Consider the following 50,425-nt stretch of genomic DNA (forward strand, 5'->3'; position numbering starts at 1 on the left):
TCACACAACCGTGAGGCCGGGGGTATCAACAATCTGGCGTTGACTTTTGGTGCACTGTTGAGTTCTCAAGGAACGGACGCTTCCTTCGGATTCCCTTTCGGGCTTCCTCCGGGCGCTTCCCTTCGGTGTCTCCGACTCTATCAGATCCTCGTCCTTGCCGTTTCCGGCCGGATTCGCATCCGAATTCCCCTGTCGGCGGGGCCGCCTTCCGGCGTGACCGCTACTTTAGAGGATTCCCACGGCCACTCAAAATCGAGCAGCCCCGAAATTGTTTTCGGCATACCGAAAACAACCCCGAAGGGGTGTCGCGCTTCAGTAGGGTTTGCCACCGGTCGTGGCGGAGGTGCTGTCCGGCGAAACCGTGGCGGCTCGCTGACAACCCGAAGAACTGTACACGACGCCCCGGCCACCTCCAAACGCGCTCGTCGGCCCGGGGCCGGAGACGGCCTCCGGGCCGTGGCGGTGGGGTCCCGGGGCTTCAGCCCTGGCCGCTCGCCAGCTCGCGGCTGCGGTCGCGGGCGGCTTCCAGAGCGGCGATGAGGGCCGCGCGGACCCCGTGGTTCTCCAGCTCCCGGATGGCGTTGATCGTCGTACCGGCCGGGGAGGTGACGTTCTCCCGGAGCTTCACCGGGTGCTCACCGCTGTCCCGGAGCATGACGGCGGCGCCGATGGCCGCCTGCACGATGAGGTCGTGCGCCTTGTCCCGGGGCAGGCCGAGGAGGATGCCGGCGTCCGTCATGGCCTCGACCAGGTAGTAGAAGTACGCCGGACCGGAGCCCGAGAGCGCGGTGGCGGCGTCCTGCTGACTCTCCGGGACCCGCAGGGTCTTTCCGACGCCGTTGAAGATCTCCTCCGCGTGCCGCAGGTCGGACTCGCTGGCGTGGGTGCCCGCCGAGATGACGGACATGGCCTCGTCGACGAGGGCGGGGGTGTTCGTCATGACGCGGATGACGGGGGTGCCCTCGGCCAGGCGGGCCTCGAAGAAGCCGGTGGGGATGCCTGCGGCGCCGCTGATCACCAGGCGGTCGGAGGGCGTGTGCGGGGCCAGCTCCTCGAGCAGTGCGGCCATGTCCTGCGGCTTGACCGTCAGGATCAGCGTGTCGGCGGCCTTGGCGGCCTCGGCGTTGGTGACCGCCTCGACGCCGTGGCGGGCGCGCAGTTCGGCGGCGCGCTCCTGGCGACGGGCAGTGACCAGCAGGTCGTCGGGTGACCAGCCGCCGCGAATCATGCCGCTGAGGAGGGCTTCACCGATCTTTCCCGTGCCGAGCACGGCGACTTTCTGGCTCATGCGTCCCATCGTGGCAAAGCCCGCTCGAGACGTGGCGGTGCCGTCCGGGTGCTGGTACGTCCCGCGGCGTGTCCCTCCGGCGTCTCAGGCGGTGCGACGGCGCAGGGTGGCGGCGCCGAGGGCGAGGACGAGGAGGGCCGTGCCGCCGACGACCAGGACGTCGCGGACGTAGTCAGCGGTGACGTCCGGGTGCGCCAGGACCTCGCGCATGCCGTGGACCGCGTAGGACATGGGCAGGACGTTGGAGACGGCCTCCAGGACGGGCTGCATGCTGTCGCGCGGCACGAACAGCCCGCAGAGGAGGAGCTGGGGAAAGATCACGGCCGGCATGAACTGGACGGCCTGGAACTCGGTGGCGGCGAACGCGGAGACGAAGAGGCCGAGGGCGGTGCCGAGGAGGGCGTCGAGAAGGGCGACCAGGAGGAGCAGTCCGGCCGGTCCGGCGAACTCGAGGTCGAGGAGCCAGACGGCGACGGCCGTGGCGAGGCTGGCCTGGAGGACGGCGAGGGTGCCGAAGGCGAGGGCGTAGCCGAGGATCAGGTCGGCCTTGCTCAGGGGCATGGACAGCAGGCGTTCCAGCGTTCCGGAGGTGCGCTCGCGCAGGGTGGCGATGGAGGTGACGAGGAACATCGTCGTGAGGGGGAAGATGCCGAGGAGGGAGGCGCCGACGCTGTCGAAGGCCCTCGGGTCGGCGTCGAAGACGTAGTAGAGCAGCACCAGCAGCGCGACGGGCAGCAGGAGCAGGAGCGCGACGGTGCGCGGGTCGTGGGAGAGCTGGCGCAGCACACGGTGGGCGGTGGCCAGGACGCGGGACGGCGAGAGCGGCGAGGTGGAGGCGGGGGCGGTGCCCTGGGTCATGGGGTGCTCCCGGACTCGACGAGGTGGAGGAAGGCGTCCTCGACGGTCGCGGTGCCGGTGCGTGAGCGGAGGGCCTCGGGGGCGCCCTCGGCGAGGAGGCGGCCTTCACGCAGGAGGAGCAGCCGCTCGCAGCGGTCGGCCTCGTCCATGACGTGCGAGGAGACGAGGAGGGTGGTGCCGGTGCGGGCGGCGAGGCGGTGGAAGAGGTCCCACAGGTCGCGGCGGAGGACGGGGTCGAGGCCCACGGTGGGTTCGTCCAGGACGAGGAGCTCCGGCTGGCCGAGGAAGGCGACGGAGAGGGAGACGCGGGAGAGCTGGCCGCTGGAGAGGGTGGCGGTGACGTCGTCGGCGTGGTCGGTGAGGTCGACGTCGGTGAGGGCGTGGTCGACGACGCGTGCGCGCTCGGCGCGGGGGATGCCGAGGACGGCGGAGAAGTAGTCGAGGTTCTGGCGCGGGGTGAGGTCGGTGTAGACGGCCGGGGCCTGGGTGACGTAGCCGACGCGGTGCCGGAGGGCGCGGTGGCCCGCGGGGTGGCCGAGGACGTCGAGGGTGCCGGTGACCCGGGCCTGGGCGCCGACCACGGCCCGCATGAGGGTGGACTTGCCGGAGCCGGAGGGGCCGAGGAGCCCGGTGACGCTGCCGGGCTCGACGTCGAAGTCGAGGCCGTCGAGGACGGTGCGTGCTCCTCGGCGGACCCGGAGGCCACGGGCGTGTACGGCGCCGGGCGGGGCGGCGGGCTCGGTCATGCGCTGAACGTGCGCCGGGCGGGGCGGCCGCGTCAAGCGCGCAACGCCGGAGGGCGGGTCCGGGTCAGCGCTTGCGCCCCTTGCGGGCGCGGCGTGCCGCGGGATTGCCGGTGCGGGCGCCACGGCGGCGTTCGTACAGGGCGACGGCCTGCTCGTACTCCGTGCGGTGGAGGCGCTCGCCAGGAGCTTCGACGAGGCTGCGGACACCGTAGGCGAGAAGCACGCCGAGGAAGCCGATGAGCTTGATGCCCTGGCTGCTGGGCGCGGCGGAGGCGGTGGCGCCCGGGCCGTGGCCCTCCGGGCGCTCGGGGCGTCGGGTGTAGCCGGCCCAGGTGCGGGAGAAGGCGAGGGAGCTGCACATCGCGAACGCGACGATGAGGAGGATGTTGATCAGGCCGCCGGTCTCGGCGAGGGCGAGCCCCTCGTGGGCCAGGCGCAGGACGAGGACGCCGAGGGCGGCCGCGGAGAAGGCGGCGAGGGCGAGCCCGGCGCGGCGTGCGGCGTAGCCGCCGGAGCGGTCCACCCAGGTGGTGCCGTAGAAGCGGATGGGCTCGGGCGCGGGACCGGAGCGCTCGCGGGAGCCGGATCGCTCACCGGCGTCGCGGTCGCGGCCGGGTCCACGGTCGCGGTCGGATCCACGGCCACGGTCGCGGTCGCGGGGCGTCGGGAGTTCGTTTCGTGCCTCTTCCACATCTGTGATTATCGCTACCGCCTCTCCTCGCCTTGTGCTAGAGGCGGTACTCTGCGGAACGCCTCCGCGGGGGAAGCCGGTCGAAGTCCGGCGCTGACCCGCAACGGTAGACGGAGCCGCCCGCGGCCCCGTGAGCCCGATCACCCGTGGTGGCGCGATGTTCCTGTTCAACTCGTCGTGGACTGCGAGAGGGAAGCCGCGCGGTGGCACCGCGTGCGGGGCCCGGGGCCCGGCACGTCGGCTCCTCGGGCCGCTTGTTTCCAATGCTCACGGCCCGAGGCGAAGGTGATGCGCCCGTGGCCACAGAGGTCATACGCCATACCGACGCGGCGTCGGCCGCGCCCCCCGAGGGGGAGGCGGATCGACCCCGCGCTTCCCGTCGGCTTCCTCTTCTGCCGCTGGTGTGCGGGCTGTTGCTCGCGCTGCTCATCTCGGTCCCCGCCGCGGTGGGCGTGGGCGCCTCGGGAGTGCCGTTCGGGGAGGCGATGGGGTTCCTGCGAGCGGGGCTGACCGGCGGCGTGGTCGCCGCGGACGACGTCCCGGCCTACACGATCGTGTGGGAGCTGCGGCTTCCCCGCTCCCTGCTGGCCGCGGTGGTCGGTGCGGGACTCGCGGCGGTGGGCGTCGCCTTGCAGGCCATGGTGCGCAACGCGCTCGCGGACCCGTTCGTCCTGGGGATCTCCTCCGGCGCGGCGGTGGGCGCCAACGCGGTGATCATCTTCGGTGCGTTCGGGATGCTGGGCGTGTGGGCGCTGTCCGGCGCGGCGTTCGTGTCGGCGCTGGGCGCGATGGCGCTGGTGTACATGGTGGCGCGGAGCGCGCAGGGGCTGACGCCGCTGCGGCTGATCCTCACGGGCACGGCGATGTACTACGGCTTCTCCTCGATCACCACGCTGATGGTGTTCGCCGCGGAGCGCGGTGAGGCCGCCCGCTCGGCGATGATGTGGCTGATGGGCAGCCTGGGCGGGGCGACGTGGCAGTCGGTGCCGATCGCGGCCGGTGCGGTGTTCGCGGGGCTGGCGTATCTGGCGCTGTCGACTCGGCGGCTGAACGCGCTGGCGATGGGGGACGAGACGGCCGCGGCGCTGGGCCTGGACGCCGAGCGGTTCCGCCGTGAGCTGTTTCTGCTGACGGCGCTGGTGACGGGCGCGCTGGTCGCCGTCAGCGGGACGATCGGCTTCGTCGGGCTGATGGTGCCACACGCGGCACGGATGGTGGTGGGCGCCGATCACCGGCGGCTGCTGGCGGTGGCTCCGCCGGCGGGTGCGCTGCTGCTGGTGTGGGTGGACGTGGCGTCCCGGACGGTGATGGCTCCGGTGGAGCTGCCGGTCGGGGTGCTGACCGCCGTGATCGGGGTGCCGTCGTTCCTGCTGCTGATGCGGCGCCGTGGCTACTCGTTCGGAGCCGCCTGATGCGTGTCGACGTCGAAGACCTGAGCGTGGAGATCGCCGGGGCCAAGCTGGTGCGGGACGTGACCGTGCGGGCCGGCAGCGGGCGGCTGGTGGGGCTCGTCGGGCCCAACGGCAGCGGGAAGTCGACGCTGCTGCGGTGCGTCTACCGGGCGCTGCGGCCGACGGCCGGGACCGTGCGGCTGGACGGCGACGACCTGTACGCCATGACGCCCCGCGAGGGCGCGCGGCGGCTGGCGGCGCTGCCCCAGGAGGTGGTGACCGAGTTCGCGTTCACCGTGGCCGAGGTGGTGGCGATGGGCCGGCTGCCGCACCAGAAGGCGGCGGCGCGGACCTCGGCCTCGGACCGGGAGCAGTGTGCCCTCGCGCTGAAGCGGGTGGGCGCGGAGCACCTGGTCGACCGGACCTTCCAGACACTCTCCGGGGGCGAGAAGCAGCGGGTGCTGATCGCCCGGGCGCTGGCCCAGGAGCCGCGGGTGCTGGTGCTGGACGAGCCGACGAACCACCTGGACATCGCGCAGCAGTTGGAGGTGCTGTCCCTGGTGCGCGACCGGGCCGCCGGGGACGCCGCCGACGGCATGACGGTGCTGACGGCGCTGCACGACCTGAACCTGGCCGCCGCGTACTGCGACGAGCTGTACGTCATCGCCCGCGGGGCGATCGTGGCGTCCGGCCCGCCCGGCGAGGTGCTGGGCGAGGAACTGCTCGCCGACGTCTTCGGGGTGCGGGCGCACCGCGTGACGCATCCCGAGTCCGGCTCGGTGCGGCTGCTGTTCGACCGGCTGCCCTGAGCCGCCGCGCTCCACACCCCCCACGTTCCCGCCGACCGTCCCCGACTCTCCCTCAACCGCTTCCGTTCCAAGGAGTTCCCGTGCGTCATCCGCTGCGTTCCGTGCTGCCCGCCGTCTCGGCCCTGTCCGCCCTCGCCCTCGTCACCGGTTGCGGGGCGGAGGTCGGGCAGAAGGACGGCAAGGCTGCCGAGGCCGACGGCCACTACCCCGTCACCATCACCAACTGCGGGGAGGAGCAGACGTTCGAGTCGGCCCCGGAGCGGGTGGTCACCAACGACGTCGGCATCACCGAGATCATGTTCTCCCTGGGGCTGACGGACCACATGGCCGGGTACGTCATGCCGGACCGGCACGGCGAGACGACGGACGTGCCCTGGGCCGACGGCTACGAGAAGACAGAGTGGCTGAGCAAGGGGTACATCACCAAGGAGATCGCCGTCGAGGCCAAGGCGGACCTGGTGTTCGCCGGCTGGAACTACGGGTTCAACGAGGCGCAGGGCTTCACCCCGGCCACGCTGGAGAAGCTGGGCATCGACTCCTACCTCCTCACCGAGTCCTGCCGCAACGGTGAGGGCAAGGCGCGCGGCGTCATGTCACCGCTCGACGCGCTCTACACGGACCTGCGGAACCTGGGCAGGGTCTTCGACGTCGAGGACCGGGCGGAGAAGATGATCACCGACTTCCAGCAGCGGATCGAGGACGTGCAGGAGCAGGCGCCCAAGGGCGAGGACCGGCCCCGCGTCTTCCTGTACGACGCCGGGCAGGACAAGCCGCTGACGTCCGGCCGCTTCGCGGGCCCGCACGACATCATCACCAAGGCCGGCGGGGACCACGTCATGAAGGATCTGGAGGACTCCTGGGTGACGGTGGGCTGGGAGACCGTCGTCGAGCGGGACCCGGAGATCATCGTCATCAACGACTACGGCGACGTGACGGCGGAGCAGAAGGAGAAGTTCCTGAAGTCCTTCGCCCCGCTGAAGAACGTCTCGGCGGTGAAGAACGACCGGATCCTGGTGCTGGACTACGTGGACCTCGTGGAGAGCCCGCGCAACGTGGCGGCGGTCGAGACGCTCGGTGAGTACATCCGCGGCAACGGCTGACGCGCACGCCACCGCGTCCGGGGGTCGGGGGGCCTCCGGACGCGGTCCTCGCGCCCGGAGGCGGGGCGCGGGGCCGGCTCAGGGCTCGACGACGACCTCCTGGGCGGCGGCCGTCCCGGCGCCCGCGAGCAGCTCGGCGTCGACGGGGACGTTGCGCTTGACCAGGGCCAGGGCGATCGGGCCCAGCTCGTGGTGGCGGGCGGAGCTGGTGACGAAGCCGACCTGGCGGCTCTCGACGCCGTCGGCGGCGAGCCGCACCGGCTCCCCGTGCCCGGGGATGTGGACCTCGCTGCCGTCCAGGTGCAGGAAGACCAGGCGGCGGGGCGGGCGGCCCAGGTTGTGCACGCGGGCCACCGTCTCCTGACCCCGGTAGCAGCCCTTCTGCAGGTGGACGGCCGAACCGAGCCAGCCCAGCTCGTGCGGGATGGTGCGGTGGTCGGTCTCCAGACCGTGCCGGGGCCGGTGCGCCTCGATGCGCAGTGCCTCGTGGGCGAGCACGCCGATGGCGGGGCCGTGCTCCTCCGCGAAGGCGGTGAGCTGCTCACGGGGCAGGAAGAGGTCGCGCCCGTGCGGGGTCTCGCGGACGACGACGCCCTCGGGCGTCTGGGCGATCGAGCCCGCGGGCAGGTGCACGACGGCGAACTCGCCCGTGCGGTCGGCGACCTCCACCCGGTAGAAGAACTTCATCGACTCCAGGTACGCGATCAGCGCGTCCTGGGCGCCCGGCTCGGTGTGGGCCCAGACCGTCTCGCCGTCGTCGACGAGGTAGAGCGCGTGCTCGATGTGCCCGTGCGCGGAGAGGATCAGGGCCTCGGTGGCCTGGTGCGGGGGTAGCTCGCTGACGTGCTGGGTCAGCAGCAGGTGCAGCCAGCTCAGCCGGTCCGTGCCGGAGACGGTCACCACCCCGCGGTGCGAGAGGTCCACGAATCCGACGCCGTCCGCCAACTGGCGCTGCTCCCGGAACAGGTCACCGTAGTGGGCTGCGACACCTTCGTCCGGCTCTTCACCGGCCACGGCGCCGGGCAGGGACAGCAGAGGGCTCACGTAGGACATACGCCAAGCCTACGGCGCCTCGTTCTCCTGTGACCGACCGCACTCCGCGCAGCGCCCGAAGATCGCGAAGTGCTTCATGTCGGTGTCGAAGCCGAAGCGCTCGCGCAGCTCGCCGGTGAACCCGGTGGCCATCGCGACGTCGACCTCGATCACCGCCGTGCAGTCCCGGCAGACGAGGTGCATGTGGTGGTGGCGGTCGGCCAGGTGGTACGTGGGCGCGCCGTGGCCCAGGTGGGCGTGGCTGACCAGGCCCAGCTCCTCCAGCAGCTCCAGGGTCCGGTAGACGGTGGAGATGTTGACGCCGTGGGCGGTCTTGCGGACCTCGGTGAGGATGTCGTCGGGAGTGGCGTGCTCCAGCTTGTCGACGGCTTCCAGCACGAGCTGGCGCTGCGGGGTCAGGCGGTAGCCCCGTGCGCGCAGGTCCGTCTGCCAGTCACTGCTCACCACGGCCCCAGTGTATGGGTGCCGCCGGGGCGCCGGCGGGCGTGCGGGCGTTCACACCTCCAGGAGCACGGTGAACGGGCCGTCGTTGAGGAGCTCGACCTTCATGTCGGCCCCGAAGCGGCCCTCCGCCACCGTCGCGCCCAGCTCGCGCAGGGCCGCGCACACCTCGTCCACCAGCGGCTCGGCCACCGGACCGGGCGCCGCCGCCTGCCACGTCGGACGGCGGCCCTTGCGCGCGTCCCCGTAGAGGGTGAACTGGCTGATCACCAGCAGCGGCGCGCCCAGGTCCGAGCAGGACTTCTCCCCGGACAGGACGCGCAGCCCCCACAGCTTGCGGGCGAGCTGCGCCGCCTGCCGCGAGGTGTCGTCGTGGGTGACGCCGACGAGCACGCACAGCCCCTCGCCCACGATCTCCCCGACCGTCTCGCCGTCCACCGCCACCCGGGCGCCGTTCACCCTCTGAACTACTGCTCGCATACGGCCATCATGCGCCGGATGGGTGGCAAGGCGCTGCGCGCGGTACGCACCAAGTGGCACCATGCGGGCACGAACCGGTGCACAACGCCACGAGTGGGCCGGGGACAAGGGGACGACGATGAGCACAGCCGCAGCCGGCCGCACCAGCGCGGGCGCTCCCACGACCGGAGCCGGCGGAGCACCGCCGCGCCCGCCGCAGCAGCGCGGCCCGCTCGGCGGCGCACGCGCCGAGCGGGCCGACGGGCACGGCGACGGGCCGGGTGACGCGCCGGGTGACGCGCCGGGTGACGCGCCGGGTGACGCGCCCACCGATGTCGAGCGGCGCCCGCCCACCCCGCTTCCGCAGGCCCCGGAGACTGCCGGGGCGGCGGAGATCGCGCGGCTCGACCTGCCGCGGCTGCGCACCCTGCGCCGCACCGCAGTGCGCGAGGAGGCCGACCTCAGCTTCGTGCGGCGGCTCCTCCAGGGCCGCATCGACATCCTCCGCGCCGAGCTGGCCGGGCGCTCCGACACCGCGGAGCCGCTCGTGGAGCGGCTCGCGCAGATCCTGGCCGACGGCCCCTCCCGGCAGCGCTCGTCCCGGCACGTGACGGTCAGCACACCGCGCGGCGAGGAGTACCGGGCGCTGGCGGAGTCGATGCTCGGGGAGATCGCCCTGTCCGACCTGTCGGCCCGCACGGAGGCCGAGCTGCGGGACGCGATGGGGCGGCTCGTGCGCTACGAGGCGGAGGTCTCCCAGCGCCGGCAGGGCGTGCAGCGCACCGCCGACGACTGCAGCGCGGAAATCGCCCGCAGGTACCGTGAAGGCAGAGCACACGTCGACGACCTGCTCGCCTGAGGAAACCCCTGGGGGCGGCGCGGTCGTCCCAGCAGCATCGAGGGGTCGTTGATGCCGTCCACGCCGCCGTCCAGCGCGTCGTCGCCCGTCACCGGAGCCATACCGGGCCACACGTCCGGGGCCACGTCCGACGGGCCGGCGCCCGCGCCGCCCGTCCTCGCGGAGATCGTGCGCTCCGGGTTCGTCGAGGGGCGGCACCGGGGCTCCCTCGTCGTCCTGGCGCCGGACGGTGCCGTCGAGTGGGCGCTCGGCGACGTCACCGCGCCCATGTTCCCGCGCTCCTCGAACAAGCCCTTCCAGGCCGTGGCCTGCCTGCGCGCGGGCGCCGAGCTGGACGGGGAACGGCTCGCCCTGGCCGCCGCCAGCCACTCCGGGGAGCCCTTCCACCGCGAGCTGGCCGAGAAGGTCCTGACCGAGCACGGCTTCACCGAGGACGATCTGCGCTGCCCCGCCGACCTCCCCATGGACCCGGCCGAGGCCGAGACCTACCTCGCCGCCGGACTCGGCCGCGCCCGGCTGACCATGAACTGCTCGGGCAAGCACGCCGCCATGCTGGCCGCCTGCCGGGCCGCCGGCTGGCCCACCCGCTCCTACCTCGACCCCGGCCACCCGCTCCAGCGGCTCGTCGCCGAGGTCGTCGCCGAGGCTGCCGGGGAGCCGGTGGCCGCCACCGGCGTCGACGGCTGCGGCGCACCGCTGCTCGCCATCTCCCTCACCGGGCTCGCCCGGGGCTTCCGCTCGCTCGTCCTGGCCGAGCCGGGCACCGCCGAACGCCGGGTGGCCGACGCGATGCGGGCCCACCCCGAGCACGTCGCCGGGACCCGCCGCCACGACACCTGGCTGATGCGCGAGGTGCCCGGGGTGCTGTCGAAGCTGGGTGCCGAGGCCGTCCAGGCGGTGGCGCTGCCGGACGGCCGCGCGCTGGCCTTCAAGCTGGACGACGGCGGCGTACGGGCCCTCGGCCCGGTGCTGGGCCGGGCCCTGGAGCGGCTCGGCGTGGACGACCCGGTGGCGGCGCGCATCGCGGAGCACCCGCTGCTCGGCGGCGGCGTGCCCGTCGGCGCGGTCCGCGCCGTGTTCTGACCGCGAGGGCGGCCGTGCATAGGGTGACGGGGAACGCAGCACGCACCCCGCGTCCAGGAGGTTCGCCATGACGGAAGAGGCCGCGCACGACCCCGAGGTCCTGCAGCTCGCCGCGAAGGTCTTCGACCTGGCCCGGCGCGGCGAGACGGACACCCTCGCCGCCTACGTGGACGCGGGCGTCCCGCCGAACCTCACCAACGACACGGGGGACTCGCTGGTCATGCTGGCCGCCTACCACGGGCACGCCGCCGCCGTCCGCGCCCTGCTGGAGCGGGGCGCGGACGGCGACAAGCCGAACGACCGGGGTCAGACGCCCCTGGCCGGTGCCGTGTTCAAGGGCGTGGACGACGTCGTCCACGCCCTCCTGGACGGCGGCGCCGACCCGGCCGCGGGGACGCCCAGCGCGATCGACACGGCGCGGATGTTCGGCAAGGAGGACCTGCTCAAGCTGTTCGGGGCCGCCTGAGCTAGGCCGGTTCCGGCGCGGGGTCGGCGTGCGGCGCCGCCCCTGCTGCCGTCGCGGGCCCGGTGCTCGTCGGGTCGTGGCGGTCCGGCACTTCGGGCTCGGCACCGTGTCCGGCGCCCTCGCCGGGGCGCACCCCGCGCAGCATGACCGTCGTCACCACCGCGAGCACGGTGACGACGACGGCGCTGACAACGGCCGTCGTCCGCAGCCCGGTGACGAACGCCTGACCGGCGGCGTCCATCACCGCGGCGCCGAGGGACGCGGGCAGCTCGGCCGCGGCACCGGCCGCGCCGCCGATGGTGTCGCCCGCGGTGTCCGCCGCCGCCGAGGGCAGGCCCTCCGGCAGCAACTCCCCGACCCGGCCCCGGTAGACGGCCGTGCCGAGGCTGCCCAGGACGGCGATGCCGAGCGCCATGCCCATCTCGGTCCCGGTCTCGGAGATCGCCGAGGCCGCGCCCGCCCGCTCGGGCGGCGCACCGGCGATGATCATGTCCGTCCCGAGCGCCATCATCGGGCCGAAGCCGAGGTGCAGGACGACGAGCGCCGTCACGGCGAGCCCCTTGCCGGACTCCGGCGTGATGCCCGCGAGGAGTGCGACGCCGAGCGCGGCGACCGCCAGCCCGCCGCCCATTAGGTAGGCCGCCGGTATCCGCTGGACGAGCGCCGGGGCCGCGAGGATGCCGACCATCCCGGCGACGACGCCCGGCAGCGAGTACAGCCCGGCGGTGAACGGGGACATGCCCAGCACCATCTGCAGGTACTGGCCGACGAAGAACATCACGCCGCCCATCGCGAAGACGGACAGGGCGACCGTGCTCAGCGAGACCGTGAAGCCGCGGCTGCGGAACAGCCGCAGGTCCAGGAAGGGTTCGGCCAGGGTGCGCTGGCGCCGCACGAACACCGCGCCGAGCAGGAGGCCGGCCAGGACGGCCAGCACCGGTACGAGGCCGGGGCCGTGCTCCGCGGTCTGCTTGATGCCGAAGACGACGGAGAGCACGGTGCCCAGCGAGAGCAGGGCGCTGAGGATGTCGATCCGGCCGGCCGCGGGGTCGCGGAACTCCGGCAGCAGGAAGGGTCCGGCCACCAGCAGCAGGGCCATGACCGGCACGCCGAGCAGGAACACCGAGCCCCAACAGAAGTGTTCCAGGAGCGCGCCGCCGACCAGCGGTCCGGCTCCGGCGCCCACCATGAAGCTGGACATCCACACGCTGATGGCCACGGTGCGCTGCCGTGGCTCGTGGAACATGTTGCGGATCAGGGACATGGTGGAGGGCATCAGCGTCGCGCCGGCCAGGCCGAGCACCGCGCGCGTCGCGATGAGCATGCCCGGGCTGCTCGAGAGGGCGGCCAGGACGGAGGCGAGGCCGAAGGCCGCGGCGCCGGTCAGGAGCAGCCGCCGGCGTCCGATGCGGTCGCCCAGGGTACCCATGACGAGGAGGAAGCCCGCGATGAGGAAGCCGTAGATGTCGACGATCCACAGCAGTTGGGAACTGCTGGGCTCGAGGTCGGCGCTGAGCTTCGGCACCGCGAGGTGCAGGACGGTCAGGTCAAGGGAGATGAGGAGTGTCGGCAGGGACAGAACGGCGAGACCGATCCACTCGCGTCGCCCGGCGACGCGTTCCCCCCGCGTCTCGTGGGATGTCATACCGAGAAACTAGAAGCTGAACTCAAGTTGAGGTCAACCGCTTTTCCGGCGCCCGGAGCGCGTGGGACGTGAGCCACCTCACCCAGCAACTCCGTTACCGCTGAGGTACGTTCGAGCAAATTCGAACTTCCGGTGAAGGAGCTCAGATGCGCTACGCGGACGGCCCGACGACGGGCGGCGAGGTCCGGATCGACGCCTCCCCCTCCACGGTGTGGGCTCTGGTGTCCGACATCGCGACCCCGGCCCGCTTCAGCCCCGAACTCCGGCGCGTCGAGTGGCTGGACGGGGCGCAGGGCCCCACCCCCGGCGCGGTGTTCGCCGGGTACAACGAGAACGAGCGGATGGGCGCCTGGCGGACGACGAGCCGCATCTCCGAGGTCGCGGAAGAGCGCGCCTTCTCCTGGGACGTCGTCGACCTGGCCGGGACCTTCGGACCGCCGAGGACGGCCGAGACCGCGGTGCCGCTGGCCACCTGGCGCTTCGACCTCACGGCGGCCGAGGGCGGCGGCACGGTGCTCGGCCACTCCGTGCGGATCGGCCCCGCGCCCTCGAAGATGACGTCCTACATCGAGAAGATGCCGGACCGGGAGGAGGAGATCATCGCCCACCGGCTGAAGGGCCTCCGCCAGGGCATCGAGGCCACCCTGGAAGGCGTCAGGAAGCTCGCCGAGACGGACGGCGCCGGACCCTCGACGGAGGCCTGACGCTCGGGCCGCGGCCCGACGGGCGCGTGACCCTCGGTCGCCCGACACCTCCCGCGCCCGACACCTCCTCCGCGCGCCGCCGGAGCCGCCGGGCTCAGCCCGGCGCCCAGTCGGCGAACTCCACGGTCGCCCGGCGCCGGGACGCGGCCGTCATGAACAGTCCCGCGTCCTGGCGCGGCGCGGCCCCGGGCACGTCCACCGAGGCGAGAGTCCGCCACGTCGCGCCGTCGTCCGTGGAGAAGGCCCCGGTGAACCGCGTCCCGGCGCGCGCGAGCCGCAGCCGCACCGGGGCCCGCACCCCCGTGTGGCGCCGGTAGTGGCCGAACCGGCCGTCCCCGTCGGCGTCCCAGGACAGGACGACGCCGTTGCCCGGGGTGACGGCGAGGTTCACCGCCCCCCGGCCGCCCGCCTCGTCCAGCCGGTTCCGGACGAGGACGCCCGCGCGAGCCCACGGCCCGGTGTCCGGCTGCGCGGTGACCGTCACGGCCGCCGAGCCGCCGTCCGCGAGCGCGCCCGGGCGGTACAGCGCGCCGAACTCCTCGGTGCGGCCCCACAGGTCCGCCCCGGCGCCGTCCACGGCGTACCGCTCGTCCAGCTGACCGAAGACGGCGCCGTTCGTGCTGTGGGTGCGCCACGCCCCGTCCAGCGGCCCGGCCACGAAGAGCGTTCCGCCCGCCGTCGAGCGCACCCGGGGCTCGCCCTGCGGCCCGTAGACGGCGCTCACCTCGTACGGCACCGGCTCCAGCGGGTGCCGCGGGCCGCCCTCGGGGGCGGCGACGCGCCACCGGGCCCGGACCCGTCCCCCCGGCGGCACCCGCGGCCAGGCCGTGCCCTCCCCCGGCCCGGCCTCCGCCCGCCCCTCCAGGACGAGGTCGACGGCGCCGGTGGCGCGCAGCCCGTTCTCGTTGCGGAACTCCGCCGTGAGCACGGCGCTTGTCCCGGGCCGCAGCGCACCGGGCTCGGCGCGTACGGCGAGGCTGCCCTGGTACGGCGCCCGGGACAGCACCCCAAGGGCGCGCTCGGCGGTGCGGTGGGCGTCGTGGACGGCCCGCTGCGGGTACGGGTCCCGGCGCCGCGTCCACGCCTCCTCGCGGGCATACCAGTCGATCTCCCGCGGCGGCCGGCCGGCGGCGAGCGCGTCCTCCAGCTCGTCCAGGTAGGCCCGCCAACGGGGCAGCTGGTGGTCGGCGATGAGGCCGTGCCAGTCGCGGTTGGCGTAGTCGGCGAGCCGTCCGCCGTTCGCCGTCCGGCGCTCCGCCCACGTGGTGAGCAGCACCCGCGCGGTGCGTTCGAGCCGCGCCCGCTCGGCGTCGTCCCCGCCCAAGCGCCGGGCGTCCGCGAGCCAGGGGCCCAGGAGGAAGCGGGGATGGGACCCGGCGACGTCGTCGGCCAGCCGCATCAGCTCCAGCCACAGCCGGGCGAGCCGCCCGAACGTCGCGCGGTCGGCCGCCTCGTACGCCCGCTCCAGCTGGCCGATGAGCAGCCACGAGCGGTTGGCCACGGCCTGCCGGGCCAGGTCGGTCAGGTCGTGCCGGTAGGCGTCGCTCCCGCGCAGCGGCTCCGCGACGTCCAGCAGCGCGGCGAACGCGGCGTCGAAGGCGGGCGGGTCGAACGCCGGTGTGTGCGTGGCGTAGTGGGTGCCGGAGCGGGCGGACAGGCTGGGCCGGGCCGCGAAGACGCTGTCGTGCGGACGGCCGTCGGCCGAGCCGATCCGGTACGCCGTCTCCCGCAGGACGCCGAACGCCTCGGCCGCCGCCCGGTCCACCGCGCCGTAGCGGAAGGCGGCGTACTCGGTGAACCAGGCCGCCCGGTCCACCGGCTCCCGACGCCAGGCCAGCTCGCTGAACAGCTCGAACGCGGCCGGGTCCCGCTCGGCCGCCTCGGGCATGAACGCGGTGCCGCGCAGCGCGCTGCCCGGCCGGTCCCGCCAGCGGGTGAAGCGCTCCGTCCACCGGTGCGTCTTGGCGCCCAGCGTCGTCCGGCCGCCGAAATTGGGAATCGTGCCGAACGCGTACGGCACCCCGCCCCAGTCCGCCTCGCGGTCCGTGACCGCGTCCAGGTCGGACAGCCCGTCCACGACGAGCATGCGCTCCGGGTGGGCCAGCCCGTCCAGCAGCTCCCGGCGCGGGTTCTCCCGCCAGCCGAGGATCACCCACGTCGCGCCGGGACGGGCCGCCGCCAGGGCCCGCTCCACCGCGCGCGCCGCCTCCGGCACCGGGACGTCGCCCGGGTCCCCGCCCTCGTGCAGCAGGTCCATCTTGACGAGCCCGCCCTCGCCTTCGGGCACGCCGAACAGCTCCCGCTGGTGGGCGTAGAACGCGGCGGCCACCTCGCGGAAGGCGGCGGTGCGCGGGTCGAGCCAGTCCGGCCGGGGCAGCCCTGCCCACCTGCCCTGCGGCACCGTGCGGGCCCCGGGGTTCCGCTCGGCGAACCCGCGCGGCACGGTCCCGAAGTAGCCGGGCAGCACGGGGGTCATGCCCAGTGCCCGCAGCCGCCCGGTGATGCGGCGCCCCAGCTCCGTGCGTCGGGCCAGCAGCCCCGGGCTCACCGGGCCGCCGTACGCCGCCATGTTCTGCAGCAGCCACCACGGCTGGTGGGACGGGGCCGGCAGCCAGGCCCGCGCCTCGGCGTCGTCGTACCCGAAGTCGAGCAGCAGCCGGTGATAGACGGCCTCCGCTCCCGGAGTCACCAGCACCTCGTTGACGCCGTGCAGCGCCAGCAGGTCGATGAGCCGCTCCCAGCGCGACCAGTCGGCGTAGGGCGCGGTGTAGCCGTCGTGCGTGTCGTTGAGCGCGAAACGGTGCGGCACGGTGGCCCGGCGCTCCTCCGCGGCGCGCGGCGCGGGCAGCCGCTCCGGCAGGTCCACCTGCGAACCGGCCCAGCTCAGATGCGCCCCACAGGTGTACTTCAGGTACCAGTGGAGGCCCGTGAGCAGCACCGCCGGGCTCGTGCCGCCGACCTCCACCGCCCCGGCGCGCCCGCCCAGGGTGAACCGCTCCGGGCCGTCGAGCGAGCTGAGCGCGAACTGCTCCGCGTGCTCCGGCAGCAGCCGTTCCAGGGCGGCCCGCGCCGCCGCGAGCCCGGCCTCGCTCCTGCCGCCGTCCGGCTCCCCGCCGGTTCCGCCGTCCGGCTCCGCGCCGGTTCCGCCGTCCGGCTCCCGGCCGCCGTGCGGCGGGGTGCGTCCGTACGTGCTGCCCGTCAAGGCCACTCCCGCGCCCAGCGCTCCGGCCGTGCCCAGCAGGGCCCGCCGGGTGGGCGCGCCCGGCCCGCCCGCCTCACCCGGCCCGTTTCGTCGGCTCACCATGCTCCCCACGCTGTGCGGTGGTGTTGACCGTCGTCCGCACGGCACGTTAACGACCGGGGGCGGCGCGGCCACCGCGCCACCCCGGCCGTCCGCCCGCCGCTACTCCGTTCGCCGGGTTCAGGCCGCCGTGACACGCGCGGCCACCGGTGCCCGCGCGGCGCCCCCGGCCACCGCGGAGTGCTGGGGCCGGAGCCGTCGGAGGGCGAGCAGCGTGACGACGAGGGCGGCCACCATGAGCCCGGCTCCGGCGGCGAAGGCGAACGTGTAGCCGCCCGTCAGCGCCTCGGCGCGGCCGTGCCCCGCCGCTCCCAGGGCCTCGCCACGGGCTGCGGCCAGGGTGGAGAGGACGGCGACCCCCAGGGCCATGCCCACCTGCTGGGTGGTGTTGAACAGCCCGGAGGCCAGTCCCGCGTCCTCCGCCCGCGTCCCGGACATCCCGAGCGCGGTGAGCGCGGGCAGCGCGAGCCCGGACCCGGCGACGAGCAGCATCACGGGCAGCAGGTCGGTGACGTAGTCGGCCCGGGCCGGCGGCCGGGTCAGCAGGTTCAGGGCGCCGACGAGCAGCACGAGGCCCGTGACCAGGACGTTCCGCTCGCCACGAGCGGCGTCCTCGCCCGCCGGTGACGAGGACGGCGCCGAGCGCGTCGACCCCGGCGCCTCAGCTCGGGGGCCGTCGCATGGCCGCACAGGTCATGGAAGTTGCGCAGCCGCTCGAAGCGCACGTGTCCATCCACGCGCGGCAGCCTGCGCGCCCGAAAGGTGCGGCTCAGCGCAGCAGTTCGTCCAGAAGGGGGGCGCTGAAGACGCGGTGCGGGTCGTGGTGGTCCAGGGCGTCGACGGCCTCCGACCACGCCGGAAGGCTCGCGGGGACGACGCGGCCCAGCACGTCCGGATCAGCCCAGGCGGCGTCCTCGGTGTGGGCCCAGCTCTTGGACCACTCGACACGCAGCCCCGCGCGGGTGCCGTCGAACGTTCCCAGCAGCGCGCGTTCGAGGTCCCGGTAGAAGGCGGGCAGCGTCGGCGTTCCCGGGAGGCTGAGGACGTTCAGCCACAGGGCGGTGTCCCACTCCGGGTGACGCCGGTCCGGGGTCAGGGGCGACAGCGACGGCGGCCGGGCACCGGGCACCTCGCACCACGCGGGGACGTCGAGCCCGCTCGCCCGCACCTCGACGGCGCCGTTGACCGGGTAGGCCCCCCGCTCGCGGTAGCGCGTGAGGAGCCGCTCGTAGTGCTGGTGGAAGCGGCTCAACGCCCACTGCACGTCCGCCCGGCGGACGAGGACGGCGTACCCGTTGGTCGTCACCCGCAGCGTGCTCGGCCGCACGTAGTGCAGCAGGAACCGGGACGGGCCCCACAGGTCGGAGCGCAACCCGCCGGCGAGCAGGTGCTCCAGCAGCTCACCGGTGAGCAGTTCCCGCAACAGGCCGCCGGAGAGCAGGACGTCGCTGATGTCGCCGGTCAACGCCACCTTCGCGATGAGGAACTGGAGACGCCCGAAGAGCGGGGCCAGCTCGGGACGGCCCTCGATCAGCTCGGCCGCCAGCCGGGCCACGGGCTCGGGAACGCGGTCGGAGAACGGGTAGTTGTACGGCTCGTCCACGCGCCGCGAGCCGAGCGGACGGTGTGGGCTGCGGCTCCACACCTTCACCCACGGGTGGGAGGTGAACGCGAACCAGATCGCCTCCACCCGGCCGTCGGCGTCGAGGAGGTCGGCGAACGTGCGGCCGGAGCCGGCCTCCGGGGCGAAGAGCCGGGTGGCCGGGATGTCGAGGCGGCTGACGCAGCGCAGCGTCTCGTCCGCTCCCACCCGCAGCACGACGTCGACCACCGCCGCCCGCCCGAGATGCGCGAGCAACGCGGCGGTTCCGGACTCGGAGCGGTGGAACTCCCGCACGACGTGACCGCCCCGGCCCCCGCGCGCCCGGCGGTCCCACACGACGGCCGTGAGGGACACGACCTGGTTGCTCAGCGAGCCGTAGCCGTGGCCCGGCGCGCGCACCTCCCCGGCCGCGGGAACCGCCGTGCCGTGGCCGCCGACGGCCAGGGCCCCGCCCACGGTGAGGGCACCCGGCGCCGGGCAGGCGGTGACGCCTAGACCGCGGCGCCCGAGGAACTCCAGCAGCTCCTCCATGGAGTTCCCGGCGCCCACCCGGACGGCGTTGGGGGCGAGCAGGCGCAGCCCGGTCAGGTGCCGCCGGGTGTCGAGCATGAGCACGCGCCCGGCGGCGGGCGCGCCGTCCGCGACGGTGAGCGGCGCCCAGGTGTGCCGGAAACCCTGCATCCGCAACCGCCAGCCGTTGTCGGCCGCCCAGTCGGCGAGGGCGCGCACCTCTTCGGGGCCGCGCGGGGCGCACGTCCACAGCGCGTCGGCGCGGATCTCGCCCGACCAGTTCCGGTACACCCGCTGGTACACCTCGACGCCGTCCGGCAGCCCAGGGGGCGCGGCCCCGACGGCGTGTGCGCTGCCCGGCGCCACGGCTCCGGCCGGCCGCCAGCCCGTCGCCGCGAGCGCGGCGGCCGACGCCGCCAGCACCCGTCGTCTTCCCACTGCCACAGCCGTCCCCCTGACGCCGTCCGGAACACCATGCCAACGACGGCGGGGCGGCCGTGGTCACGAGGGCGGGGGTGGTGTCACGGGTTGGCTGTGAGGGCCCGGGGCACGGACCGCGCGAACGCGGTTCTATAATGAAAACCGTTTTCCCATAGATCCGGACCGCCGCCCGTCCCACCGTCGGCCGGCGCCCGCAGAACGAGGAGTCAGCCGATGGCCGTTCCCAAGCGGAAGATGTCGCGCAGCAACACCCGTCACCGCCGGGCCCAGTGGAAGGCCTCAGCACCGCGCCTGGTGCCCGTCACCGTCGACGGCTCGACCTACCTCGTGCCCCAGCACCTCGTGAAGGCCTACCAGCGCGGCCTCCTGGACCCGGAGGGCTGACCCGCGCGACGGTGTCGTCGCCCTCACCGCGGCAGCTCCACGAGCGGTTGCCGCCGCACCGCCCGGTACCCCCGCACCGCCCGGTACCCCCGCACGGCCCGGGCCGCCACCTCACTCAGCGGCGGCCGAGGACCTCGGCGATCCGGCTGAAGCCGTCGGTGCCGTGACCCAGCCCGATGGTGCGCTGTGCCAGTCCCTCGGCCGCTCGCATCACCCCCGCGTCGATGCCGTGGGCCTCGGAGGTGTGCACGATGTGGGCCATGGAGGACGCGGCCGAGGTGATCGGGTTGTCCTGGCCCGAGAAGCCGCCGCTCGCCACCTCCTCCGCCGTCTCCTCGAAGATCGCCGGGAGGATCTCGCCGATGCCCCTGGCGAAGGGCGCCAGCTCCCGCGCGGTGATGCCCTCGGCCCGCGCCACCGCCAGGGCGTGTGCGTAACCGGCCATCGCCGTCCAGAAGATGTCGAGCAGCACGACGTCGTAGGCCGCGGCCCGGCCGATCTCCTCGCCGAGGTGCGTGTGGCTCCCGCCCAACGCGTCGAGCACGGGCCGGTGTTCGCGGTAGAGCTCCTCCGGCCCCGCGTGGATGAGCACCGCGTGCGGCGTGCCGATCGTCGTCGTGGGCGTCATGATCGCGCCGTCCAGGTAGCCGACACCGTGCCCGGCCGCCCAGTCGGCCAGGCCCCGCGCCCGGGCCGGGGTGTCGGCCGTGAGGTTCACGACGGTGCGCCCCTTGAGCGCGGCGGTGACCGCGTCACGGCGCAGGATGCTCTCCGCCGCCTCGTAGTTCACCACGCAGACCACGGTCAGGGGGCTCGCGGAGACCGCCTCCTCCGCCGACGCCGCGCTCACCGCCCCGCGCTCGACCAGCTCCCGGTCCCTGCCGGGCGTCCGGTTCCACACTGTCGTCCGCAGACCGGCGTCGACGAACGCACCGGCCAGGGCACGGCCCATCGGCCCCAGGCCGAGCACGGTGACGGCAGACTGTTCGGTGTGCTTGGTCATGATTCAACTCCTGAATATGGATAAACGTAGCGAATGGGATGGAAATGACGCGCAGTCGTGCCCAGGATCTGAACGTCTGCGGAGTGACCGCCGCGATCGCCGTCATCGACGGCAAGTGGAAGACCGCGCTGCTGTGGCTGCTGGAGTCCGGCCCGCAGCGCCCCGGTGAGCTGCGTCGACAGCTACCGGGGCTCAGCGAGAAGGTGCTGACCCAGGCACTGCGCGAGATGGAGACGGACGGACTCGTGCACCGGGACGTGCACGACGTGCTGCCGTTGAAGACCGTGTACTCGCTGACCGGCTTCGGCCGCGAGCTCTCCGAGGCTCTCGCCCCGCTCTCCGACTGGGGCCACCGCCGCCTCGAGAAACTGGCCGCGACCCGGTCGGCGTCCTGACTCCCGCCACCTCCGTCTCACCCGGACCGGGAGGCCCTCCGACCACCCGCCACCAGGCTCTCCCCACCGCCGCCCGCTGCCAAGTACCCACAAAAAAGTGGGTACTCCGGCCACCCGCACCGACGCCGGGAGCGCGGCCGGTTGAGGGTGTGGCGGGGGTCAGGTGGGGTCGCGGCGCAGGGTGTCGCGCAGCCGCAGCAGGTCGCGCCGCCGGGACCGGGCCCGGGCCAGGACGAGACCGGCGACGAGGACGAGCGCGAGGCCGGCCAGAGCGGTGGCCAGGGCAGCGGCGGGAGTGGCGCGCACCGCGGCCAGCGCCGTCCCGCCGACACAGGTCACCACGGTGACGAGGAGGGCGAGCCGGGCCCCCAGCACGCGATCCAGCGCGAACAGCGGTCGCCGTCTGCTCAGCACCCAGCCGGCGAAGGCCGCCCAGGCCAGCCCGACGGCGATCAGCCCGGCGAAGGCGATCCGGGTGCGGACGGGAAGCGGGTGGGGCTCCGTGGCCCACAGCACCGCGATGAGCGCCGCCCCGCAGCCCCCCGCCAGGCCCACGGCCACATACCGCAGCCGGGAGGCCAGCGAGACCTCGGCGGCCAGCGCTCGTTCGAGTTCCTCCGGCACGTTCCCGTGCCCTGCCGTGGGGCCCTGCTCGTGTCCGCTCATGCCTCGAATCCCCTCTCGGACAGGATGTCCGCCAGCATGCGGCGCGCCCGGTACAGCCTGCTCTTGACCGTGCCGGGCGGCACGCCGAGCACCTCCGCGCAGGAGGCCAGGGGCAGATCCTGGAGATGGAACAGGATCAGCACCTCGCGCTCCAACGGCGGCAGCCCGGAGAGACCCGCCTCCACCTGGAGCGTGGTCAGCACGCCGCCGAGCGGGTCGGCCTCGTCGACGACCGCGTCCGCCTCCTCCACGGGCCGTCGCGGGGCCCGGTACACCTGCCGCAGGTGGTCGGCGATCGTCCGCCGGGCGATGGTGAACAGCCACGGGGCGAACCGCTCGGGCTGTCGAAGCCTCGGCAGCCCGCGGAGCACGGCGATCCACGCCTCCTGAACGAGATCGTCCGCGAGATGCGGGGAGTCGACCATTCCGCGCACGTAGCGCCACAGCGGGTCGTGCCAGACGCCGACCAGCTCGCGGAAGGCGTCCCGCTCCCCGAGCTGGCAGCGCACCACCAGCAGCCCGTCGCGTCTCCCGTCCCCGCTCACCGCACCTCCCCGCGCCGCACGTCTCATGTCACCGGGACAGTCGGTGCCCGGGGCGGAAAGGTTCACGAGGGCCCGGTTTCACGGGGGCCCGGGTTCACGAGGGCCCGGGTTCACGGGGGCTCGGGTTCACGGGGGCTCGGGTTCACGGCGGCTCGGGTTCACGGGGGCGTGGCGCGCAGGAAGTCGCGGGCGCCCCGCAGACGGGTGCGCAGGTCGCGTCGGCTTCGGCTGCCGTCCAGGCGGACGTCCAGCGGGCCCTGTGGGCCGGTCTCGGCACGGCGTGCCGTCCTCAGCGCGGCGACGTCCAGGCCGTCGCGCTCGGCCACCAGGACGCCGAGCTCGTGGCGGCTGACCGCGTCCGGGCCGGAGAGGTGCCACACGCCCGCCCGCGCGGAGGCGGCGAGCTCCAGCAGGGCCCCGGCCAGGTCGGCGACGTGGACGGGGCACCGGATGTCGTCGGTGAACAGGGCACCGTCCCGGCGGCCGGTGGCCAGGTCGTGGACGAACGCCTCCTGCGGGGAGCCGCCCTCACCGAGGATCAGCGACGTGCGCGCGATGGCCGCGTCCGGGGCGAGCAGCCGGATCGCCGTCTCGGCCGCGGCCTTGGCCGCCCCGTACGGGGTGATCGGGTCCGGCGTCGCGGACTCGTCGTAGTGGACGTCGGCGCCGGAGAAGACGACATCGCTGGACACGTGCACCAGCCGTGCGCCGCACCGGACGGCGGCCATCGCCAGCTGGATCGCACCGTCGGCCGTGATCGCCCAGTCGGCCTGCCGGTAGGCGGTGTTGACGACGACGTCCGGCCCGGCCTCCGCGAGCACCGCGGTGACCTCCTCGGCGCGGCGCAGGTCCATCGGCAGCCAGCGGACCCCGGGGACGTCCGCGGGGCGGGTCGCGAAGGTCGCCGTCACGCCGTGCCCGGCCTCCCGGGCGCGGCGGGCCAGCTCACGGCCCAGGAAGCCGCTGCCGCCCACGATGAGGATGTCCACGACTCGTACGGTACGGCCACGGAGTTCGGCACGTCACGCCCTCGGCCGGGCCGTGGCCTCCCGACCACGCGGCGACGCCGCCCCGCTCAGTCCCGCGGCAGGTGACCGCCGCCCTTCGGATCCCCGGTGCCCTTCGCACCCTTGGCGTGGCCCGGCGGCCCCGCGTACGCGTCCTCGTCACCGCCATCGGCCGTGCCGGGCTCCGCCTCGGCCCCGGGGGCCTCCTCCGGCGACTCACCGTCGGCTGAGGGCGTCTGGGAGCGGTCGTCCGCCACCGGGCCCGCCTCCGGCGCGGTGTCCGTTCCCGGCGCCGGGTCGGCGCCCTCGCCGGAGGGCGTGCCGGACTCGCCGTCGTCCGCCGTGGGCGCCCGCCCCGCGGCCAGCCCGCCCTCGTCGGCCCACTGCGTGCCCGCGGCCGCCGGCCCGGTGCCCTCCGGCGCCGGCGAACCCGCCTGCGCCAGCCCCGTCGACGGCCTGTTCTGCAGGGTGACGGCGGACACGCCGCCGCCCACCAGGGCGATGGCCGTGGCCACCAGGGCCCGCCGCTGGTACTTCCGCTGCCGCGCCAACTGCCGGCGCCGGGCCGCCCGCCCGCCGACCGGTACGGGGGCGCTCAGCCCCTCGGCGGGCTCGGAGACGGCCTCGGCGCCCGTGGGACGGCCCTCCCGCCCGGCGGGTGTCACGGCCCCCTCGGCGGGCGGAGCCACCGGAGCGATCCGCTGCGCAGCCGCGCCGCATCCCGGACACGCCAACGCGCCGTTCACATGCCGACGGCACAAGGAGCAGTAGTCCATCCGCGATCTTTCTGTGCTGGCAGCACCACCCGGAGAGCGCCGGGGCAACCGTTCGGGTGGGCTTGGACGTTCCGTCCCCCGCTGTCACACGCGCCCCGGGGCAGCGTACAGCTCACACCCACACCGGTGAAGATCCTGTACGCAAGCCCCGGACCCGACCCGCCCCACACCGGTGGACCGCCGGTCAGCCCTCGGTGACGCGCCAGGCGCCCACCCCCCGGTACTCCGAGTCGTACACGGGCTGGCCGGAGCCGGGCCCGAGCGGGCAGTGCCTCAGGCTGCCTCCCCAGTAGCGCAGGATGCGGCCGAGTTCGTCGGCGGCGTTCCCACGGACGGCGGCGTCGGTCATGTCGACCTCGAGGACGAATTTCATACCCTCAAGGCTCTCACTGAACTGCTATGTGAGGGTTGACGGCAGATTTGCCGTGCTCGGGTGGGAGAACCCTCAAATCGAGGTGAGGCGATGCGTGCAGTGGACGTGGCCCGGACCGCGGGCATCTCCGCCCAGCAGGTCCGCAACTACGTGGACGCCGGCGTCCTGCCCGAGGTGACGCGAACGGCAGCCGACTACCGCGTCTTCACACAGACGCACGTGCGCGCGCTCCGTGCCGTCCGGGCCCTGGCCGCCGGCCACGGCTGGGCGGTCGCACGCACGGTGATGCGCGCCGTGCACGCCGGCGACGTCCCCGCCGCCCTGGCCGCCCTCGACGCCGCCCACGCCGAGCTGGACCGCGAACGCCTCTCGCTGACCGCCGTGCTGGCGGCGCTCGACGACGTCCTGAAGGAGGCGGAGCCGACGGCTACGGGAGAGCGCAGGATCGGTGACGTCGCCGCCGCCGTCGGGGTCAAGCCGCCGGTGCTGCGCCTCTGGGAGGCCCACGGACTGCTGCGACCGGCCCGGGAGCGCGGCACCGGCTACCGCGTCTACTCGCCCGCCGAGGCACGCCTCGCACACGTCGTCGCGCTGCTGCGCCGCGGCTCCTATCCGCTGCCCCTGATCGGCACCGTGCTCGCCGAGCTGCGTGCCACGAGCAGCACGGCGCGGGTGCGCGCCGAACTCGCCCACCGTGAGCGGGAACTGCACCGCCGCAGCCTGAACGCGCTGCGCGGCGCCGCCGCGCTGCAGGCGTACCTGGACCACCTGGGCACGGAGGGGGACGTTGCTTTCGGGCGATGAGTTCGCCCCGGAGAGCCGTCTTCCGTAGGGCCGCCCGTGCCAGACGCCCGAACCGGCCCGGGAGCGACGTCGGAGCACGGTCCGTGACGGGAGACCTTCTCTCCATGACTGATCCGGCAGTGACAGCGGACCGCGGCCGCGGGTCCGGGGTCTGGCCCCTGGTCCACACCGAGCGAGCCGCGCTGGCGGCCGACCTCGCGCGGGACTGCCGCCGAGCGGTGGGATCAGCTCTCGCCGCGCACGGGCCTGACGGCGCGTGAGGTCCTCGCCCGCCTCGCCGCGGCCGCGAGCCTCAACGCCGCGTGCTGGATGGCGGGGTGATCCGTTGCCGGGCCGACGTCGGGAAGCAGGTGGGTCTGCGGCGGGCCGAGCAGTCGGGTGCGGGCCCGGCCGAAACCCTCGATCGTTTCCCGCACGTCACCCCGAGCGCCACCAAGCCTCTCCCGCCCGTGGTGGCCATGCTGGGCGAGACGAGCGGACGACGTGCACCGGGTGGTCGCGGCCGGCCGACGCGACGACAACCCCAGCAAGCGATGTGCTTGCAATTGTTAGCGCGATGGGGCACCGTGGGGGCATGGGTTCACTCAATCCTGGTGGCATCGGGGAGTTCCTGCGGGAGCAACGCCGCAACGCGCAGCTCTCGCTCCGGCAGCTGGCCGAGGCGGCCGGGGTGTCGAACCCGTACCTGAGCCAGATCGAGCGCGGCCTGCGCAAGCCGAGCGCCGAGATCCTGCAGCAGCTCGCGAAGGCGCTGCGGATCTCGGCGGAGACGCTGTACGTACGGGCCGGGATGCTGGAGGAACGGGACGGTCGCGAGGTCGACGTCGCGGCGGCCATCCTCGCCGACCCGTCGATCACCGAGCAGCAGAAGCAGGCGCTGCTCCAGATCTACACGTCCTTCCGCGCGCAGAACGGCGACGGCGCCGCTGGCACACGCCCATGACACGGCAGACAGACGCCCGGGAGGGACGCACATGCCGAGCAACACCGACTTCCGCAAGACGCTCACCGACCCGACGCCGCTGTACTTCGCGGCCGGGCTGATCGAGAAGGTCCGTACCGAGGCCCCGGAGCGGATCGCGAAGCTGCGAGAGGCCGACACGAAGGCGCTGCAGGGCCGGATGCAGGAGGCGCTGGCCTCGCTCGACTCCGACCTGCGGAAGTGGCGTGAGCAGGCGCAGCAGCTCGCGCTGCAGGGCGTCGGGTACGCCGCCGAGGCGGCGGTGAAGGCCAAGGAGAACTACGACACGCTGGCCGAGCAGGGCAAGGTCGCCGTCGACACGTGGCGCGGCCGCGGGCAGGACGACAGCGGCTGGGAGACGAAGGTCGAGCGGGAGCCGGTCGTGGCCCAGCCCCCGAGCCCGGAGCCGACCGGGAAGGCGAAGTTCTCCGAGCGGGCCCGCCCGGAGGGGCCGAAGGCCGACGGGCCGGGCACGGCGGACGGCGCCGCCGGGCCGGCGCGGAAGGCGGAGCAGCAGGCAGAGTCGAAGCCGGAGCAGAAGAAGGCGGCGCCGAAGGCCACCGGCAGGACGACGGCCAAGGCCGCGCCGAAGAAGGCGACAGCGACGCGTAAGGCCACGTCGCCCGAGGAGTCCTCGGACTCCTGATCCGCGCCGCGTACGGGACGGCCGGGGCGGGCAGGTGTCGCCTACGCCCTCGGCCGCCGTACAGGTAGCGTGGATGCAGGACCGGTTTCTTCCAGGAGGATGACGAGCGTGATTCTGAACGGCTTCGGCAGCGTCATGAGCTTCGTGTTCCTCGGGCTGCTCATCCTCTCGATCTTCTGCTTCGTGGACGCGGCCCTGCGCCGCGAGGACGCCTACCGGGCGGCGGACAAGAACACCAAGCCGTTCTGGCTGATCCTGCTGGGCATCGGCGCGGCGGTGCAGCTCTTCGGGGTGCCGTTCCTCGGCTTCCTGCTGCTGATCGTCGCCGTCATCGCCAACATCGTGTACCTGGTCGACGTCCGGCCGGCACTGATCCAGGTGACCGGCGGGCGGGGCGGGGGCGGCCGGTACCGGGGCAGCAGCAGCGACGGGCCGTACGGCCCCTACAACGGCGGGCGGTAAGACGCCCACCGCCCGCGAGCGGTGAACGCCCGCGGTCCCGGTCGTTTCCCCGATCAGTCCCGGTTGAGGAGCAGCACGGCGACGTCGTCGGCGAGCTCCTCGCCGTTGAGGTCGCGGACGTGGGTGAGGACCTCGTCCAGCAGCGTCTCCCCCGTGGCCCCGGCCGCCATGGCCTCGGCCACGATGCGCACCATGCCCTCCTGCCCGAGGCGCTGACGCGTCTGCGCGGAGACCCGGCCCTCGATCAGGCCGTCGGTGTACATCATCAGCCCCCAGCAGCCGCCGAGCTCAACGCTCATGCGGGCCCAGCGCGCCCGGGGCAGCAGCCCGAGGGCGGGCCCGGCGGCGTCCTCCGGCAGGAGCCGCGGCGCGGCGCCCGGGCGGGCGAGGAGCGGGGCGGGGTGACCGGCCAGGCAGACTCCGGCCCGGCGGCCGTCGGGCGCGATGTCGATCATGCACAGCGTCGCGAAGATCTCCTCGCTGCGCCGTTCGTGCTCCAGGACCTGCTGGAGCGTGGCCAGCAGCCGGTCGCCGACGAGCCCGGCCAGGATGAGCGCGCGCCAGGCGATGCGCAGCTCGACGCCGAGTGCGGCCTCGTCGGGGCCGTGCCCGCAGACGTCGCCGATCATGGCGTGCACGGTGCCGTCGGAGGTGCGGACGGTGTCGTAGAAGTCGCCGCCGAGAAGGGCGCGGGAGCGGCCCGGCCGGTAGCGGGCGGCGAACCGCAGGGAGCTGCCGCCGAGCAGCGGGGTGGGGAGCAGGCCGCGTTCGAGGCGGGCGTTCTCCTGGGCCCGCAGCCGGGACTCGGTGAGCTGCCGCTGGGCCCGGTCCGCCTGTTTTCGTTCGACGGCGTAGCGGATGGCGCGGCCGAGGGTGCGGGTGTCGAGCTCGTCGCGGTAGAGGTAGTCCTGGGCGCCGATGCGCACCGCCTCGGCGGCTCGCTCACCGTCGTCCTCCCTGGTCAGGACGAGGACGGCATGGCCGGGGGCCAGGCGCAGCACCTGCCGCAGGAGGTCGAGGTCGGACTGCGCGAGGTCGAGCAGGATGCAGTGGACGTCCTCGCTGAAGAGGCGCTCGGCCTCGGTGAGGTTGCGGGCGGTCCGGACGCGGACGCGGCCACCCCGGGCGTCGGACAGCTCGGGAAGCGGCGGGGAACCGGCCGGGTCGGCGTCGACGACGAGGAGGGTCTCGGCCTGGCGGGGCGGCCCGGCCTGGGCGGGCACGGTGGTGGCCGACGGCGCGTCGGACGGAAGCGGGGTGCCGGCTGCTCCGGCTCCCTCGCCCACGGATACGGGCTTCACGACGGACCTCTTCCCTCCCCCCGGGACTGACGGCGGCATCCGACGTGGATGCCGCAGGTGACACTAGCCGCCGCGCGGGTCGGCGCGGAACGGCTGCGCCCGCCGGACCTGGCGGTATGCCCGGAATCACTGGATCTCCGCCGGGTACCGTGATGGGACGGCCGGGGCGCGCCGGCGCTCACGCGTCCGGCCGGACGACACCGAGGATCGGCAGGGAGCCGGCACCCTCGACGCGGATCTGCCGGCCCGTGCGCGGGGCGTGTACTATCTCGCCGTCTCCGAGGTACATGCCCACGTGACTGGCGTCCTCCTTGTAGATGATCAGGTCACCGGGACGCATGTCGGCGATGTCGACGCGCTCCAGCTGCCGCCACTGCTCCTGCGAGGTGCGCGGGATCGGGACCTCGGCGGCCTCCCAGGCGCGCAGTGTGAGCCCGGAGCAGTCGAACGTCTCCGGGCCCTCGGCGCCCCACTCGTAGTCCTTGCCGAGCTGTGCCAGGGCGTACGTGACGGCCTTCTTGCCCCGCTCACTCGCTTCCCCGTTGATCTCCTCCAGAACGCCTGTTTTCAGCCAACGGAGCTGCCGGGCGCGGGCCGTCTGCTCCTCCAGCTCCCGAAGCCGCGCCCGTTCCTCGGCCGCGAGGGAGGATTCGAGCTTGCGCGCCTGCTTCAGCTTGGCCTCGATCCGCTTCTTCGCCGCGCCGCGCTTCTTGCGGGTGTCCTCCAGCTCGGTGTGCCGGTCGGCGGCGGCCTCGCGGTCGTCCGCCAGCTCGCGGCCGAGGCGGTCGAGCCGGCCGATGACGCCGGACGTCGCGCGCTGGCCCTTGCGCAGGAGGCCGAGCGAGCGGATGTACGCCTCGGGGTCGTCGGCGAGCGTCAGCCGCGTGGCGACGGGGAAGCCTCCGCCCCGGTATTGGGCCCTGGCCATGGCTCCGGCCCGGTTGCGCAGGTCCCTCAGGGTCGCCTCGTTGTCCTTGACGCGCCGGTTGAGGGCGTCGACGGCACGCTGCTGTCGACGAGCCCGCTCCGCGGCGGCGTTGTAGGCGTCGGTGGCCGAGCCGATCTGGTTGTGCAGGGCCTCGATCTGCCGCCGGACCTTCTCCAGCTCACCGCCCGCGGGCGCCTCGACGGCCTCCTCCCCGTCCACCGGATCAGCAGCGCCCTCGGTGTCGCCGTTCCCGTCGTCGCCGTTCCCGTCGTCGCCGTTCCCGTCGTCGCCGCTGCCGTCGTCGCCGCTGCCGTCGTCGTCACCCGGGGGAGGCGGCGAGGGCGGGGAGGGCTGTGGCGCGGGGGCCACCGTGGGCGGGGGCAGCGCGGCGTACGCCGTCGTGGCCGTCAACCCTCCCGTCACCATGAGCACGCACAGTGCACCGGCGATGACCGCACCCCTGCTCGGCTTCACGTCATCCCTCCCCTTCGCCCCACGACGGCCCGAAACTCCGTCCTGACACGCCCGCGGAGCCCTCGGACAGACGTCCGGCGAGCGCCCCCGGTTCCGTGGGATCGTGCCACGGGCTACCGGAAAGTAACAGGGTCACGCCCCGGCAACGAGCGGAATACAGGACGAACACGGACACCGCTCCGACCGTCGAGGTTCACCTTCCGTTCACTCTCGACGGTCGGGCGCTTCACCTGTCCTGCCTAATTTCAGCCGTACGGAGGGCGCCGCATGGCGACATACCGAGCGGGCCCCCATAGCTGATCACAGAGACACGCCCACTCCACGCTTGCCGCCCCACCGGCGGGCTCAGGAAGGAACTGAACCGAAGTGAAGCTTCAGCGCACGAACCGGCTTCGCGCCCTGACCGTCGGCGCTATGGCAGTCACCAGTGCTCTGGTCCTGACTGCCTGCGGATCGGACGACAACAGCTCCCAGGGGGGCGACAGCCCCTCGAAGAACGCCGAAGCCGGCAACATCGAGTGCAAGGGTGAGGGCAACCTCCTGGCCTCGGGTTCCAGCGCGCAGAAGAACGCGGTGGACGCCTGGGTGCAGGCGTACCAGCAGGCCTGTGAGAGCACCAAGGTGAACTACAACCCGACCGGCTCCGGCGCGGGCATCCAGGAGTTCCTGCAGGGCAAGACCGCCTTCGCCGGCTCGGACTCCGCCCTCGACGCCGACGAGGTGGAGGCCTCCAAGGAGGTCTGCAAGGACGGCAAGGCCATCAACCTGCCGATGGTCGGCGGCCCGGTCGCCATCGGTTACAACCTCTCCGGTGTCGAGGACCTCGTCCTGGACGCCGACACGATCGCCAAGATCTTCGACTCGAAGATCACCAAGTGGGACGACGAGGCGATCAAGAAGCTGAACCCGGACACGGACCTGCCGTCCACCAAGATCCAGGCCTTCCACCGTTCGGACGAGTCGGGCACCACCGACAACTTCACCACCTACCTGCAGCAGGCCGCCCCGGACTCCTGGAAGTACGAGCCCGCCAAGGCGTGGGCCGCCAAGGGCGGGCAGTCGGCCAACGGCTCCGCGGGTGTGGCCACCAACGTGAAGCAGACGGACGGCGCGATCGGCTACTTCGAGCTCTCCTACGCCACGGGCAACGAGATCGACACCGTCAAGCTGGACACCGGTGCCGGTGAGCCCGTCGAGGCCACGGTCGAGAACTCCTCCAACGGCATCGCCGCGGGCAAGATCGTCGGCACCGACGGCGACCTGGCCATGGAGCTCGACTACGCGACCAAGGAGGAGGGTGCCTACCCGATCATCCTGGTCACCTACGAGATCGCCTGCGACAAGGGCAACGACCCCCAGACCCTCGAGGCGATGAAGTCCTTCCTGACCTACGCCGCGAGCGAGGACGGGCAGCAGCAGCTCGCCGAGATCGGCTACGCCCCGATCCCGGACGACGTCATCACCAAGGTCCGTGAGCAGGTCTCGTCCCTCTCCTGACCTGACGCCGGTGCGGCCCTCGCCCATGGGGCCGCACCGGCATTCCGGCGTATCCGGCCCGCGGGCCGGATACCCGGCCACCGTTGGTACACCCACCACCCTTCCGGTGCACCGCCGCCAGGGACCGACCCCGCCGAACGGCCGGTCCCGCACCAGACCGGAGAAACCATGGACATGACGAAGACCGCCGCGCCTCCGCCCCAGGCGGAGCTGCCTCCCCGGACTCCCGGTGAGTCCGAGGACAGGAAGGGGAGCGCAACGCACCGCGGCGACCGCATATTCTCGGGCCTCGCCAAGGGATCCGGAATCACCCTGCTGGTGATCATGGCCGCCATCGCGGCCTTCCTGACCTGGCGCACCTTCAACGCCCTCTCCGTCAACGAGGGCAACTTCTTCACCACGTTCGACTGGAACGCCAACGCCGACCCGCCGGTCTTCGGCATCGCCGTCCTGGCGTTCGGCACCGTGGTGAGCTCCATCATCGCCATGGCGCTCGCCGTGCCCGTCGCCGTCGGCATCGCGCTGTTCATCTCGCACTACGCGCCGCGCAAGCTCGCCGGGCCGCTCGCCTACGTCATCGACCTGCTCGCGGCCGTGCCCTCCATCGTCTACGGCCTGTGGGGCGCCCTCTTCCTCGTGCCGAACCTCACCGGCCTGTACACGTGGCTGGACGACTACTTCGGCTGGACCGGGATCTTCGCCTACGACGGCGGCGCGGCGCGCTCGCTGTTCACCGTGGGCATCGTGCTGGCGATCATGATCCTGCCGATCGTCACGAACGTCTCCCGCGAGGTGTTCAAGCAGGTGCCGAAGATGCACGAGGAGGCCGCGCTCGCGCTCGGCGCCACGCGCTGGGAGGTCATCAGGATGGCCGTCCTGCCCTTCGGCCGCTCCGGCGTCATCAGCGCCTCCATGCTCGGCCTCGGCCGCGCCCTGGGCGAGACGATGGCCGTGGCCACCGTGCTGTCGCCCAGCTTCCTCATCAGCGCGAGCCTGCTGGACCCGGGCGGCGGCACCTTCGCCCAGAACATCGCCGCGGGCTTCAACGAGGCCGGCGACGTCGGCCGCGACGCCCTCATCGCCTCCGGCCTGGTGCTGTTCGTCATCACCCTGCTGGTGAACGGTGGCGCCCGTCTGATCATCGCTCGCCGCAAGGAGTACTCGGGGGCCAACGCATGAGCAACACCGTCATGGACCAGCGTCCCGTGGACGCCGCGGCCCCCCGCCCCGCCACGCTCCGGCACGCCCGGCTCCCCCGCTGGGCCCCGCTGGCGATCGCCCTCGTCTCGGCCGGCCTCGGCATCGGCATCGGCGTACTCGCCGACCTGAGCAGCCGAGCCCAGTGGGGCCTGATCGCCGCCCTGCTGTTCGTGCTGACGAGCTACGTCCTCACCTCCGCCGTCGAAGGCGTCCGGCAGGCCAAGGACCGCCTGGCCACGAGCCTGGTGTGGGTCTGCTTCCTCGCCGCCATCGTGCCCCTCGCCTCCCTGGTGTGGGAGACGGTCGCCCGCGGCGCCGAGATGTTCGACCTCTACTTCCTCACGCACTCCATGAGCGGGCTGCGCGACCTCCAGCCGGGCGGCGGTGTCTACCACTCGCTGATCGGCACCCTGGAGCAGGTCGGCCTCGCCACGCTCATCTCCGCGCCCATCGGTCTGCTGACCGCCGTCTACCTGGTCGAGTACGGCAAGGGGAAGCTCGCCAAGGCCGTGACGTTCTTCGTCGACGTCATGACCGGCATCCCCTCGATCGTCGCGGGTCTGTTCGTCCTGTCCTTCTGGATCATCCTGCTCGACTTCGGCTACTCCGGCTGGGCCGGGGCCATGGCGCTCGCCATCCTGATGATGCCGATCGTCGTACGCTCGACCGAGGAGATGCTGAAGCTCGTCCCGAACGAGCTGCGCGAGGCGTCGCTCGCCCTCGGTGTGCCGAAGTGGCGGACGATCCTGAAGGTCGTGCTGCCGACCTCGATCGGCGGTATCACCACCGGTGTGATGCTCGCCGTGGCCCGCATCGCGGGTGAGACGGCACCGATCATGCTGCTGGTTTTCGGCGCCTCGTCGATCAACAACAACCCGTTCGAAGGGCCGCAGGACTCGCTTCCGTACTTCATCTGGACGCAGTTCAAGGCCGGCAACCAGCACGCCTACGACCGGGCCTGGGCCGCCGCACTGGTGCTCATCGCCCTGGTGATGCTGCTCAACCTGCTGGCCCGAGGCGTCGCCCGCTGGAAGGCCCCCAAGACCGGCCACTGACGGCCAGGTACACAGACCCCATGAACGCGACGTACGCGGGTGACCGGAACCATCCCGGCAGGGCGTGTACGCGGATGTACGCAGAAAAGAAGTGATCCACATGGCCAAGCGCATCGACGTCAGCGGCCTGACCGCCTACTACGGCAGCCACAAGGCCATCGAGGACATCTCGATGACCGTCGAACCCCGTTCCGTGACGGCCTTCATCGGGCCCTCCGGCTGCGGCAAGTCCACCTTCCTCCGCACCCTCAACCGCATGCACGAGGTGACCCCCGGCGGGCGCGTCGAGGGCAAGGTCATGCTGGACGACGAGTCCCTGTACGGCCCCGGGGTCGACCCCGTCGCCGTGCGCCGGACGATCGGCATGGTCTTCCAGCGTCCCAACCCCTTCCCGACGATGTCGATCTACGACAACGTCGCCGCCGGGCTGCGCCTCAACGGCAAGTACAGGAAGAGCGCGCTCGACGAGGTCGTGGAGCGCTCGCTGCGCGGCGCCAACCTGTGGAACGAGGTCAAGGACCGGCTGAACAAGCCCGGCTCCGGCCTCTCCGGCGGTCAGCAGCAGCGGCTGTGCATCGCCCGCGCCATCGCCGTCGAGCCGCAGGTGCTGCTCATGGACGAGCCGTGCTCGGCCCTCGACCCGATCTCGACGATCGCCATCGAGGACCTGATCGGTGAGCTGAAGGAGCAGTACACGATCGTCATCGTCACGCACAACATGCAGCAGGCCGCGCGCGTCTCCGACCGCACCGCGTTCTTCAACCTCGCGGCGATCGGGCAGCCCGGCAAGCTGATCGAGATCGACGACACCGAGCGCATCTTCTCCAACCCCTCGGTGCAGGCCACCGAGGACTACATCTCCGGCCGCTTCGGCTGACCGAGACGTCTGCGGTGCTGCATGGCGGTGCCACCGCATGACGAGAAGGGCCCGCCCGACCCCCGTCCAGGGTCGGGCGGGCCCTCCTTTGCGTTTCCGGCACCGCCCGGGCGCGTGCGGCCCTTCCGGCGCGCTTGGAGACGGGCGCTTCGCTGGTCAGACAGGGCTGGAAGGTACCGAGCGGACCGGGGGCAGAGCGACGCCGAGGGCGCCGAGGGTCAGCCGACGACCAGGTAGGCGAGGCCGTAGCCGAGCGCGGCCACCGAGGCCGCGGCCGGCATGGTGATGAACCAGCCGACGACGATGTTCTTCGCGACGCCCCAGCGCACCGCCTTGACGCGGCGGGTCGCGCCCACGCCCATGATGGCCGAGGTGATGAGGTGCGTCGTGGAGATCGGGGCCGTGAAGACATAGGCCGTCGCGTACATGACGGAGGACGCGGTGGTCTCGGCGGCGAAGCCCTGGGGCGGGTCCAGGGCGATGATGCGGCGGCCCAGGGTCCGCATGATGCGCCAGCCGCCCGCGTAGGTGCCCAGGGAGAGCATCAGCGCACAGACGACCTTCACCCACAGCGGGATCGGCTCGCCCTGGTCCTCCACCCCGGCGATGACCAGGGCCATCACCACGATGCCCATGGTCTTCTGGGCGTCCTGGAGGCCGTGGCCGAGGGCCATGCCGGCCGCCGAGACGGTCTGGGCGATCCGGAAGCCGCGCTGGGCCCGGTTCGGGTTGGCGTTCCGGAACACCCACAGGATGCCCGTCATCACCAGGTAGCCGAGGCCCATCCCCACCAGCGGCGACAGGAACATCGGGATGACGATCTTCGTCAGCACGCCGTCCCAGTAGACGGTGGTCGCCCCGGCGAGCGCCGCTCCGACCATGCCGCCGAACAGCGCGTGCGAGGAGGAGGACGGCAGGCCGAAGTACCAGGTGATCATGTTCCACGTGATCGCCCCGACCAGCGCGGCGAACAGGATGAGCATGCCGTTGTCGCCGCTCGGCGTCTCGATCAGGCCCTCGCTGACCGTCTCGGCGATGCCGCTGCCCATGAACGCGCCGGCCAGGTTCATGACCGCCGCCATGAGCAGCGCCACGCGGGGGGTGAGAGCCCGGGTCGAGATGGACGTAGCGATCGCGTTCGCGGAGTCGTGGAACCCGTTGGTGTAGGTGAAGAAGAGCGCGACGCCGACGACGACGATCAGGGAGAACGTGTCCACGACAGGTCAGGACTCCTTGACCGCGATGGTCTCCACCGTGTTCGCGACGTGCTCGAACGCGTCGGCCGCCTCCTCCAGGACGTCCACCACCTGCTTGAGCTTGAGGACCTCGATCGCGTCGTACTTGCCGTTGAAGAGGTGGGCGAGGAGCTTCCGGTGAATCTGGTCGGCCTGGTTCTCCAGCCGGTTGACCTCGATCCAGTATTCGGTCAGATTCTCCATGGTGCGCAGGTGCGGCATCGCCTCGGCGGTCAGCTCCGCCGCCCTGGCCAGCACCTCGATCTGCTGCTCGACGCCCTTCGGAAGCTCCTCGATCTGGTAGAGGACGACCAGGTCGACGGCCTCCTCCATGAAGTCCATGATGTCGTCGAGCAGGGAGGCGAGGCGGTAGATGTCCTCACGGTCGAACGGGGTGATGAAGGAGGAGTTGAGCTGGTGGAAGATCGCGTGCGTCGCGTCGTCGCCGGCGTGTTCGGCCGCGCGCATCCGCTCGGCGATGTCGGTCCGTGCGGAGGATTCCGCCCCGAGCAGTTCCATGAGGAGCTTCGAACCGGTCACGATGTTGTCCGCTGACGCGGCGAACATGTCGTAGAAGCTCGTCTCCCTGGGGGTCAGACGAAAGCGCACAAGGGGTCCTCGGGTGTGCTCGGGCGACAGTCTCGTTGATGCTAGGCGCATCATCCGGCCACGGCGAACCGGTGGTCACCAGTGTCGCCCATGGGGGGTCGGCCGCAGAACCGGGGCCAAGGCAGGGCACTGTCGGCCATCGCGGGCCTCGGGGCACAATCGGTACAATATACCCAGCCGGGGTATGACCCGGAGAAGGATCAGGGGAGCACACATGACGACCGTCGAACCCACACACGCCGGGACGACGGATCCCGCGCCCTCGCAGCAGCCGCCCGGGCCGCACGGCTACAGCAAGCAGAAGGACGCCCACCTCAAGCGGCTCCGGCGCGTCGAGGGGCAGATTCGCGGGCTTCAGCGGATGGTCGAAGAGGACGTGTACTGCATCGACGTCCTCACGCAGGTCTCCGCCTCGACGAAGGCGCTCCAGTCCTTCGCGCTCCAACTCCTCGAAGAGCATCTGCGGCACTGCGTCGCCGCGGCGGCCGACGAGGGCGGCGAGGAGATGGACGCCAAGGTGGCGGAAGCCACCGCCGCCATCGCCCGGCTCCTGCGCACCTGAGCCGGACATCCCGCGCATCCACGCCATCATGGCCGGCCCCTCATGGCGGCAACCCCTGGCTGAAAACATGCGGTACGGCGTCAGTCCTCACGACACTTCGGATCAGTCGGAGCGTCCGGCTCCGGGGCGTTCCGCTGCCCGGTGCCCAGCACCTCGTCGATCCGGTCGTCGCTCAACCGCTCGTCCGGCTCGGCGGCAGCGGCGATGATGAGTTCTCCGTACAGCTCGATCTCGGCGAGCGCCTCCCAGTCCTGGACCGCCGACGGTTCCCTCGGCATCCGTGGCCACCTCCCTGCAGACTGAGCCGCGAACGGCCCGGCCCCACCGCGCGGACGGGCCGACCGCTCACCCCCGACGCCTCACAGTAGGACGGCCCGGGGCATTCCCGCATGACACATCCGGACTAGGACCACCCGGACGTGAGCCCCACGGGACGCCGGACGCCCCCCGGGGCGGGGGTCCCCGGGGCGGGGGCGCCCACGTCGTCCGCGCCCGCGCCCGCCGCCGTCGGCGTCACGCGGGCGGCGCGGGCGTGGTCGTGGCGATCCGGCCCGTGTAGACGTCCGCCCTCGGCGGCAGCTCCACCTCGACCGACGTCCCGAACGCGTACAACTCGGTGGTGGAGACGACGGCCTCGTCGTTCCCGAAGACGAACGTGTGCCGCACGCGACGCAGCCGCCCCTCCTCGTCGAGGTGCGCCTCGAAGGGCACGGCCCGGGTGGAGAACCCTTTCGCCGCCGCCGAGAGCTGGTCCCGCCGCCCCTGCGATGCCTCACCCGCCGCCGCCCGCACGTCGGTCGTTCCGCGGAAACGCCGGACCAGCTTGCCGTCCAGCCGCCGCGTGCCCACGTACCGCACCGAGCTGACCCCCCGGAGCAGCTCCACCGCGACGAGCGGATCCGTCACCCCGTTGGAGACCAGGTTGCCGTCGGGCAGCTCCGCCGGATCCACCCGCACCCACTTGTCCTCCGGCACCCCGGCGCCGCGGTTCTTCATGTAGAGCGCCCCCGGGGCGATGACCGCCGTGACCGGGTCCTGCCGCTCGTCGGGCAGGGTGACCTCGATCCGGCCCATGCGCCGCCTGAAGTCGAACCCCCCGGCCCCCCTGATGGTCAGCCGCGTGCCGCCGCTGCGCAGCTCCATCCGGCTGCGCACCCGCGACGTCCGCGCCTCCGCCAACTCGTCGGCCACCCGCCGCATCTGGGCGCGGGGATCATCGCCCGTCGACTCCTGCACCGCGACGGTGCGCCCCGAGCACCCGGTGCCCGCCACAGCCGTCAGCACGATCGCCGCGAGCACACCGGCCGTGGCCTTCCGCCTGTCCATCGCAACCAGACCCCCAACGGACCGTCCCTGGACTCGATCCGCTTAACGACGGCACCTGTGCAGCCGTTACGCCCGGGTAGCGTTGGCCCTGTGCCCGACCAGCGAGAGTCTCCCGACGCCACGGAAGAACACACCACGAGCCTGCGGGAGCGCGGTTCCTTCGTGAGCGCCCACTGCTCCTGCGGCTGGCGCGGCCCCGCGCGGCGCGCCCGGGCCCGGGCGCAGGCGGACGCGCGCGCCCACGACGAGGCGTAGCCGCCGCGCACGCCCGGAGAGGGGTGCGCGAGGCGGAGGCTCAGGCCGCCAGGTCGCGGCCGTGGGCCGCGGACACCGGCTCGCCGGAGGCTTCCTCGCGCTCGACGGCCCCCCGCGGCGGGGCGTGCACCAGCCGCCCCACGTGCGGCGACGCGGCCACGGCCCGGGTGAGCGGGGTGAGCAGGGCGGCCGCGAGCGGGGCGAGGAGCAGCACGACGGCGGCGCCCAGGGCCAGCCCGCCGATGACGTCCGTCGGGTAGTGCACCGCGGTGTAGACGCGCCCGAATCCCTGGAAGAGGGCCAGCGCGATGGCGAGCGCGCCGAGCTTCCGGTTGACGACGAAGATGCCCACGGCCAGGGCCATCACCAGCGCCGAGTGGTCGCTGACGAACGAGTAGCCGTCCTTCCCCGCCACCAGGACGTTGAGTCCCTCGTGATCGACGAACGGTCTCGGCCTGGCCACGAGCTCCCGGATCGGGTAGTTGACCAGGTAGGCGGCCGAGGCGCCCAGCGGGGCCCACATCAGCCCGGCGACGGCGGTCACGGCGTCCGGCCGGCGGCGCGCCGTCCACCACGCCCACAGGCCCAGCACCATGAGGCCGGCGATGACGCCGTACTCGCTGAGGAAGGCCAGCGCCGAGTTCGCCCAGTCGGGCAGGCTCGCCGACCAGCCGTTGACGCGGTAGAGCAGCCCGACGTCGGAGCTGTCCCAGTCAGACATGGCGCTGCGGCCTCTCGTTCGCTGTCACTCGCGTCACCCGTGTAACTCGCCCTGCATGGCTACCGGCCCCGTGTCTCGGAAGGTCATCCGATCCTGGTCAGGGAACGCGGCAGCCGGTCCCGGCGTTCCGCCATCCACTGAATGATCACGTCCACGTTATCGAAGAGTGACCGAACGCCGCCGCGTGCCCGGCGTCCGCGACCACGTCCCCGGGGTGTGGGGAGCCCGTCTCCGGCGTCCACGGGCCGTGTCCGGCGTCCGCGGCCCGTGTCCGGCGTCCGCGGCCCGTGTCCGGCGTCCGCGGCGTCCGCGGCGTCCGCGGCGTCCCACCCAGCGTAGGGCCACCGGGCGACCGGGGCAGCGCTCAGCCGGTCGGGCGGGTGGCCCCGAAGTAGTCGGGCGAGTCGATGGGATCGAACCGGATGACGGCCCCCGTGTAGGGGGCGTCGATCATGTACCCGCCGCCGACGTAGATCCCGACGTGGTGGATGGAACGGGGATCATCGAGGTCGTGGGCGAAGAAGACGAGGTCGCCGGGGAGCAGTTCGCCACGGGACGGATGCGGCCCGGCGTTCCACTGGTCGTTGGCCACACGCGGCAGCTCGATGCCCACCGAGGCGTAGGCGGCCTTGGTCAGCCCCGAGCAGTCGAACCGTCCGCCGTCCTCGGCCGTGCCGTCACCGCCCCACAGATAGGGCGTGCCCAGCTTCTCCTGCGCGTAGTGGATGGCCCCGGCGGCCTGGCGGGCGGGCGAGAGCCGCCCCTGGGCCGCCGCGAAGGACTCCTCCATCTTGCGGATGACCGCGACGTAGTTCCGCGTCTCCTCGTAGGGCGGCACCCCGCCGTACTTGATCACGGCGTAGGGCCCGGCGTTGTAGGCGGCCAGCATGTTCGACGTCACGTCGCCCGGCACCTTCGCCACGTTGCGGGCCAGCGTGCAGTCGTAGGACGCGGCCGAGGGGATCGCGTCCTCCGGGTCCCAGACGTTGGCCTCGCCGTCCCCGTTGGCGTCCAGCCCGTGCACGGCCCAGGTGCCGGGGATGAACTGCGCGATGCCCTGCGCCTCGGCGGGCGACTGCGCCCGCGGGTTCCAGCCGCTCTCCTGGTACAGCTGCGCCGCCAGCAGCGCGGGGTTCAGCGCCTCGCACAGGCCCCCCCACTTCTGTACGAGCTTCTCGTACTCCGCGGGCACCGAGCCCTTCGCCAGCCGTACCGGGCTGCCCCCGCCCGGACCGAACTGGGACGCGGACACGTACGTGCCCACCACCAGCAACGCCAGGAACGACAACACCAGGCCGAAACCGCACCCCGAAGCCACCCAAGCCTTCCGCACCCCCCAACCATCGCATTCCATGGCAGAATTCGAGAAGGCTGTACCGAGCCGATGACCGACAACCCACCTGTGGCGGTGAGTTCACATGTTCCTTGCGGCCGAAGAAGGCGACATCACCACCATTATCGGGGGAATCGCACCCGACTGGGGCCCGTTCGGCTCCCTGGGCACCGAGGCCCGCGTCATGATCGAGGTGGTCATGGCCGTCGCCATCCTCATCTGCCTCGGCATCGCGATCTGGGGTGCCGCCAAGCAGCGCATCGGTGCCACCGCCCTGCGCGACACGTTCAGCGCCGAACAGGGGAAGGGCCTGATCGTCGCGGGACTCACCGGCGTCTTCATCATCGGGTCGCTGGGAACCCTGTTCACGATCGTCTACGGTATGGCCGTCTAGCCGTTCGGGCGGTTTACGGCGCTTCTGCGGCTTTTCCCCTCTCCGTCCGCCAGGCCGCGCCGACCCCCGGGAGCGTCTCGTGCACATCGTCCACCCCAGCCTCGGGCCGTACCTCGTCGACCACAGCCGTCCCGCCGCGGACGACGTGCTGCGGGACCTCGCCGAGGAGACCCGCCAGGCCGTCCCCGACCTGGCGGCGATGCAGATCAGCCAGGACGAGGGCGCGTTCCTCACCCTGCTGACCCAGCTCACCGGGGCCCGGCTGGCCGTCGAGGTGGGCACCTTCACCGGCTACTCCTCCATCTGCATCGCCCGCGGGCTCGCCGAGGGCGGCCGGCTCATCGCCTGCGACCTCAGCGAGGAGTGGACGTCGATCGCCCGCCGCTACTGGCAGCGCGCCGGCCTGGACGACCGGATCGACCTCCGCCTCGGCCCCGCCGTGGAGACGCTGCGCGCACTGCCGCGCGAGGAGACCGTCGACTTCGCCTTCATCGACGCCGACAAGTCCGGCTACCCCGCCTACTACGAGGAGTTGGTCACCCGCCTGCGACCCGGCGGCGTCATCGTGCTGGACAACGTCCTCCAGGAGGGCCGCGTCGTCGACGAGGCCGAACAGGGCGAGACGGTGAAGGCCATCCGCGCCGTCAACGACACCATCGCCGCCGACACCCGCGTCACCTGCGCCATGCTGCCCCTGCGCGACGGCGTGACCGTCGTCCGCAAGCGCTAGGCACCGCCCACGCCTTCCGGGCCCCGCCTGGCCTTCCGGGCCGTCCGGCCCCGCCGTCGGCGTGCCGCCTCTAGGCTGAGACGCATGACGGACTGGGACAAGCTCGACTGGATCCGCTCGTCCGACGACCCCGACGAGGAGTGCATCGAGGTCGCGGTCGGCGAGGGCGATCTCGTCCACCTCCGCCAGACCGACGACCCCGAGCACGTCGTCACCACGACGAAGGCCAAGTGGAGGGCCTTCGTCCTGGGGGTCCGGAACGACGAGTTCGACCACTTCGCCCGGGGCGCGGGCTGAGAGCCCCTCAGTTTTCGTCCACAGGTGTGGACAGCCTGACGTGCGCCGTCCCGCGTGCCGCGGATCGCGGTCACATCGTCACACTCCGCCCGTGGACAACTCTGCCCCGCTACCGTCGTGTGAGGGGACAATAGGCGGAAGGCGGTTGACGATTGACGGCGACGGGTCGAGGGGCAGGCGTTCCATGAGCATCGGCGGCGACGGCTACGGAGACGAACGGGAGTACGCGGACACCCGTCGTGCGGGCACCCGCGTGCGCCTGCCCGAAGGGGAGAGCCCGGAGCCGGGCAGAACACCCGGCGTCCGCCCCGGGCGCAGCCTCGTCACCGTGGTCGGCGTCGTGGTCATCCTGATCGCCGCGATCGCGTTCGCGACCCGGGGCGGAGGCGAGAGCGAGGACGACGCCGAGGGCGGCGCCCAAGCCAACCCCACGGCACCCTCGGGCGTCGCCCCCGTCGACCCCCGCGGCCCCGGCGTCCCCTCCGGCTTCCCCCGCACCGAACAGGGCGCCCAGAGCGCCGCCGCCAACTACGTGGTGGCGCTCACCGGGGACGGTATGTACGACGCCAGGACGCGCACATCCATCGTGGACACGGTCTTCGCCCCCGACCTCTCCGCCGAGCGGCTGGCCTCTCTCGACAATGTGTACAGCGATCCCGACTTCCTGCGACGCATCGGGCTGAACGAAGACGGATCGGCCCCTGAGGGAAGCACGTTCGTCTCGCGAGCGAACCCCATCGGCTCGGATCTCGTGGCGTACGACGCCAGCGGCGGGACCGCCACCGTAGCTGTCTGGTACGTGACGCTGTTCGGCATCAGCGGCGAGGACTCGCGGAACCCGGTCACGGAAGCCTGGTACACCAACACCTTCGAGCTGCGATGGACCGAGGGCGACTGGAAGGTCGTCGAACTCGAACAACAGGACGGACCGACCCCGGTGGGCCGCGACCAACGCGCCTCCTCCGCAGAGGAGATGGCTGAGGCCCAGAAGCGCTTCGGAGGTTTCACCTATGCGCGGTAACCAGTCGGCCGTTCGCTCCGCCACGCTCAGGCGCCGCTGGCCAGCACTCCTCGCGCTGCTCGGGGGAGCTCAGGGAGCGGCGTTCCTGGCCTCGGGGTCGGCCGCGGCCGACCCCACGACACCTCCTGACGCCCCGGGAGCGAGCCCGAGCCCGGGTGAGAGCCCCAATCCGGACGAGAGCAACAATCCCTGTGACCTCGTCCGCGGAACCGCGCGGGAGTTGTGCGAGGGCGGCGAAGGGGGCGGCGGGGACGGCGGCGGAGGAAGCCGCACCCCGGAGGCGCTGGAGAGCCTCGACCCGCTGTCCTCCCTGGCCAACGGCTGCGCCGAGGCCGCCGCCTGGATCGTCGGCAAGCTGTCCGAGGCCGTCGAGGCCACCGCCGACGTGGACTTCACGAACGCCGCCTTCCTGCGCCAGTACGCCGTCGTCTTCGCCGCGTCCACGATCCTCACGCTCATCCTGTGGCTCCTGGCCATCACCAAGCGCGCCATCCGCGGCGTCCCGCTCACCACCGCGCTGTCCGAGGCCGTCGGCTTCCTCTGGCTCGTCGTGCTGGCCTCCGCCTTCACCCCGCTCGTCCTCTACACACTCGTCTCCGCCACCGATGCCGTCACCGATGTCATCGCCACCGGCACCGGCTCGCAGACGGACAAGTTCTTCGGCACGTTCTCCGAGGCCCTCCGCTCCGGTGAGGACATCGGCGGCGGGCCGATCATGCTGATCGTCGTCTCCCTCGTCTCCGTCCTCGCGGCGGGCGTGCTGTGGCTGGAATTGGTGATCCGGGCCGCCCTGCTGTACGTCGGCGCGCTGCTCGGCGTCGTCGTCTACTCGGGCCTCGTCGACAAGAACATGTGGTCCCACGTGCGCCGCTGGGCCGGAATCATGATCGCCGTCATCCTCGTGAAACCCGTCATCGTCATCGTGCTCGGGCTGGCCGGGGCGCTCGCCGCCGACGACGGCCCGAACGCGATGGGCGCCATCGTCTCCGGTCTCGCCATCATCCTGCTGGCCATCTTCGCCTCCGCGATGATCTACCGCTTCGTCCCCGGCTTCGGCGACGACATCGTCCGGCACCGCAACGCCTCCGCCGACCCGGCCTCCCGCAAGGCCGTCGCCGCCATCGCCACCCCGGCCGCCATGCTGCGGCAGGGCATCAGCGCCCACAGCGCCCGCGGCAGCGGCTCGGGGGGCGGGCAGCAGGGAGGCGGCGGTGGCGGCGGGGCCAAGCCCGCCAACCCGGTCGCCGGTGGTATGGCCGCGCACAGCACCCGCACCGCAGCGCCCCCGCAGCAACGGGCCAACCCGACCGCCGCGCCACGCACCACGAACGACCGCACCGGAGGTGACCGCAGGTGACGACGTCCCATACCGTCGCGCCGCGCCGCACGTACACCATCGGGCGCTCCCGCCCGAACGCCGTCATCGGCAAGAACCGCGAGACGGGCGAGATCGCCCTCATCGTCGTCGGTGCCTTCCTGGGCATGATGTGCGGTCTGCTGGTGCCGATGCTGTCGGTGCGGATCGTGCTGCTCGCGGGCTTCCCGATGCTCGCTCTGGCCGCCGTCTACGTCCCCTACCGGGGGCGGACGTTCTACCGGTGGATCGAGATCGACCGCTCCTACCGCAGGCTGCTGCGGCGGGGCGGGACGTACCGGTCGGAGGCCCCGGAGGCGGGCATCCGGCTCGACGGCCGGGAGACGGAGATCGGCGCGCCCCCCGGAATCGGCCGCATGACGTGGCTCTCCTCCCCCTTCGGGCCGGACGAGATCGCCGTCCTGCTGCACGCCGACCGACGCACCGTGACCGCCGCCATCGAGATCGAGGGACCCGGCGTCGGTCTGCGGGACAGCGAGGACCAGGAGGCGCTGGTCGACCGGTTCGGGACGCTGCTCAAGCACGTGGCCAACGGCGACGGCTACGTCACCCGGCTCCAGATGCTCGCCCGCACCCTTCCGGCCGATCCGGACGCCCACGCCAAGGACGTCGCCCAGCGCGGTGACGAGCGCGCCCCGCGATGGCTGCAGGCCTCCTACGACCACCTCCAGTCCATGGTCTCCACCTCCAGCGAGCAGCATCGTGCCTATCTCGTGGCCTGCATGCACCACGGCCGGGAACTGGCCGCCGAGGCCGCGACGATCGCCAAGGCCAACCGCTCCGGCGGTCGTCGGCTCTCCCGCGACGAGGGCCTGGCCATCGTCATGACGCGCGAGCTGACCGACATCTGCGCACGGCTCGCCGAGGCCGACATCCGGGTGCGGCAGCCGCTCGGCCAGGCCCGGCTGGCTTCCCTCGTGCACGCCTCCTACGATCCGGACCACCCCATCGACCACATCCAGGCGATGACCCAGCGCAACGCCTGGCCGGCCGAGTTGGACGCGACGCAGCCCGACTACCTCCAGGCGAAGACGCGCGAGTCCGCCACCCGCGAGCCCTGGTGCCATGCGACGGCCTGGGTGAAGGAGTGGCCGATGACGCCGGTGGGCGTCAACTTCCTCGCCCCCCTGCTGGTGCACACACCCGACGTCATCAGGACCGTGGCCGTGTGCATGGACCTGGAGCCCACCGAGCTGGCCATCGAGCGCATGCTGACCGAGAAGACGAACGACTCGGCGGAGGCCAGCCGGCAGGCGAAGATGAACCGCACCGTGGACCCGCGCGACATCGCCGCCCACGGCCGCGTCGACCAACGCGGAGAGGACCTGGCCAGCGGCGCGGCCGGAGTCAACCTCGTGGGTTACATCACCGTCTCCTCCCGCTCGCCCGAGGCCCTCGCCCGTGACAAGCGGACGATCCGCGCGGCGGCGGGAAAGAGCTATCTGAAACTGGAGTGGTGCGACCGGGAACACCACCGCGCCTTCGTCAACACCCTCCCCTTCGCCACCGGAATCCGCCGGTGAGGACGCATCGAGAGCTGACCACCAGATCAGTGATGAGGAGGCGCAGCCCCCATGGCCGCGTATGACCTGCTCTCCACCGTGACCGACGCCTTCACGAGCTTCCTCTTCGGCAGAACGGAGACGACGCGCCTGCCCGTCCGCACCTCCACGGGCCAGGCCCAGGCCGTCTACCTGCCCACCGCGGCCCCGGGCCTGGGGGACTCCGGCGTCATCATCGGCCGCGAGGTCTACAGCGGGAAGGGGTACATCTACGACCCGTTCCAGCTCTACGGCCAGCAACTCCCGGCCCCGCACTGGCTGGTGCTGGGCGAGTCCGGCAACGGCAAGTCGGCACTGGAGAAGACGTACGTCCTGCGCCAGCTCCGCTTCCGGGACCGCCAGGTCGTCGTGCTCGACGCCCAGGGCGAGGACGGTGTCGGCGAGTGGAACCTCATCGCCGAGCAGCTCGGCATCACCCCGATCCGTCTGGACCCGACGGCCGCGCTGGACCAGGGCATCCGGCTCAACCCGCTCGACCCGGCCATCACGACGACGGGCCAGCTCGCCCTGCTGCGCACCATCATCGAGGTGGCGCTCGGCCACGGTCTGGACGAACGCGCGGGCTTCGCCCTCAAGGTCGCCCACGCCTACGTCAACGCGACCGTCTCCGACCGGCAGCCCGTCCTCGGCGACATCGTCGAGCAGCTCCGCCACCCCGAGCCCGAGTCGGCGCAGGCGATGAACGTGGCGCTGGAAGACGTCCGCGCCTGGGGCCTGGACGTGGCCCTCGTCCTCGACCGCCTCGTGGACGGCGATCTGCGCGGCATGTTCGACGGCCCGACGACCGTCGGTATCGACCTGGACTCGCCGCTGACCGTGTTCGACCTCTCCCACATCGACCGCAACTCCATCGCCATGCCCATCCTGATGGCGATCGTCGGCGTCTGGCTGGAGCACACCTGGATCCGGCCGGACCGCAAGAAGCGTATCTTCCTGGTCGAAGAGGCCTGGCACATCATCAACAGCCCCTTCGTCGCCCAGCTGTTCCAGCGGTTGCTGAAGTTCGGCCGACGGCTGGGGCTCTCGTTCGTCGCCGTCGTGCACCACCTGTCGGACGTCGTCGACGGCGCCGCCGCCAAGGAGGCGGCGGCCATCCTCAAGATGGCCTCCACCCGCACGATCTATGCGCAGAAGGCGGACGAGGCCCGAGCCACCGGTCAGGTGCTGGGGCTGCCCCGCTGGGCCGTCGAGATCATCCCCACCCTCACCCCCGGCATCGCCGTCTGGGACGTCAACGGCAACGTGCAGGTCGTCAAGCACCTGGTGACAGAGGCGGAGAGGCCGCTCGTGTTCACCGACCGAGCCATGACCGAGGCCTCCGTACGCCCCGAGGACGCCGAACCGCACGGCCCCATGGACGAGCTGGACCACGCGCTGGAGACGGAGGCCGAGTCCCGCGCGAGCCGGTTCGACCGACTCACGCACGCGGATGGGACGGTGGCCTGACGTGCCGGGGCACGGACATCCGGGCACCGTCCCCGAGCCCGGCCGCAGGCCGGGCGGCGGCATTCCGGACGGCCTGCTGGTCGGCCTGCTCGCCCTGCTGCTGGGGCTCACCGTGCTGGCCTGGACGGCCGTCGGGCTGGCCGGGCTGCTCGCCCACGGTGCCTGGCCGCACGGCATCGGCTTCACCCACACCCCACTGGCGGTACGCGCCCTGGTGACCGACCCCGCGGACCTCGAGGCGGCCTGGCCCGACGCCGACCCCGCCACGCTGTCCGGGCCCGGCCTCTTCTGGGGCCTGCTGATCGGCGAGGTCATGGTCCTGTTCGTGCTGACCCTCGCGCTGCTGACGTCGCTCGCCCGCCGCAGGGCCAGGCGCCAGGCGCGTCACGTGGCCCGGCGCATCGCGGAGGACACCCGTGGGGAGGCGCCACCGGGACAGCCGTGGGAGGCCCAGGGGGCGGCCCGGTCACACGCCTCTGCGCGCGTGCGGCCGCCAACCCCGCCCCACCGTCTGCACGAGTCGGCGCAGGACCCGTCCCCGGCGAAGGCCTTCCCTCCGGACGCGACCCCGGGTTCAGCTCCACGTTCAACCCCGGCTTCGGCCTCGGCCTCGGACGAGCCGGGACCCACGTCGGTGACACGCTCCAACCTCACCGCCCACAGCCCCAGCACCGTAGGCCTCACCGGAGCTGCACGGCCCTCGCCGGGAACGGCGCACGGTCTGGTGCTGCGGGGCGCGGCCGACCCGGCCGAGGCCCTGGCGGCCGCCGAAGGCCCTTCCGTCGTCGTCACCGCCGATCCCGATCTGTGGCGCGTCACGGTCGGGGCCCGCGCAAAGTTGGGGCCGACGTACGTCTACGACCCCGGCCACCGCACGGACGCCCCCATGCGGGTGCGCTGGGCGCCGGAGCGGGGCTGTGCCGACCCGGCGGTGGCCCGGAGCCGCGCGGCGGCTTTGCTCGCACCGGTCCGCAGCCCTGCCACGGCCCACGCCGCCGTGCACGACGCCGCCGAAACCCTGCTGCGCTGCTGCCTCCACGCAGCCGCCGTCTCCGGCAAGCCGTTCCGCCTCGCGCACCGGTGGGCCACGGGCGCGTCCACGGCAGACGCCGTCCGCATCCTGCGCGGTGACACCGGAGCCGCCCCGGGCGCAGCGGGCGAGCTGGAGGCGACACTCGCCGCCCACCCGGAACGGCGAGAGGCCGCCGTCGCGTTGGTCGCCCACGCGTTGAAGGCCCTGGGACGCGTCCACGTCCGGGACGCCTGCGCGGGCAGGCGCACGGATTCCAGGGCGGTGGAATCCTTCGCCGCCGAAGTGGGCACGCTCTACATCGTGGGCGAGGCCGTGGAAGCCCCACGCCGTCATGCCGGCGTCATGCCCTTCGTCACGGCGCTCACCTCGAACGTGGTCGAGCACGGCCGGCGCATGGCCGAACGGTCATCCTCCGGTCGGCTCGACCCACCAATCACCCTGGTCCTCGACGACCCGGCTGCCGTCGCTCCCCTGCCCGAGCTCCCGTCGCTCGTCAACGAGGCGACGGAGGTGGGCATCCACACGGTCGCCCACCTGCGTTCCCAGGATCAGGCCCGCTCCTGGTGGCCCGAGCTGGTGCTCGGCCAGGTGCCCCGGACGGGCTTGGCTCGCTGACTCAGCGGTTCGTCGCTCAGCGGGTGGTGACTTCAGCGGGCGGCCGTCTCCGGGGCGGGCTCGGTGCCCTCGTCAAGAGCGGCCACGGGCCTCGGGCCTCCGTCCCCGGGCCGCCGACGGGACACGGCGACACCCACCAGGCACAGCACACCACCGACCAGGGCGAGCGGCCGCGGCACCTCGTCCAGCGCCATCCAGGACATGAGCACCACCAGCACCGGCACGACGTATGTGGTGGCGCTCATCCGCCCCGCAGGCGTCCGGGCCAGTGCGTAGGCCCACGTGGTGAAGGCCAGCGCCGTCGGAAAGACCCCCAGATAGACCATGTTGAGCGTGGCCGACAGCGGCGCCTGCCCCACCTCGGACGCCAGGACTCCGACGAAGGGCAGACAGGCGACCGTACCGGCCACACACCCGAAGAACGTCACCTGAAGCGGTGTCGCGCTCCGCAGAGCCGGCTTCTGCGCGACCACACCCGCGGCATAGGTGACGGCGGCCAACAGGCAGAGCAGCACGCCCAGTACGGACGCTCCACCGACGTCGGCCATGGAGAACCCGACCATGCCGGCCCCGAGGAAGGCCACCCCGATCCCCAGGAACAGCGCACGTGGCAGACCCTCTCCGAGGAACCGGCCGCTCAACAACACGATGAGGATCGGTCCGACGTTGACGAGCATGGCCGCGGTCCCCGCATCGACCTCCTGCTCCCCCCAGTTCAAGGCCACCATGTAGACGCCGAACCAGAGCACCCCCGCGATTCCGATCCAGGGCAGCGCCTGGCGAGGCGGGAGGCCGTCCCCACGTATCAGCCAGATCGCCCCCAGCACCAGGGCAGCCGTCAGTAGCCGCCCCAGCGCCAAGGCCGCGGGAGAGTAGGAGGAACCCGCGCTCCTGATGGAGACGAAGGCGGAGGCCCACAGGAGCAGGGTGATGCTCACAGCGATCAGCGCGGGCCAGTCTCGTTGACGGTCCGCGTTCAGGGTCTGTGTCATGGGCCGACGGTAGACCAAGACCACTTCGACGCTCACCGAATTATCCGCAGCATCCCGGCGGCGCCGTGTTGTCGGGTGCGCAGACCCGGAACACAAAAAAGCCCGGGGCCCTGGACA

At 72.7% G+C, this 50,425-nt stretch carries 52 protein-coding genes, 2 pseudogenes and 1 riboswitch; of the genes and pseudogenes, 28 read left to right on the forward strand and 26 right to left on the reverse strand.

Annotated elements, in window-relative coordinates:
- Positions 1-478: 478 nt before the first annotated feature.
- The 4 genes from proC to HPT28_RS19955 all read right to left on the reverse strand — a co-directional run bounded on the left by proC (position 479) and on the right by HPT28_RS19955 (position 3,439).
- Positions 479-1,288: a pyrroline-5-carboxylate reductase gene (gene proC, locus HPT28_RS19940; RefSeq protein WP_219092526.1), complete on the reverse strand. Its 810-nt coding sequence runs from the start codon at positions 1,286-1,288 to the stop codon at positions 479-481.
- A gap of 84 nt (positions 1,289-1,372) precedes the next feature.
- Positions 1,373-2,146 (reverse strand): ABC transporter permease, encoded by a 774-nt coding sequence (locus HPT28_RS19945; protein ID WP_219092527.1) that lies wholly within the window; start codon positions 2,144-2,146, stop codon positions 1,373-1,375.
- The gene (locus tag HPT28_RS19950; protein ID WP_219092528.1) at positions 2,143-2,892 is read right to left on the reverse strand and encodes an ABC transporter ATP-binding protein; all 750 of its coding nucleotides are present in this window, start codon (positions 2,890-2,892) and stop codon (positions 2,143-2,145) included. Before HPT28_RS19950 ends, HPT28_RS19945 begins: the two co-directional genes overlap by 4 nt.
- Before the next feature lie 64 nt (positions 2,893-2,956).
- Positions 2,957-3,439, reverse strand: coding sequence for a hypothetical protein (locus HPT28_RS19955; protein ID WP_219092574.1), 483 nt, complete (start codon positions 3,437-3,439; stop codon positions 2,957-2,959).
- A gap of 176 nt (positions 3,440-3,615) precedes the next feature.
- Positions 3,616-3,750: riboswitch (cobalamin riboswitch) on the forward strand.
- Between the two features lie 129 nt (positions 3,751-3,879).
- On the opposite strand from HPT28_RS19955, the gene HPT28_RS19960 reads away from it, so the two are divergent.
- The 3 genes from HPT28_RS19960 (at position 3,880) to HPT28_RS19970 (ending at position 6,883) form a co-directional block, all read left to right on the forward strand.
- A complete protein-coding gene (locus HPT28_RS19960; protein ID WP_308119388.1) occupies positions 3,880-4,995 on the forward strand; it encodes an iron ABC transporter permease in 1,116 nt (371 codons plus the stop codon).
- Positions 4,995-5,783 carry an ABC transporter ATP-binding protein gene (locus HPT28_RS19965; protein WP_219092530.1) on the forward strand — a complete coding sequence of 263 codons (789 nt, stop codon included), beginning with the start codon at positions 4,995-4,997 and terminating at the stop codon, positions 5,781-5,783. Before HPT28_RS19960 ends, HPT28_RS19965 begins: the two co-directional genes overlap by 1 nt.
- Before the next feature lie 80 nt (positions 5,784-5,863).
- Positions 5,864-6,883, forward strand: a complete 1,020-nt coding sequence (locus HPT28_RS19970; RefSeq protein WP_219092531.1) for an ABC transporter substrate-binding protein — start codon at positions 5,864-5,866, stop codon at positions 6,881-6,883.
- A 78-nt stretch (positions 6,884-6,961) separates the two neighbouring features.
- On the opposite strand, the gene HPT28_RS19975 is transcribed toward HPT28_RS19970, so the two are convergent.
- Genes HPT28_RS19975 through dtd form a run of 3 tightly spaced genes read right to left on the reverse strand, consistent with a single transcriptional unit; the run spans position 6,962 to position 8,857 of the window.
- Complete coding sequence (locus tag HPT28_RS19975) at positions 6,962-7,936, reverse strand: folate-binding protein YgfZ (protein ID WP_219092532.1); 975 nt, start codon at positions 7,934-7,936, stop codon at positions 6,962-6,964.
- Between the two features lie 9 nt (positions 7,937-7,945).
- On the reverse strand, positions 7,946-8,383 hold the full coding sequence (locus HPT28_RS19980; RefSeq protein WP_219092533.1) for a Fur family transcriptional regulator: 438 nt from the start codon (positions 8,381-8,383) through the stop codon (positions 7,946-7,948).
- 48 nt (positions 8,384-8,431) lie between these two features.
- A complete protein-coding gene (gene dtd, locus HPT28_RS19985; RefSeq protein WP_219092534.1) occupies positions 8,432-8,857 on the reverse strand; it encodes a D-aminoacyl-tRNA deacylase in 426 nt (141 codons plus the stop codon).
- Between the two features lie 118 nt (positions 8,858-8,975).
- Between dtd and HPT28_RS19990 the strand changes: the two genes are divergently transcribed.
- From HPT28_RS19990 to HPT28_RS20000, 3 genes are all read left to right on the forward strand, one after another.
- Positions 8,976-9,695, forward strand: coding sequence for a hypothetical protein (locus tag HPT28_RS19990; protein WP_219092535.1), 720 nt, complete (start codon positions 8,976-8,978; stop codon positions 9,693-9,695).
- Between the two features lie 51 nt (positions 9,696-9,746).
- Positions 9,747-10,778, forward strand: coding sequence for an asparaginase (locus tag HPT28_RS19995; protein ID WP_219092536.1), 1,032 nt, complete (start codon positions 9,747-9,749; stop codon positions 10,776-10,778).
- Between the two features lie 67 nt (positions 10,779-10,845).
- Positions 10,846-11,244, forward strand: coding sequence for an ankyrin repeat domain-containing protein (locus HPT28_RS20000; RefSeq protein WP_219092537.1), 399 nt, complete (start codon positions 10,846-10,848; stop codon positions 11,242-11,244).
- Position 11,245: 1 nt separating this feature from the next.
- On the opposite strand, the gene HPT28_RS20005 is transcribed toward HPT28_RS20000, so the two are convergent.
- A complete protein-coding gene (locus HPT28_RS20005; protein ID WP_219092538.1) occupies positions 11,246-12,889 on the reverse strand; it encodes an MFS transporter in 1,644 nt (547 codons plus the stop codon).
- Between the two features lie 146 nt (positions 12,890-13,035).
- On the opposite strand from HPT28_RS20005, the gene HPT28_RS20010 reads away from it, so the two are divergent.
- Entirely contained in the window at positions 13,036-13,593 is a 558-nt protein-coding gene (locus HPT28_RS20010) for an SRPBCC family protein (RefSeq protein ID WP_219092539.1), read from the forward strand.
- 94 nt (positions 13,594-13,687) lie between these two features.
- Here the strand turns inward: HPT28_RS20010 and HPT28_RS20015 are convergent, their stop codons facing one another.
- The 3 genes and pseudogenes from HPT28_RS20015 to HPT28_RS20025 form a co-directional block, all read right to left on the reverse strand.
- A complete protein-coding gene (locus HPT28_RS20015) occupies positions 13,688-16,897 on the reverse strand; it encodes an alpha-N-acetylglucosaminidase (protein WP_219092540.1) in 3,210 nt (1,069 codons plus the stop codon).
- Positions 16,898-17,014: 117 nt separating this feature from the next.
- Positions 17,015-17,494 (reverse strand): annotated as a pseudogene (locus HPT28_RS20020) (MFS transporter); the annotation flags it as partial.
- 169 nt (positions 17,495-17,663) lie between these two features.
- The gene (locus HPT28_RS20025; RefSeq protein WP_219092541.1) at positions 17,664-19,451 is read right to left on the reverse strand and encodes a cholesterol oxidase substrate-binding domain-containing protein; all 1,788 of its coding nucleotides are present in this window, start codon (positions 19,449-19,451) and stop codon (positions 17,664-17,666) included.
- Between the two features lie 210 nt (positions 19,452-19,661).
- Here HPT28_RS20025 and rpmF point away from each other — a divergent pair, with 210 nt between their 5' ends.
- On the forward strand, positions 19,662-19,832 hold the full coding sequence (gene rpmF / locus HPT28_RS20030) for a 50S ribosomal protein L32 (RefSeq protein ID WP_219092542.1): 171 nt from the start codon (positions 19,662-19,664) through the stop codon (positions 19,830-19,832).
- A gap of 115 nt (positions 19,833-19,947) precedes the next feature.
- Here rpmF and HPT28_RS20035 read toward each other — a convergent pair whose 3' ends face one another.
- On the reverse strand, positions 19,948-20,835 hold the full coding sequence (locus HPT28_RS20035; protein ID WP_219092543.1) for an NAD(P)-dependent oxidoreductase: 888 nt from the start codon (positions 20,833-20,835) through the stop codon (positions 19,948-19,950).
- 44 nt (positions 20,836-20,879) lie between these two features.
- Here HPT28_RS20035 and HPT28_RS20040 point away from each other — a divergent pair, with 44 nt between their 5' ends.
- Entirely contained in the window at positions 20,880-21,230 is a 351-nt protein-coding gene (locus HPT28_RS20040; protein WP_219092544.1) for a helix-turn-helix domain-containing protein, read from the forward strand.
- 159 nt (positions 21,231-21,389) lie between these two features.
- Here the strand turns inward: HPT28_RS20040 and HPT28_RS20045 are convergent, their stop codons facing one another.
- From HPT28_RS20045 to HPT28_RS20065, 5 genes are all read right to left on the reverse strand, one after another.
- The gene (locus tag HPT28_RS20045) at positions 21,390-21,896 is read right to left on the reverse strand and encodes a transmembrane transport protein (RefSeq protein ID WP_219092545.1); all 507 of its coding nucleotides are present in this window, start codon (positions 21,894-21,896) and stop codon (positions 21,390-21,392) included.
- A complete protein-coding gene (locus HPT28_RS20050) occupies positions 21,893-22,441 on the reverse strand; it encodes a sigma-70 family RNA polymerase sigma factor (RefSeq protein ID WP_308119391.1) in 549 nt (182 codons plus the stop codon). Before HPT28_RS20050 ends, HPT28_RS20045 begins: the two co-directional genes overlap by 4 nt.
- 158 nt (positions 22,442-22,599) lie before the next feature.
- Positions 22,600-23,430 carry a sugar nucleotide-binding protein gene (locus HPT28_RS20055; protein WP_219092547.1) on the reverse strand — a complete coding sequence of 277 codons (831 nt, stop codon included), beginning with the start codon at positions 23,428-23,430 and terminating at the stop codon, positions 22,600-22,602.
- Between the two features lie 86 nt (positions 23,431-23,516).
- The gene (locus HPT28_RS20060; RefSeq protein WP_219092548.1) at positions 23,517-24,137 is read right to left on the reverse strand and encodes a hypothetical protein; all 621 of its coding nucleotides are present in this window, start codon (positions 24,135-24,137) and stop codon (positions 23,517-23,519) included.
- 271 nt (positions 24,138-24,408) lie between these two features.
- Positions 24,409-24,597 (reverse strand): hypothetical protein, encoded by a 189-nt coding sequence (locus HPT28_RS20065; RefSeq protein ID WP_219092549.1) that lies wholly within the window; start codon positions 24,595-24,597, stop codon positions 24,409-24,411.
- A gap of 90 nt (positions 24,598-24,687) precedes the next feature.
- On the opposite strand from HPT28_RS20065, the gene HPT28_RS20070 reads away from it, so the two are divergent.
- The 5 genes and pseudogenes from HPT28_RS20070 to HPT28_RS20085 all read left to right on the forward strand — a co-directional run bounded on the left by HPT28_RS20070 (position 24,688) and on the right by HPT28_RS20085 (position 27,470).
- On the forward strand, positions 24,688-25,401 hold the full coding sequence (locus HPT28_RS20070; protein ID WP_219092550.1) for a MerR family transcriptional regulator: 714 nt from the start codon (positions 24,688-24,690) through the stop codon (positions 25,399-25,401).
- Between the two features lie 104 nt (positions 25,402-25,505).
- Positions 25,506-25,874 (forward strand): annotated as a pseudogene (locus tag HPT28_RS27120) (hypothetical protein); the annotation flags it as partial.
- 101 nt (positions 25,875-25,975) lie between these two features.
- Positions 25,976-26,344, forward strand: coding sequence for a helix-turn-helix domain-containing protein (locus tag HPT28_RS20075; protein WP_219092551.1), 369 nt, complete (start codon positions 25,976-25,978; stop codon positions 26,342-26,344).
- Between the two features lie 31 nt (positions 26,345-26,375).
- The gene (locus HPT28_RS20080; RefSeq protein WP_219092552.1) at positions 26,376-27,008 is read left to right on the forward strand and encodes a hypothetical protein; all 633 of its coding nucleotides are present in this window, start codon (positions 26,376-26,378) and stop codon (positions 27,006-27,008) included.
- Between the two features lie 108 nt (positions 27,009-27,116).
- Positions 27,117-27,470 carry a DUF2516 family protein gene (locus HPT28_RS20085; RefSeq protein ID WP_219092575.1) on the forward strand — a complete coding sequence of 118 codons (354 nt, stop codon included), beginning with the start codon at positions 27,117-27,119 and terminating at the stop codon, positions 27,468-27,470.
- A gap of 53 nt (positions 27,471-27,523) precedes the next feature.
- Here the strand turns inward: HPT28_RS20085 and HPT28_RS20090 are convergent, their stop codons facing one another.
- Both HPT28_RS20090 and HPT28_RS20095 read right to left on the reverse strand, forming a co-directional pair.
- The gene (locus tag HPT28_RS20090; protein WP_219092553.1) at positions 27,524-28,810 is read right to left on the reverse strand and encodes a fused response regulator/phosphatase; all 1,287 of its coding nucleotides are present in this window, start codon (positions 28,808-28,810) and stop codon (positions 27,524-27,526) included.
- Positions 28,811-28,949: 139 nt separating this feature from the next.
- Complete coding sequence (locus HPT28_RS20095) at positions 28,950-30,173, reverse strand: NlpC/P60 family protein (RefSeq protein ID WP_308119395.1); 1,224 nt, start codon at positions 30,171-30,173, stop codon at positions 28,950-28,952.
- Between the two features lie 366 nt (positions 30,174-30,539).
- Between HPT28_RS20095 and pstS the strand changes: the two genes are divergently transcribed.
- The 4 genes from pstS (at position 30,540) to pstB (ending at position 34,802) form a co-directional block, all read left to right on the forward strand.
- Positions 30,540-31,670 carry a phosphate ABC transporter substrate-binding protein PstS gene (gene pstS / locus HPT28_RS20100; RefSeq protein WP_219092554.1) on the forward strand — a complete coding sequence of 377 codons (1,131 nt, stop codon included), beginning with the start codon at positions 30,540-30,542 and terminating at the stop codon, positions 31,668-31,670.
- 168 nt (positions 31,671-31,838) lie between these two features.
- Complete coding sequence (gene pstC / locus HPT28_RS20105; RefSeq protein WP_219092555.1) at positions 31,839-32,849, forward strand: phosphate ABC transporter permease subunit PstC; 1,011 nt, start codon at positions 31,839-31,841, stop codon at positions 32,847-32,849.
- Positions 32,846-33,925, forward strand: coding sequence for a phosphate ABC transporter permease PstA (gene pstA / locus HPT28_RS20110; protein WP_219092556.1), 1,080 nt, complete (start codon positions 32,846-32,848; stop codon positions 33,923-33,925). The genes pstC and pstA overlap by 4 nt, the downstream gene beginning before the upstream one ends.
- A gap of 100 nt (positions 33,926-34,025) precedes the next feature.
- Positions 34,026-34,802, forward strand: a complete 777-nt coding sequence (pstB, locus tag HPT28_RS20115) for a phosphate ABC transporter ATP-binding protein PstB (protein WP_219092557.1) — start codon at positions 34,026-34,028, stop codon at positions 34,800-34,802.
- Between the two features lie 218 nt (positions 34,803-35,020).
- Here pstB and HPT28_RS20120 read toward each other — a convergent pair whose 3' ends face one another.
- Together HPT28_RS20120 and HPT28_RS20125 are read right to left on the reverse strand one after the other, a co-directional pair.
- A complete protein-coding gene (locus HPT28_RS20120; RefSeq protein WP_219092558.1) occupies positions 35,021-36,019 on the reverse strand; it encodes an inorganic phosphate transporter in 999 nt (332 codons plus the stop codon).
- Between the two features lie 6 nt (positions 36,020-36,025).
- Positions 36,026-36,646: a DUF47 domain-containing protein gene (locus tag HPT28_RS20125; protein ID WP_219092559.1), complete on the reverse strand. Its 621-nt coding sequence runs from the start codon at positions 36,644-36,646 to the stop codon at positions 36,026-36,028.
- A gap of 214 nt (positions 36,647-36,860) precedes the next feature.
- Here HPT28_RS20125 and HPT28_RS20130 point away from each other — a divergent pair, with 214 nt between their 5' ends.
- A complete protein-coding gene (locus HPT28_RS20130; protein ID WP_219092560.1) occupies positions 36,861-37,208 on the forward strand; it encodes a metal-sensitive transcriptional regulator in 348 nt (115 codons plus the stop codon).
- An 80-nt stretch (positions 37,209-37,288) separates the two neighbouring features.
- Here HPT28_RS20130 and HPT28_RS20135 read toward each other — a convergent pair whose 3' ends face one another.
- Together HPT28_RS20135 and HPT28_RS20140 are read right to left on the reverse strand one after the other, a co-directional pair.
- Positions 37,289-37,486, reverse strand: a complete 198-nt coding sequence (locus HPT28_RS20135; RefSeq protein WP_219092561.1) for a hypothetical protein — start codon at positions 37,484-37,486, stop codon at positions 37,289-37,291.
- A gap of 235 nt (positions 37,487-37,721) precedes the next feature.
- On the reverse strand, positions 37,722-38,534 hold the full coding sequence (locus HPT28_RS20140; RefSeq protein ID WP_219092562.1) for a hypothetical protein: 813 nt from the start codon (positions 38,532-38,534) through the stop codon (positions 37,722-37,724).
- Positions 38,535-38,624: 90 nt separating this feature from the next.
- Between HPT28_RS20140 and HPT28_RS20145 the strand changes: the two genes are divergently transcribed.
- Positions 38,625-38,789 carry a hypothetical protein gene (locus HPT28_RS20145; RefSeq protein ID WP_219092563.1) on the forward strand — a complete coding sequence of 55 codons (165 nt, stop codon included), beginning with the start codon at positions 38,625-38,627 and terminating at the stop codon, positions 38,787-38,789.
- Positions 38,790-38,829: 40 nt separating this feature from the next.
- Here HPT28_RS20145 and HPT28_RS20150 read toward each other — a convergent pair whose 3' ends face one another.
- Both HPT28_RS20150 and HPT28_RS20155 read right to left on the reverse strand, forming a co-directional pair.
- Complete coding sequence (locus HPT28_RS20150) at positions 38,830-39,510, reverse strand: phosphatase PAP2 family protein (protein WP_219092564.1); 681 nt, start codon at positions 39,508-39,510, stop codon at positions 38,830-38,832.
- 364 nt (positions 39,511-39,874) lie between these two features.
- Positions 39,875-40,864, reverse strand: a complete 990-nt coding sequence (locus HPT28_RS20155; RefSeq protein WP_219092565.1) for a bifunctional lytic transglycosylase/C40 family peptidase — start codon at positions 40,862-40,864, stop codon at positions 39,875-39,877.
- Between the two features lie 64 nt (positions 40,865-40,928).
- On the opposite strand from HPT28_RS20155, the gene HPT28_RS20160 reads away from it, so the two are divergent.
- The 8 genes from HPT28_RS20160 to HPT28_RS20195 all read left to right on the forward strand — a co-directional run bounded on the left by HPT28_RS20160 (position 40,929) and on the right by HPT28_RS20195 (position 49,316).
- Positions 40,929-41,237: a hypothetical protein gene (locus HPT28_RS20160; protein ID WP_219092566.1), complete on the forward strand. Its 309-nt coding sequence runs from the start codon at positions 40,929-40,931 to the stop codon at positions 41,235-41,237.
- A gap of 79 nt (positions 41,238-41,316) precedes the next feature.
- Positions 41,317-41,967, forward strand: coding sequence for a class I SAM-dependent methyltransferase (locus HPT28_RS20165; protein WP_219092567.1), 651 nt, complete (start codon positions 41,317-41,319; stop codon positions 41,965-41,967).
- An 84-nt stretch (positions 41,968-42,051) separates the two neighbouring features.
- Positions 42,052-42,264 carry a DUF397 domain-containing protein gene (locus tag HPT28_RS20170; protein ID WP_219092568.1) on the forward strand — a complete coding sequence of 71 codons (213 nt, stop codon included), beginning with the start codon at positions 42,052-42,054 and terminating at the stop codon, positions 42,262-42,264.
- Between the two features lie 184 nt (positions 42,265-42,448).
- Positions 42,449-43,285 (forward strand): hypothetical protein, encoded by an 837-nt coding sequence (locus tag HPT28_RS20175; RefSeq protein ID WP_219092569.1) that lies wholly within the window; start codon positions 42,449-42,451, stop codon positions 43,283-43,285.
- Entirely contained in the window at positions 43,275-44,642 is a 1,368-nt protein-coding gene (locus tag HPT28_RS20180) for a hypothetical protein (protein WP_257578984.1), read from the forward strand. Before HPT28_RS20175 ends, HPT28_RS20180 begins: the two co-directional genes overlap by 11 nt.
- Positions 44,639-46,183, forward strand: coding sequence for an SCO6880 family protein (locus tag HPT28_RS20185; protein WP_219092570.1), 1,545 nt, complete (start codon positions 44,639-44,641; stop codon positions 46,181-46,183). Before HPT28_RS20180 ends, HPT28_RS20185 begins: the two co-directional genes overlap by 4 nt.
- Before the next feature lie 51 nt (positions 46,184-46,234).
- Positions 46,235-47,668, forward strand: a complete 1,434-nt coding sequence (locus HPT28_RS20190; RefSeq protein ID WP_219092571.1) for an ATP-binding protein — start codon at positions 46,235-46,237, stop codon at positions 47,666-47,668.
- Between the two features lies 1 nt (position 47,669).
- Entirely contained in the window at positions 47,670-49,316 is a 1,647-nt protein-coding gene (locus tag HPT28_RS20195; RefSeq protein WP_219092572.1) for a type VI secretion protein, read from the forward strand.
- A 32-nt stretch (positions 49,317-49,348) separates the two neighbouring features.
- On the opposite strand, the gene HPT28_RS20200 is transcribed toward HPT28_RS20195, so the two are convergent.
- Positions 49,349-50,308 carry a DMT family transporter gene (locus HPT28_RS20200; protein ID WP_219092573.1) on the reverse strand — a complete coding sequence of 320 codons (960 nt, stop codon included), beginning with the start codon at positions 50,306-50,308 and terminating at the stop codon, positions 49,349-49,351.
- Positions 50,309-50,425: the final 117 nt, after the last annotated feature.

The organism is Streptomyces sp. JJ38 (genome assembly GCF_019303475.1).
Classification (GTDB): Bacteria; Actinomycetota; Actinomycetes; order Streptomycetales; family Streptomycetaceae; genus Streptomyces.

Bases quoted from the DNA above. Each gene is read 5' to 3' on its own strand.
- proC (WP_219092526.1), bottom strand. From the start codon at position 1,288: ATGAGCCAGAAAGTCGCCGTGCTCGGCACGGGAAAGATCGGTGAAGCC.
- HPT28_RS19945 (WP_219092527.1), bottom strand. From the start codon at position 2,146: ATGACCCAGGGCACCGCCCCCGCCTCCACCTCGCCGCTCTCGCCGTCC.
- HPT28_RS19950 (WP_219092528.1), bottom strand. From the start codon at position 2,892: ATGACCGAGCCCGCCGCCCCGCCCGGCGCCGTACACGCCCGTGGCCTC.
- HPT28_RS19965 (WP_219092530.1), top strand. From the start codon at position 4,995: ATGCGTGTCGACGTCGAAGACCTGAGCGTGGAGATCGCCGGGGCCAAG.
- HPT28_RS19975 (WP_219092532.1), bottom strand. From the start codon at position 7,936: ATGTCCTACGTGAGCCCTCTGCTGTCCCTGCCCGGCGCCGTGGCCGGT.
- dtd (WP_219092534.1), bottom strand. From the start codon at position 8,857: ATGCGAGCAGTAGTTCAGAGGGTGAACGGCGCCCGGGTGGCGGTGGAC.
- HPT28_RS19990 (WP_219092535.1), top strand. From the start codon at position 8,976: ATGAGCACAGCCGCAGCCGGCCGCACCAGCGCGGGCGCTCCCACGACC.
- HPT28_RS19995 (WP_219092536.1), top strand. From the start codon at position 9,747: ATGCCGTCCACGCCGCCGTCCAGCGCGTCGTCGCCCGTCACCGGAGCC.
- HPT28_RS20000 (WP_219092537.1), top strand. From the start codon at position 10,846: ATGACGGAAGAGGCCGCGCACGACCCCGAGGTCCTGCAGCTCGCCGCG.
- HPT28_RS20005 (WP_219092538.1), bottom strand. From the start codon at position 12,889: ATGACATCCCACGAGACGCGGGGGGAACGCGTCGCCGGGCGACGCGAG.
- HPT28_RS20010 (WP_219092539.1), top strand. From the start codon at position 13,036: ATGCGCTACGCGGACGGCCCGACGACGGGCGGCGAGGTCCGGATCGAC.
- HPT28_RS20015 (WP_219092540.1), bottom strand. From the start codon at position 16,897: ATGGTGAGCCGACGAAACGGGCCGGGTGAGGCGGGCGGGCCGGGCGCG.
- rpmF (WP_219092542.1), top strand. From the start codon at position 19,662: ATGGCCGTTCCCAAGCGGAAGATGTCGCGCAGCAACACCCGTCACCGC.
- HPT28_RS20035 (WP_219092543.1), bottom strand. From the start codon at position 20,835: ATGACCAAGCACACCGAACAGTCTGCCGTCACCGTGCTCGGCCTGGGG.
- HPT28_RS20040 (WP_219092544.1), top strand. From the start codon at position 20,880: ATGACGCGCAGTCGTGCCCAGGATCTGAACGTCTGCGGAGTGACCGCC.
- HPT28_RS20045 (WP_219092545.1), bottom strand. From the start codon at position 21,896: ATGAGCGGACACGAGCAGGGCCCCACGGCAGGGCACGGGAACGTGCCG.
- HPT28_RS20065 (WP_219092549.1), bottom strand. From the start codon at position 24,597: ATGAAATTCGTCCTCGAGGTCGACATGACCGACGCCGCCGTCCGTGGG.
- HPT28_RS20070 (WP_219092550.1), top strand. From the start codon at position 24,688: ATGCGTGCAGTGGACGTGGCCCGGACCGCGGGCATCTCCGCCCAGCAG.
- HPT28_RS20075 (WP_219092551.1), top strand. From the start codon at position 25,976: ATGGGTTCACTCAATCCTGGTGGCATCGGGGAGTTCCTGCGGGAGCAA.
- HPT28_RS20080 (WP_219092552.1), top strand. From the start codon at position 26,376: ATGCCGAGCAACACCGACTTCCGCAAGACGCTCACCGACCCGACGCCG.
- HPT28_RS20090 (WP_219092553.1), bottom strand. From the start codon at position 28,810: ATGCCGCCGTCAGTCCCGGGGGGAGGGAAGAGGTCCGTCGTGAAGCCC.
- pstC (WP_219092555.1), top strand. From the start codon at position 31,839: ATGGACATGACGAAGACCGCCGCGCCTCCGCCCCAGGCGGAGCTGCCT.
- pstA (WP_219092556.1), top strand. From the start codon at position 32,846: ATGAGCAACACCGTCATGGACCAGCGTCCCGTGGACGCCGCGGCCCCC.
- pstB (WP_219092557.1), top strand. From the start codon at position 34,026: ATGGCCAAGCGCATCGACGTCAGCGGCCTGACCGCCTACTACGGCAGC.
- HPT28_RS20130 (WP_219092560.1), top strand. From the start codon at position 36,861: ATGACGACCGTCGAACCCACACACGCCGGGACGACGGATCCCGCGCCC.
- HPT28_RS20135 (WP_219092561.1), bottom strand. From the start codon at position 37,486: ATGCCGAGGGAACCGTCGGCGGTCCAGGACTGGGAGGCGCTCGCCGAG.
- HPT28_RS20140 (WP_219092562.1), bottom strand. From the start codon at position 38,534: ATGGACAGGCGGAAGGCCACGGCCGGTGTGCTCGCGGCGATCGTGCTG.
- HPT28_RS20150 (WP_219092564.1), bottom strand. From the start codon at position 39,510: ATGTCTGACTGGGACAGCTCCGACGTCGGGCTGCTCTACCGCGTCAAC.
- HPT28_RS20155 (WP_219092565.1), bottom strand. From the start codon at position 40,864: ATGGAATGCGATGGTTGGGGGGTGCGGAAGGCTTGGGTGGCTTCGGGG.
- HPT28_RS20160 (WP_219092566.1), top strand. From the start codon at position 40,929: ATGTTCCTTGCGGCCGAAGAAGGCGACATCACCACCATTATCGGGGGA.
- HPT28_RS20170 (WP_219092568.1), top strand. From the start codon at position 42,052: ATGACGGACTGGGACAAGCTCGACTGGATCCGCTCGTCCGACGACCCC.
- HPT28_RS20175 (WP_219092569.1), top strand. From the start codon at position 42,449: ATGAGCATCGGCGGCGACGGCTACGGAGACGAACGGGAGTACGCGGAC.
- HPT28_RS20180 (WP_257578984.1), top strand. From the start codon at position 43,275: ATGCGCGGTAACCAGTCGGCCGTTCGCTCCGCCACGCTCAGGCGCCGC.
- HPT28_RS20190 (WP_219092571.1), top strand. From the start codon at position 46,235: ATGGCCGCGTATGACCTGCTCTCCACCGTGACCGACGCCTTCACGAGC.
- HPT28_RS20200 (WP_219092573.1), bottom strand. From the start codon at position 50,308: ATGACACAGACCCTGAACGCGGACCGTCAACGAGACTGGCCCGCGCTG.